Here is a 57,671-nt window from a genome sequence, read left to right on the forward strand (position 1 = left end):
ATTCTTTACAACCCCTGCTTCATCACCCATCTATTATAGCAGGACATGTACTGCAAAAAAAGGTTTCAAGTCGAAAACCAATACATTTTGTATACAAGAAGTAAGAAAAATAAAATTCCTCCTACCCACATTTTTTACGCCTGAAGCTTAAATGTACTTCAGGCGTATTTTTCTTCCAATTTTATTTATTTGGCCGTTCCTTTAATTGTTCTAATAATTCTTCTAAAGGGCCTTCATAAAGCGGAACAGTTGGGATTGATTGTAAAAAACGTTTTCCATAAGAAGCGCTTGTCAAACGACGGTCTAATACAAATACTGTTCCGGTATCTGTACTTGTTCTAATTAGACGACCAAATCCTTGTTTGAAACGCAAGATTGCTTGCGGGAGTGCTAACTTAGCGAATACGTCCTCTCCTTGATTTTGTAACCACTCTCCTTTTGCTTCCATCATCGGTTGATGAGGAGGTGTAAAGGGAAGTCGTACAATAACAAGACAACTAAGGGCATCTCCAGGTATATCTATCCCTTCCCAAAAACTACTTGTTCCTAACAAAATCGATTTGTCGAACTCTTGAAATTTACGAATGAGACGACTTCGGCTCTTATTATTCACACTTTGCGTTAATAATAAATACCCCTCTAATTCCTCATCATTTTTCAAATTCGTATACGCTTCTTTCAACATCTCATAAGAAGTGAATAAAACAAGCATTCTACCTTTTGTAGCTTTCGCTATTTTTGCAATATGTGCCGACACGGATTCAATATATTCTTCATTACTTGCTTGCTTAATAAAAGGCACATCTGTTGAAACCATTAATTTCATCTGTTCTTCAAAACGGAATGGTGACGGAACCTGTAATGTATTGGGAGCAAAATCATGTAAACCTAGCTCTTCTTTTATATAGTCAAATGAATCATTTACTGTTAACGTTGCTGATGTGAAAATAACACTCTTTTTCTGTGTTAAAAATTCATCCGCAAGCCTTTCACCAATATGAACAGGCTGTGCATATAAAACGGTTGAATGAATTGTCCCCTTCGTTTCAGTCTCCATCCATGTCACGTATGAATTTTTTTCTAAAATGAGTAATTGTAAAGATTGTTCCATCTTTCTCAACAACTCAATTAAATGCATAAATTCACCTGTAACAACATGCATCTCCCATTCTAATTTACTTTGCAATATATCAACTTGCTTCTCAAGTGTAGTTAATAATTTTCTTACATCGTATACAAAACGATTTGTTAACTCGGTAATGCTATCCCATAACTTACCTTTCTCTACTTCCGTGTTATATCGATAAATGAGTGGCATATTGCTTATCCCTTGTTCCTGCTTTGTTTGTTTAAAGATGAAAGCACGTAACATTTGGAATAGCTCATCCGCATCAAATTTCAATTCCTTCAAACTATGACTCACCATACGGAAAGTCGAACGAGAGGCTTGCTCTGATTTTTTCATCATTTTATATACTTTAGAAAGTACATCATCTGTTTCTAGCGTACCAAGACGAGATAAAACTAATTGAAAATACATACAGGAGAACTGTTCACCTAATGTTCTACTCGCCGCTTCCTCGATATGATGAGCTTCATCAAAAATAATATGTTCACATGAAGCAAATAGTGGTTCTTCGCTTGAAAAATCTTGAAATAATAACGCATGATTTGTAATAACGATATCTGCAAATAATGCTTTATTCTTTGCTCGTTGATAAAAACAACGGCTATACCAGTTGCTTTGCATCCCGCCTGGACTATGTACATCACTACAAATACGGTTCCAAAGTAACTTTCCGCCCTCAGGAATATTTAATTCATCACGATCGCCAGTTTCTGTTTGCAATAACCACACTAAAATTTTTGCCTTTGTGAGCGCCATATCATAATTTTTCTCTTCCTCTTGCAAAGCATATTCAAATTTATGTAGACAAAGATAATGCTTTCTTCCTTTCAAAAGAGCTACTTCAAATGAAAATGGCATTATTTTCTGTAATATTGGAATTTCTTTTTCTAATATTTGTTGTTGCAGTTGTACTGTTTGGGTACTTATGATGACAGGTTCTTCTTTTTTCGTTGCAAAATAAATACTTGGAAGTAAATATGCAAGAGTCTTCCCTGTTCCTGTTCCTGCTTCAATTAGTGAAAACCTAGAATCTCTTAGTGCTGTATATATTTCCTTCATCATAATCTGTTGGCTTTCTCTTTTTTCAAACTTTGGCATATTCAATTCAAGTTTATCGATTGCCTTATGCAAGAAAGCATCAAATTTAGATGAACATGTTTCACTGAGATTTAAAGCATAATTTCGTTTTCGAAGCGCAATATTTCGATATACTTCATACCCCTCTGCCGCTTTTCTACCATGCATCATTTTCTTTAAAATATTTTCAGAAAGTAAATCCGCTATATCACTTTGAAAAACATCGCTCAATTCATAAAGCGATTGCAAGGTGACAAGTGGCAAATTTTCAATTTCATTTAAAAATTGTAAAAATAATTCCGCTGTTGCAAGAGCATCACTATCCGCACGATGCGGTTGATCGTGCTCTAATTCATGTTGTTTAGCTAAATCACGTAATTTATAACTATCAGCCGTCGGCAAAAGAATTTGCGCCAACTCAACTGTATCAACTTTCGGACAATGTACTTCTGTATATCCAGCACGCCTTAATTCTTCTGTTAAAAAATTCCAATCAAAGTGAACGTTATGTGCAACGAAAACTGCACCTTGCAATAGTTCAACAACCATCGGGGCTACATCTTGAAATAACGGGGCTTGCTTAACCATACTCTCATCAATCCCTGTTAATTCTGTAATAAATGGCGGAATCTCTCTCTTCGGATTAATAAAAGATGAAAAAATCTCTAGTATCTCTCCATCTTCCACTACAACAGCTGCGATTTGGGTAATTTTATCCTTCCCGTCCTTCCAGGAGTTCCCTGTCGTCTCTAAATCCACAACGACATAACGTTTACTCATATATGTAACACCTCAATTTCTTACCTATCAAACACAAAATTATATAATGTTACTATACCACGTTTTATCTCATCTTAATGAAAAGATGCACAAAAAAGCTATCTCCGTAATAGAGATAGCCTTCTTACTTATAATATCGTACCCGCTTTTTCAGCGCCTAACATTTGGATAATTTGATTATCATCGTCTAATACTGCAATTTTCGGCTCTTGGTTATGAATATTTTCTTCTGCCACTAAACCGTAGCAAATAATAATAACTTTATCCCCTGGCTGTACAAGCCTTGCAGCTGCACCATTTAAACAAACAACACCGCTACCGCGTTCTCCTTTAATAACATATGTCTCTAAGCGCGCACCATTATTGTTATTTACAATTTGTACTTTTTCATTTTCTACAATATTTACTGCATCCATTAAATCTTCATCAATTGTAATACTACCTACATAATTTAAATTTGCTTCTGTTACCGTAGCGCGATGTAACTTCGCTCTCATCATTGTGCGAAACATAGATGCTCCCCCTTATTTAACCGTTAATGTTATATTGTCAATTAATCGTACATTCTCAAATTTAACTGCAATTGCTAAAATCATTCGTCCTTCAATTTTATCTATTACTTGTAGTGAAGGATAGGCATATAAATCAGCATAATCTACAGTGCCTTTCGTATACGTCTCAATATACTCTTTCACAAGAGTTGTAATGATTTCTGCATTACGTTCGCCTGCTTCAATTCTTTCTTTCGCTTTACATAGACTGCGGTATAAATGAGGAGCCTCTTCACGCTCTTCTTGTGATAAATACACGTTACGAGAACTTTTCGCTAATCCATCTACTTCCCTTACAATATCCACTGGTACGATCGTAACCGGAATATTAAAATCAGCGACAAATCCTTCAATGACAGCAACTTGCTGTGCATCTTTCATACCAAAATAAGCACGCGTTGGCAATGTAATATTAAATAGTTTCATTAGTACAGTCGCAACTCCAGCGAAATGACCAGGTCTTTGTTTGCCACATAATACATCGGTACGCTTCACAACTGCTACTGTTGTCGTTTGTTCTGCTGGATACATTTCTTCTACGCTCGGATAAAATAAATAATCTACACCGTTTTCTTTTGCTACATTTTCATCTCTATCAATATCACGAGGGTATCGATCTAAATCTTCATTCGGCCCAAACTGTAGCGGATTGACAAACACGCTTAAAACCACAATTTCATTTTCTTCTCTTGCCTTACGTAATAAAGTCGCATGACCTTCATGTAAATACCCCATCGTTGGAACAAAACCAATACTTTTTCCACTTATACGAAGTTCGTTTGTAATTTGCTGCATCTCTTGCACTGTAGTTACGATTTTCATTATTGTTTTCCTCCGTATAACGCTAAGCATTCTTCCTCTTTCATTGTGAACGAATGTTTTTCTTCTGGAAATTGTCCTGTCTTTACTTCAGTAACGTATTGTGAAATCCCTCGCACAATCTCCTCTTGAACAGACGTATATTGCTTCACAAATTTCGGAACACGATTTACGCCGTATGAGATAAGATCATGATAGACAAGTACTTGCCCATCTACTTTTTTCCCTGCTCCAATTCCAATCGTCGGAATTGTTAGTTGCTTCGAAATTAATTCCGCTAACTGCATTGGCACACATTCTAACACAAGCGCTATCGCACCAGCTTCCTCACATCTCTTCGCATCTTCTATTAATTTTTTTGCACTTTCAGCATCTTTTCCTTGTACTTTATACCCACCTAGTACTCCTACAGATTGAGGAGTTAAGCCTAAGTGTGCCACGACAGGAATTCCCGCATTCGTCAAGTAATGAATAGTTGAGACCACTTCCCCTGCACCTTCTACCTTCAGTGCATGAGCACCACTCTCTTGAACAATGCGGCGTGCATTCACCATCGTATCTTGAGGCGACACATGATACGACATAAATGGCATATCAGTTACAATAAACGTCTCTTTCGCTCCTCGGCGTACAGCTTTCGTATGATGAATCATATCCTCTACTGTTACAGGTACTGTTGAATCGTAGCCGAGCACAACCATCCCAAGGGAATCTCCAACTAGAATCATATCAACTTCAGCTTCTTCTGCTAACTTAGCAGATGGATAATCATACGCCGTTAGCATCGTAATCGGCTCACCTTGCTCTTTCATCTTCAAAAAATCTGTTTTTGTTTTCAAAAACTACTCCTCCTTTATACAGGAGAGAGGAGATGGCCGAAATCATATAAAAAACCCCTCTGGCCATAAAAGGGCAGAAGGGTTGTGTGTTAGTCGGCATTATTCATCCCTCTGTCCCAGTCCGTTATTGGATCAAGGCAGAATCCAAGTTATTATTTTTCGTATTGCTTCGAATCATGGTGCAGTTCGCTCTGATACTGCCCACATTCGAACTAATTATAGCAAACTCCAAAAAGGAATTACTACATTTTTTTGAAAAAATAATTTTTTATTTCCATTACGGTATGTGAAATTTTTTATAAATAACTCAATCATAGAAAGATAATTGTTTAAAATGCCTCGTATAACTCTTAAACTAATGATGCAGGTTAATTGAGAAAAGTACTTACAAAAGGAGAATTGCGAATGTTTATGAACAAATGGTTATTTCCATTCACCGGTTTGCTTCTGATGATTGTAGGGATGATAACTTTTAGCTCCTTCCATGCATTTGCCTCAGTTAACGTCGTAACACAACCTATCGATTCAACGAAAGTAATTGAGGTCGAACTGAATGATGATTACTTTCATCCAAACGTCATCACCATTCCAATTGAAGAGTCAACAACATTGTTATTAAAAAACAAAGGTAAGAATGAACACACCTTTACAGTAAAAAAACTCGGCATTGATGTCGTAGTCGAGTCAGGAAAAGAAAAAAACATTACCGTGAAACCTAAAAATACTGGTACATATGAATTAATATGCCGGTACCATCTTCTTAAAGGAATGGAAGGCAAAGTAATAGTCAAATAAAAAGAAGTTCCAAAAAGGAACTTCTTTTACTTAATTTCGATATCCGCAGAATGAATGTGATGTACTTTCCCTTCATGGTCCTCCAGAAGCAATACACCATCCTCTGTAATTCCTTTTGCTACCCCTGTAATTGTCTCTCTCATCGTTCGAGCGGTAATTTCTTTCCCGATGCTCACAGCATAACTTTCCCAAAGAATTTTAATGACAGAGAAACCATTTTGTAAATACTCTTCATATAATTTTTCTAGTTGTAAAAAGATTTGTTGCATAAGCTCTGCACGAACAATTGGCTCACCGGATTCAATCGCTAAAGAAGTAGCAATGTGTTGAATTTCCTCATCAAAATGTTCTTGCTTTTGATTCGCATTAATACCAATGCCCATAATGACAGCATTAATTTTATCAGGATCTGCCTGCATTTCTGTTAATATACCTACAGCCTTTTTACCTTGAATTAAAATATCATTCGGCCATTTTATTCCTACGTTTACACCCGTGCACTTTTCAATTGCTTGTGCAACGCTAACAGCCGCTAATAAAGTAAGTTGTGGTGCATGATGAACCGGGATTGATGGACGTAAAATAATACTCATCCAAATGCCTGTTCCTTTTGGTGAATACCATTTCCTGCTTAAACGACCTCTACCCGACGTTTGTTCTTCTGCCACAACAATCGTTCCTTCTTCTGCGCCTTCATAAGCAAGTTTTGCTGCAATATGCTGCGTGGATTCAACAGTTTCTTCAAAATATACCGTTCTACCAATATGTTTCGTTTGTAACCCTAACTGAATTTCATTAGCAGTTACTTTGTCTGGCTTACCCGCAATGCGATAACCTAGTCGACGCACAGCTTCAAGTTCATATCCCTCATTCCGAAGGTCCTCCATATGTTTCCACACAGCGGTTCTTGAACAACCAAGTTTATCACTAATCGTTTGGCCAGATACAAACGCGCCATCCGCTTCTGAAAAAACTTGCAATAACTGCTTTCTTATAGTAGATTGCATTCTTGCAGCCACTCCCTTATACACTCTTTCTCATTACCTACGTTTCCTTGTACGATTGCTTCTTCAATTTTTTGAATCATTTCAGCAACCCACGGACCGGGCTTTTTATTTGCCCATTTTAATAAATCATTCCCAGTCACATTCATTTCTTGGCGACTCTTTATTGGCAATGCTTCAAACAACGTTTGTACCCGTTTAACAGATGTATTATCATAGCTTTCAATTATCGCTTCATATACTCTTTCTGCCATTTCAGCGATATGAATTCCCGTTTTATAAAGAAGGACTGTATCCCAATCCTTCTCCTTTCTCGTACGGAGTGTTAATAAAACTGCGACGATATCTTTTATTTTTTTATTCGAAAACTTCCATTGACGTAAAAAGACAGATGGATGCTCTTCCCCAATACAATATAAGAAGAATGCCCATGCCTCAATGTCCGTTTCAAAAGAATCCCAGTTATACTGCGTAGCTTTTAATAATCTCTCTTCTGACATTTGTAAATATGGAAGATGAGAAAATAGCTTCGTTTCTACTAATTCTTGCAAGCCCTTCACACAATATGTACCAGTTAACAGTTTCTCAAACTCCACTGTAATTCGCTCAATTGCAATATGTTCTAGCAAATGTCCATATGTTTCAATTGCTTGTTTCGTTTTCATTTCTAAAGAAAAACCTAACGTACTTACGAAACGAATACCACGCATCATTCGCAGGGCGTCTTCTTGAAAACGATCCGCAGCATTTCCAACCGTCACAATTTCTCTCTTTTGAATCGCTTGCTGTCCAGCAAATAAATCAACCATCTTGCCTTCTTCTGTCATCGCAATTGCATTCATTGTGAAATCACGACGTTTTAAATCCTCTTCTAATGAACGAACGAATTGAACACTACTAGGTCTTCGAAAATCTTCATATTCGCTCTCTGTTCGAAAAGTGGTTACCTCATAAGGTTCACCATTTTCTACCACAATTACAGTTCCATGCTCAAGACCAACAGGAACATGTCTTGGAAATATAGCCATCACTTCTTCTGGTAAAGCAGATGTCGCAATATCAATATCACCAATTGGCCTATCGATAATAAGATCTCGTACGCTTCCACCGACAAAGTAAGCCTCATGTCCTTGTTGCTTTAAAGTCTCAATAATAGAACTAGCTTTTTTAAATTTTTCCATTTTTGTCATCCCTTAGTACATCGTAGTAAATCGTTTCATATTGTGAGACGATTTTTTCAGAGCGGAACTGCTCGTAAACACTTTCTCTTGCTCGCTCTCCCATATTACGGTGAAGTTCTTCATCCTTTAATAGCTGAATGGCTTGATTTGCCACTCCTGTTGGATTGCCAACTTCACATAAATATCCTGTTTCACCATGTTGAATGACTTCTGGAATACCTCCAACCCTTGTTCCGATACAAGGTACACCACACGCCATCGCTTCTAATAAAACAAGACCAAAACTCTCCTTCTCTGAAAGAAGCAACATTAAATCACTCATCGCAAGTAGCTCTGCAACATTATCTTGCTTCCCTAAGAATAAGACGCGATCTTCAATATGTAGATTTTTCACTATCTGTAAAATCGTGCAAAATTCTGGTCCATCTCCAACAAGAAGCAACTTCGCATCTACTTCTGTAACAATTTTAGCAAATGCCTGAACAACATCTTGAACACGTTTCACTTTACGGAAATTTGAAATGTGAATTAGTATCTTTTCACTCTCACTTATACCGTATTCTTTCTTTAATTGAGACATATCACGCTTGAAATATACACGTTCGTCTATAAAGTTATATACCGTTTGAATGTTTTTATTTGGTTTTACAAGCTCATGCGTTTCGTTAATTAATGAATGCGAGACAGCCGTCACAACATCAGATTGCTCAATACCAAAACGAATTAAATTATTTAGCGAAGGGTCGGAACCTAACACAGTAATATCTGTTCCATGCAAGGTTGTAACAATTTTAATACGCTCTCCAATCATTTGTTTTGCTAAATAAGCACAAATTGCATGTGGTATTGCGTAATGCACATGTAAAATATCTAGGTTTTCTCTTTGTGCAACTTCTGCCATTTTACTCGCTAACGCTAAATCGTATGGTGGATATTGAAATACAGAGTATTGATTTACCGTCACTTCATGAAAATAAATGTTTGGATATACTTTATTTAACCGGAATGGTAAACCCGATGTAATAAAATGAATTTCATGCCCGCGTTCCGCTAATTGCTTTCCTAATTCTGTTCCAACAACTCCAGAACCACCTACAGAAGGATAACATGTAATACCTATTTTTAATTTCATTTACATCCCCCTATTAAATCAGCATGTAATAAAACCGGTTTCTTACTCATAAATCCCTCGGCATATAAGACTCCAACTTCTTTTCCAAACATTTTCTCTCGAGCGACCACAGTTTCAACATAACCTTCTGTTAACGGCGTTTTCACACCATCACTACTTGTTGAAAACTGACTTTCATATGCTTCTAATGCTTCCACTTTTATAGAAAGGTACTCACTTATATCTATACAAAAATTCGGTTTATGAAAACCATTAATCATATAATAATAAAAAGACTCCACACGATGTGGTGGAAGCTCTGGCATATATTTACGAATTCCCGCTGAAAAAATAGCTTCTTCCACAAGTTTTGCACAATTCGCATGATCTGGATGACGATCTTCATAATACGGCGCAAAAACTAGTTTTGGTTTATATGTACGAATCACCTTTACAATTTCACGTATATACTCTTCTTTCATATACAAACCACGGTCTGGCATCGCTAAATTCAGTCTCGTTTTTACTCCCATTATACGAGCTGCCGCCTTTGCTTCTTCTTTTCTCAATTCTATTGTTCCATTAGAAGAAAGATCAGCTTCAGTTAAATCACAAATACCTACTTCATACCCTTGCTTCGTATATTTAGCAATGGTACCTGCCATGCCGATTTCAACATCATCGGCATGAGCACCAAACGCTACTATATGTAATCCACTCATAATTGTTCCCCTCATTTTCTAAACTTACGGTAATCTAAATCTCCTCGCTCTAATGCGTGCATTAACATTTCAGCACTTGCCATATTCGTTGCAAGTGGAATCGCATATACATCACATAGACGAAGCAATGCATTTACATCTGGTTCATGCGGCTGAGCAGTTAGTGGATCCCGGAAAAAAATCACCATATCCATATCATTTTTCGCAATCATGGCACCAATTTCTTGATCACCACCAAGAGGACCCGATTGATATCTTGTTACAACTAAACCAGTTGCCTCCATAATACGAAGTCCTGTCGTCCCTGTTGCAAACAATTCATGTTGTTCAAAAATTGGTTTATATGCGTATGCAAACGAAACCATGTCATTTTTCTTTTTGTCATGTGCGATTAAGGCAATTTTCATCCGTTGTCTCCCCTTTAGTCGATAATGTTTTCTAATCCGTACACAAGATGATCTAAATTCATTACTGTATCAATTGATAATTTTACACCTGACATAAAGGATGCACGATTGAATGAATCATGGCGAACCGTTAACATTTGTCCATCTCCACCAAACATTACTTCTTGGTGTGCAATAAGTCCTGGTAAACGTACACTATGAATGTGAATGCCGTCTACATTTGCACCACGAGCACCTTCTAGTTGCTCTACTTCATTTGGGTGACCTTGCTGCTTTGATTCACGGTTTTGACGAATTAATTCTACTGTTTTTACAGCTGTACCAGATGGTGCATCTAATTTTTGATCATGATGCAATTCAATTACTTCAACATCTTGGAAGTACTTCGCTGCCATTTGTGAGAATTTCATCATAAGAACTGCACCAATTGCAAAGTTTGGAGCGATAATTGTTCCTACTGCTTTTTCTTTCGCATTCTCTGTTAATTGCTTTAGTTCTTCTTCTGTAAATCCAGTTGTACCAATCACAGAACGAAGTCCACGCTCAACTGCTAGTGTAACGTGTTGTTTCCCAACTTCTGGCGTTGTTAAATCTAACAACACATCTGCTTCTACTTCCTCTAAACAAGTATGTAAATCTGCGTAAATTGGCGCTTGTAACGCTGGCATGCCCGGTAAATCAGAGATTTTCTCTCCACCATGCTTATAATCCACTGCTGCTACTAAATTAAAATGTTCCGTTCTTTCCATAAGAAGGACTGCTTCATGTCCCATACGCCCTCTTGGTCCAGCGATAATTACTTTAATTACTTTAATTTCTTTCATTATTCTTTCTCTCCCTCATCAATACGTGTCCAGCGATCTTTATCGCGAGTATTAAATTTATTCATTACAATGTTATGTGCTGTTTCTAAATCAATATTTAAACTATTTGCCATACAAATCATAACAAATAATACATCTCCAAGCTCTTCTTCAATACTACGTTCTGTTTCAGTTGTTTTCTTCGGTTTCTCACCATAATAATGATTAACCTCTCTTGCAAGCTCCCCCATTTCTTCCGTTAAACGAGCCATCATTGCAAGTGGACTGAAATAACCTTCTTTAAACTGACCAATATATGCATCTACTTCTTTCTGCATATCCTTCATCGTTTTTGCTTCCATACAATTCACCTCTAATCCTTCCTCTTTCATGTTAGCCAATTCATCGCGATTTGACAAATATTATTCCCCGCCAAACACCTATTTGCGACCCTTTTTTGGATAGACTATAATAAAGTGAAACTTCTTTTGCATGCTTTTCGCAAAAGATTAGTTGAACCAATCAGATTTTTGTAGCCTTCACTATTTTTACTAACAACTAGAAATTACTTATCATTATGTTTTACCGTTTCAGCGGAGCAATGCAATCTACATAATTAGGGGGATTTCTATATGACATCAAATTTGAAGATTCGAAATATCATTTTCATTTTAATCGGTTCCGCTATTTTTTCTTTCGGTATTGTGAATATCAATATTGAAAATCACCTTGCGGAAGGTGGATTTACCGGTATTACACTATTATTGTATTTTCTATTTAAGTTTGACCCTTCTTACTCAAACTTAATTTTAAATATCCCTATATTTATTATTGGTTGGAAGTTACTTGGAAGAACGACATTTTTATATACACTAATCGGCACCTTTAGCGTATCTTTATTTCTATGGATTTTTCAGCGTTACGATGTTCTGAACTTACATTTAAATTTACAAAATGATATGACACTCGCGGCTTTATTCGCCGGGGCATTTATTGGTATCGGTCTTGGAATAATATTTAAATATGGCGGGACTACTGGCGGTGTAGATATTATCGCGAGACTCGCTCATAAATATGTTGGCTGGAGTATGGGGAAAACGATGTTTATGTTTGATGCTATCGTCATTATCGTCTCGATTATTACATATTTATCATACCGCGAGGGCATGTATACGTTAGTTGCTGTTTTTATCGGTGCTAAGGTCATTGATTTTATGCAAGAAGGAGCCTATGCGGCGAAAGGAGCAACTATTATCTCAGATAAAAACGATGAAATTGCTGCCAAAATTTTATCTGATATGGAACGCGGAGCTACTTTTTTAAAAGCTGTTGGATCGTATACAAAAGTGGAACGGAACGTATTATATTGCGTTGTTGCTAAAAATGAAATCGTGAAATTAAAAAATATTATTACTTCTGTAGATCCTCATGCCTTTGTTGCAGTAAGTGATGTACATGATGTAGTTGGTGAAGGTTTTACATTAGATGAAAATAAAAATCCGTTACATACATAAACTCAACTAGAAAAGCTCTCTAGCTTTTCTAGTTTTTTATTACATGTTTTTTAAGTTTCTCTAAATCCTCATAAATAAGCTCCAATAAACTCCGATTATAAAAAATGGAAGCAGGATGAAAAGTCGGGAAAATATGATATTCTTTCTCTGACCATGTAAACGCTGCACTTTGCATATCCTTTACTTTTTGAATAGGCTGTTTTAATAATTGTCCGTGCACATCAGTTATTTTTTTATTTTTTCCTGTTAAACGTTGAAGGCCGATATTTCCAAGTGTGACGATAAGATTCGGATTTATTTTCTCTAATTCATAATCTAACAAAGGGGCATGGGCAAGTATTTCTCCTTGATTTGGCGTTCTATTATACTTTTTCTGTATGATTTCACCATTTCGTTCTTTTTTCTCTCGCCACTTATAAGGTCTACTCCGAACAGCGCTCGTAATATATACTTCTTCCCTTGTAACATGAATCCGTTCTAAAAAACCCATTAATTGTTTTCCCGCTCTCCCGCTAAACGGAATCCCATTATGAATTTCTGTTTCACCAGGCGCTTCTCCTAACAACATAAATTTTGGATTTTCAGGACCTTGTCCACTTAAAAAGCCTTCTAACTGATAAGAAGCGCTTTGTTCTTTCACTTGTTTTACTATATGACTTGGATATTTCACTTCCCCCACCGCCTTTCCGCATTACTTCTATTCCTTTTATTATTTCTATTTGCAATACATTATATAATTCAATCCACAATATAAAAAAAGACTATCAAAATTGATAGTCTTTAGTCGTCGCTACGCTGCATACCAGTATACATTAATACGAGACGTAATAATTCAAATACCGCTACAGCTGCAGCCGCTACATATGTTAATGCTGCCGCATTTAATACTTTACGAGCTTGGCCATATTCATCTGTTGATACGATACCTAACGCTTCAATTTGTTGCATTGCACGCTTTGATGCATCAAATTCAACAGGTAATGTAACAAGTTGGAACACAACACCTGCTGCCATTAAAATGATACCTAATAACAACAAATTAGACATAGATGCAAAGGCACCAATCATAATAAATACCCAAGAAATATTTGATCCAAAGTTTGCAACTGGCACTAACGAATGACGAATACGCATAAAGTTATAATCTTTTGCGTCTTGAATTGCGTGTCCTACTTCGTGTGCTGCAACTGCTGTACCAGCAACTGAATGACCGTAATAGTTATCTGTTGATAATCGAACTGTTTTGGCAGTTGGATCATAATGGTCTGATAAATGACCTGGTGTTTCTTCTACAGCTACGTTGTATAATCCATTCTCATCTAAAATTTTTCGAGCCACTTCCGCTCCTGTCATACCTGAAGTTGAATAAACTTGTGAATACTTGCTATAGGCACTACGTACTTTTGACTGTGCATACAACGGTATGATCATTATGATCGCGAAGTAAATTAAATAAAACATCATGAACCTCTGAACCTCCGTTGAAGTTTTAATTATAGTACTTCTCATTCTATTTTCTTCTGACATCATTGTCAATGAATAAACCTTACAATCCATATCTTTATTTATTGCATTATCTATTCTTAGAGTGTACATTACTTTTTCTTTTTTCTCTCTCTCCTTTATACTTTCTCCATCCAACATAAGTTAATGTGAATAAAATAAGACCTCCAGTAATTGTCATAAACCAAATGAGAGAGGGTGCAATTTCATCTTTTTTTACTGTGTGAAATATTTTTTGCAAATCCCCTTTAATGATTCCTACTTGCATTTGCCCACCTTTCGTATTTAACATAACGTTACGAAATTCATCCAAATAAGATAAATGGGCATTTACACGCTGCACTTCGTTTTCTGGCAGAGCAATCATTAAACTTGGATAAATAATATTAAATTCATGTAAAAATGTGTTTAACGTTTGCTGAAACTGTCCCGTATCTTCTTTTTTCATCGCTTTTTCCATTTGAGAAAAGGCACCCATTACTTTTCTTTCTCTTTCCATCCAAAGTGGTTGATATTTCGACACTTGCGCATCAACAGCGAGCTGCAGGGCTAACACATTATCAATTTTAACTTGTTTACCTAAATCTGTTTCCGAGAGAGATTGTTTCGCCTTGTCGTAAGCTAAAGAAATAACTCTAACTTGATCTGGCGTTACTTCTTGCTTCTTTTCATTCCCCTTTATAACAAACTGCTCGGAGAAATGTTGTAATACTTGTACTGCTTTTTCATCTTCATTACGCTTCACTAATTGTAATGAGTCGTCTAACAACCCTGTTAGTTCACTCCACTCTTCAGCATATATACGTAACGGAAACATTATAATTAGAAATGCTATTAATCCAATTAATGTTCTCTTCATCACGGTCCCCCCTATAACTACTAGTACAAAATATGTTAATTTGGACAAGAATAGAACAGTACTAGACCGAAAAATATATTATCGTTTTACAAACAAAAAAATTCTCTTTAAACAGAGAATTTTTCCTTTGAAATCCTTTTCTTTTTTACGAAATATCTATACAAGCTGTAACAAAGTATGCTGCCGCATAAAATAAATAATAAAATTGCACACGCAGCATGCATAAAGAATTCTTCTGGTAACATTAATATAATTGGATCCGTTTCAATATCAAACATCCAATAATCATTACTGAATAAAAGCTTATGGAATAATACAAAACTCTTTTCAAAATTAATAGCGATCGGTAACATGAGCGCGATCGGTAACATAATTGTTAAAATTGATCCGTGCAGTAAAAACTTTTCATTTTTCTTTTTTAATAAATAAATCCCGCCTATTATTGCAATCATAACTGTCGCATACATTACATATTGAATCTTTACTAAAATATTTTTAACATCTACAAAATGAATACGGCCATTTGTAGACATATCTAATGTTGGCAACTGCAATGCTCCATCATAAAACGGCGATAAATATGTAATAAGCACATCATAATTTCTTTTAATATCATCCTTCGTCATATCCGCTAAATCTGGAATGTTTAAAAAATCAATTTCAAAATAATATAGCCATTTTCCGTATACAACCGCCGTTGTTGCGAGTGCAAATATAGAAAATGCGATGCTATATGAAACAACTATAGTAATCAATCGATCCAATATTTTTGTACCACTCTTATTTTTCTTCATTTTCTCCCCCTAAATGTTCTAACTATCATAAAGAAAACTGTTTTCGGTTCTCACGCAAGCAATAATAATATGTAAGACATAGTGTGATGATGCTTAGCCAAAACGTAAAGTAACCAATTTCTTCTACAAACAAATGCATAATTCCATATCTCGGCATTTGCCAAAATAAATAATCAATTGCATCATTATGTAATGTCCATATAGCCGCTACCGCAAAATGCCATTTTTTTATACGGTAAAACGGTGCATATAACAATCCTTGTACTGCCATCGCAAAGTGCGAAAGCATTAACATATACCCCATAAGACCAATAGGACCTTTTACATAGATCATAATTGCATTTACAACAACAGCCCATATACCATATTTCATTAAAGTAACAATCGCTAGCGCCTCTATTAATCCCCAATTTCTCTTTCTTAAAAAAGCAATTAAAACAAAGACAAAAAAGAGACTCGCCATCGGGCTATCGGGTACAAACGGCCAAAATATAGGTGAGGTTTCTTTTAATTGATTTCCATACCATATAAATCCGTATATTGTACCTAATATGTTAATAACTAATAAAAATAATAATATAGAGCGTTGTCTTAACATTGCATACAAATAAACCAAGCTGTATGTCCAACACCTTTCAAACAAAGTCATTCTTTCCTCAAACTCTACTCTATTATATAGTAAACTTTCTTTCATCAAAATAAAAAGCTGACTACAAAATTTGTAGTCAGCTTTTTATTATTTTTTATTATACTTAGCAATGAATTCCGAAAGCTTCTTCAATTCCTCATCCGTACCTTTAAATACGCCTTTAGGCATTGAACCTTTTCCATCTTTCGCAATTTTAGCAATTTCTTCTGGCTTTAAAGTTAAATTTTGCAGTGCCGGTGCTGCTGCCCCGCCCTGTAAATTGTCACCGTGACATGTTAAACAAGTATTTTTTTGCATTAATTTATAGCCGTCATCATTTTTATCAACTGGTGCTGTTTTTACAATTGCTCCTTGTTTTTTTGCAGCTTCCCAGTCGTGGTGTGCTACAGATTCCCAAGTTAAAAAGATAATCGATGCAATTGCTAAAAGCATAAATCCAGTTGCTACAGGACGCTTCAATGGGCGTCTTTCTGGTCCTCGATCAAGAAATGGAGCTAACAGTAATGCGCCAAACGCAATCCCTGGCATAATAAACGCTCCAATTACAGTAAATGAACCAGAAGCATAAGAATACTTTAATAACTGATACAAGAATAAGAAATACCAATCTGGAAGTGGTATATATCCGGCATCAGTTGGATCCGCCATTCTCTCAAGTGGTGACGGATGCGCCACTGTTAAACATAAATAACCGATTAAAAAAACTGCACCAACCATCCATTCTTTTAACAAGAAGTTCGGCCAAAACGCTTCTGTTTTTCCTGGGTATTCAGAATAGTCTTTTGGAATATTTGGTTTCCGAGCTACTGGTACCCGAGAATCTCCTACAAACTTCATCCCTTTGCCGCGATGCATAATCTCCCTCCTTTAGTTCTTTCCCCTTTAATTTAGCAATCTCTTATAGCGGACCGGAAATACCTTGTTTGCGAATCATGATGAAGTGGAAGGCCATTAAACCTAGAAGTGCTGCTGGTAAGAAGAAGACGTGAATAGCAAAGAAGCGAGTTAATGTTTGAGCGCCAACAATTTCGGAATGACCAGCGAGTAATGTTTTAATATAAGGACCAATGAGCGGCGTTTGCTCTGCAATTTGAATCCCTACTTTCGTAGCAAATAATGCTTTCATATCCCACGGTAATAAATATCCGGTAAAACCAAGACCTAACATAACAAAGAAAATAAGAACACCAACAATCCAGTTTAACTCACGAGGCTTTTTATACGCACCCTGGAAGAAAACTCTAAGTGTATGTAAAAACATCATTACAATGACGAGACTAGCGCCCCAGTGGTGCATACCACGAACAATTTGTCCATATGCAACTTCATTTTGTAAATAATAAACCGATTCCCAAGCATTTTTAATATCAGGCACATAATACATCGTCAAAAACATTCCTGATAAAATTTGAATTACAGTAACGAAAAAGGTAAGTCCTCCAAAGCAATAAACGAATGCAGAAAAGTGATGTGCCGGGTTTACATGTTCAGGTACTTCATGATCAGCGATATCACGCCATATTGGTGTAATATCTAACCTTTCATCTACCCAATCATAAATTTTATTTAGCATCTACTTTGCACCCCCTTTTGGCTTCGCTTTGCCTAAATACAGCGTTCCATCTTTTACTTTGGACTCGTATACATCAAGCGGAGCAAGGGGCGGCGTGCCTTTAATGTTCATCCCGTCTTTTGTGTAACGGCCCCCGTGACATGGACAAAAGAATTGATTCGGATGTGCTTTGTCCGAATTCCAGTTAACTGTACATCCTAAATGTTTACATACTGGAGAGAACGCAACAATGTCTCCGCTTTCATCTTTATGAACCCAAGCTGATTTTGGCTCTTCGGACTTGTACCAACCATCAACCTGCTTCACCTTAAAGTCGAAACGTTTCGGCTCTGTTGTAATATCCTTTACTTGTGCAACAGCAACCATATCCGTTCCCGCTTCTTTTCTTAACACCGGATCAAGCGCAAATCGCGTCATCGGCATTAAAATACCCGCTGCCATAAAGCCTCCTACCCCTGTAAGGGTGTAATTTAAAAACTGTCTTCTTGATACACGATGTTCTTTCTCGCTCACGAAAATTTCCCCCCTCTATCAGAAATTGTCCCCTCGTGATAAATTATATAAAAAATAAAAACTAGGACACTATCATGATATAATACGCTTAGGTACAGGTCAATATCATACTACTCATAATAATAAGAACTTTCTGTTTATTATTACTTTCCCCATTTTTCTTCTAACATCACCATTATATTTTTTATATGTGCATGAATAACTTCTCTTTTCGCTTGATCACTAAATTGTTCTAACGCTAATGAAGGAAACCAAAATAAATCTCCTTGTAACTCTTGCATATCTTCTTTCCATGAAAAATCACTTGTAACATAAGCAATATGCTTAAAACCTTGCTTTTGCAAATGATTTGTCCATTCTTGCAAACGACCTTTTTCATTTTTTTGACTTTCTACTAAATACGTAAATGCCGGTAGTAAAAGTACTCTTCCTTTATATTCTCTTTCCAACTCCATACTCAACAATTCGATAAATTCACCTTGTTCTACTACCATTTTCATTTCTTTTGCTGCCGAAATTGATAAAAGTGGTATAACACCGGTATCTACATACTCTCTTGCTTGCTCAAACTGCTCCACATCTTTTACACTCCATTTCAAATATCTTCCCTCCCTTCACCTGCAAATGACAGAACTTTCACTTTATATATATTAAACCATACTAAAAGAGGTAAAAAAAGAAAAACTACCTATATTAAGGTAGTTTTTCTTAAAAAGTCTGAAATTTGTAAAATTTTATGAATCCAAATGAATTCTATAACATCTTTAACTCAGCTGTTAACTTATGAAACGCTTCCTTATCTTGCTTATCCAGCGCTTCATCAATTTGTTTCAAAAGACGTTCTCTTCTAAAAGAAAATACACTTTCTTCTAAAAATCTTTCTGCAAGTAAACGATCTTTTTCATTTACTTCAATATGCTTTGGTAAATACGGGTTTTCTTCTAATACAGCTACATAATTGGCATTTTGAAACGATGATTTAAAATTGAGTTGAATATAAATATCTTCATCTCGATTTAAACGAATATCATGAAACGATTTTTCAGCATCTGTTGTCATAACATTTTGTTTAAAAAAGTGAAACGGTGTGTCTTTCACACAATTCGCGGACATCACTAAACCACGCGGACAATATTTTGCATGCTCTACGAAGTGGACTTTATGCATCAATTGGTCATGACTCATTAAATAATTCAAAATCCATACGCATTCACGCTGTTTCAGTTGGTAATTATTCAAAAACCATTTTACAAAATCCTTCTTCTCGTTTACAGAAACAGGGGTATTCATAGCAATTAAGTCCCTCCTCTGTCTTTCTCTTTTCTTTTTAGATTCAAGAAGCGGTATTCAGTTTCCTTCCAACTTATGAAAAATCCTCTAAATTATATAACAATTCTTCAATATGAATTTGTGTCGGGTCTAGTTGTATTAACTGAGTAAATACTTCTTTCGCCTCTTTTCGCATACCTTCTTCCAATAAGAAATAACCGTACTCTTCCAAGAAGTCTGGATGATTCTTAAAAGAAGTATATGCACTTTCATAGTGTTTTAATGCATCCGAATACATTTCTAATTGTTTTTTTGCAAACGCAAGATCCCAAAGTAGTTGTGTATCTGGTTCTCCGCTATCAATCGCACGCTCTACAACTGCAATTAACTCTTCATATTTTTCTTGTTCTTTTAAGATATACGCATATTTTAATATCGCACCTAAATGTCCTGGATCTAACTCAAGCGCTTTTTGAAGCACTTCCTCTGCTTCCGCTATTTTTCCTAATTTCGCCGCAATGTTCGCTAATTCTACATAAAATGGTACAGAAAGCTCATCTACTTTAATTCCTTCTTGAAGTGTTTCATAGCTTTCTTGAAGCATTCCTTCTTTTTCATAGCTTTTCGCCAAATACATGTACAGCGATGCATACTCCGGATCTAATTCTTTTAGTTCTTGCCAAGCACCAATTGCTCTTTGGTATTCTTCACCTTGGTATAATGTGAAGGCATATCCAAATAATGAGTGGATATCTTTTTGTTCCTCTAAACCTGCTTCATAGTAAGAGATCGCTTCTTCCCAATTTCCAATCGCACTTAACGTTTCTGCGAGGCGAAGTGCAATGACAACACCACCCATGACTTTATGTTCTGCTAATAGCGACTCATAATGAGTGATTGCCTTTTGTTCTTCACCTTTACTACTATATAACTCTGCTAATCCAAACGTAATAACAGGTTCGTCAGGCATCATTTCTTTCGCCTTTAATAGTTTTTGTTCTGCTACATCATCGAAACCTTGCATTTGGAATAAATCTGCAACAAGTAATAACGATTGAACATATAAGTCATCATTTTCTGGAATATCATGAAGCACTTCAATCGCTTCATCTTCTTTGTCTAGATCAATATATAATTCTGCTAAAAATACAGTGAATTCACTTTCTTCCGGATACAATAAACGCAAGTCTTCTGTAATAGCTAACGCTTCATCCGTAAATCCAAGTGTATGATAATAGCGAGCGATATCATACTTCTCTTCATCATTCGCAATTTTTAATTGTTCTTTTAATAATTGTAATCCTTTTTCCGCTTCACCATTTTCAATATATGAAACAGCTTGTTCAAACTTTTGCATAAACGTCTCCTTTAATTCTAACAAATATTATTTTCTGTTCATTTACCCCGATTGGTGCGGGCTAATAATCAGTGAGGGGCTGAGCATCCCCTCACTGATTAAAGTTTCACTTTATCATAAGCAACTAGGTGTACGAACGCAACCTTTAGAATGAGCATACTTCTTCTTGTACTTTCACTGATAACGATTCGAATATGACACCGATACCGCATTACTACTTTCTATTGTACCGTTTTCTTTCATTACCGTGCAAATAACTTCCCTTATTAATTATTAACACGCACGGATCAAGCTTTACAGGCCTTCATTTAAATAAAAAAGACTCCTATATTAGGAGCCTTCACAAACTCTTAAGAGTATGTTTCTTCTTTCTTTACTTGCTCGTTTACAAGCTCTTTTAATAATTCTATAATTTCATCATTTTCTTCTTTCAAACCGACAGTAATACGAATACCATCCTGTATACCAAATGCAGCACCAGAACGAATAATATATCCTTTCTTCATTAATCGTTCGAAAGCCTCATTACCAGGAATACCGAGTTTTAAGAAAATGAAATTTGTTTGAGATGGATAATAGAATACGTTATATTCCTTACAAAATGCGTAATATTGATTTAATCCTTCTTCATTCTTTTTCACACATTCTTGTAAAAATACTTGATCTTCTAATGCAGCGAGTGCTACAGCCTGCGCTACAGTCGATGTATTAAATGGTAACCTTGCTACTTCTAGCTGCCCGATTAAATTCGCATTACCAACCGCATATCCGATACGGAAAGCAGCTAAACCATATGCTTTTGAAAACGTGCGTAAAACCATAAGATTTTCATACTTTTCAAGAAGTGGTAATGTTTGCGGATAGTCTTCTGCCCCCGCATATTCATAATATGCTTCGTCCATAATAATGAGCGCTGACTTAGGAACTGATTCTAAAAATGAAAGTAATTTTTGTTTCTCTACATATGTACCTGTCGGATTATTCGGGTTACAAATCCATACAATCTTCGTTTTATCATCTACTTGCTGTAACATCGCATCTAAATCGTGAATGCCATCTTTAAGTGATACTTCACGAACTTCTGCTCCTTCAATAACAGCATGGTGATGGTATTGCGAGAATGTTGGATTCGCCATTACAACATTTGTTCCTTCATGTAGTAATGCACGGCTAATCATTTGAATGACTTCATCTAATCCACTACCAAATAACAGTTGTTCTGCTTTAACACCTAACTGCTCTGCTACTTTTGTCCGAAGTTCAAATGCATATCCATCTGGATAAAGAGCGTATTGACTCGCTAAAGAAGTTAATGCTTCTGTTACGCGTGCTGAGCAACCGAATGGATTTTCGTTCGATGCTAATTTCACAATTTTTGATAATCCATATTCCCTTTTTACTTCTTCAGTATTTTTCCCAGGTACATATGCTCTCAAAGTTAACAATTGCTCTTTCACTCTCATTTTTCTTCCCCCAGTCATTTTATTCAATTACAATACGGTTATAATCCCTTACTATAATCGTTTATCATTACCGTCACTATTACGAGAATACCTCTAAACAAGCACTTCGCACCTTTTAAACCATATCCTTTTGAAATGCCTCTAACGCAATATGAACAGTCTCATCTGGAATAGATACGACATTCACTACCCCATATTCCTGCATAAGCACCATATGAATCGCTCCAGCATTTGCTTTCTTATCCTGTTTCATCAATTGAACGAGGCGCTCCACATTCAAATCACTTGGCATTTTTGGATAGCCGTACTTTAAGAACCACTGCTTCATCTCTTCATAGGAAAGATCAACCTTGTACACTTGCTCACTTAAAAACAAGGCAAATAACATTCCAACCGCTACTCCGTCACCGTGAGTAATATTTCCATATCCTAGTTCTTTTTCAAGAGCATGGCCTAACGTATGTCCAAAGTTCAAATGGGCACGTACACCTTTTTCTGTTTCATCTTGTGATACAATATTTGCCTTTACAGGAATTGCCTTCGTTAATATATGGATTAACTTCTCATCACGAAGATCCGCTAATGTTTGCACTTCTTCTTTTAACCAATGATACAGCTTTACATCACCAATAAGAGCATGTTTTATCACTTCTGCATAACCTGAACGCCACTCTTTTTCAGGAAGTGACTGTAAAAACGGCGTATGATATACAACTGCTTCCGGTTGATGGAATGCACCGATCATATTTTTACCTAACGGATGATTGATCGCTACTTTCCCACCTACAGCGCTATCGTGAGCTAATAAAGTCGTTGGAACTTGAACGAAGCGAATTCCACGCATAAACGACGCAGCAACAAAACCAGCTAAATCTCCAATCATCCCGCCTCCAAGTGCGATAATTAAAGAATTTCTATCTAATTTATTTTCAAGAGCTGACGTATGAGCCGCATAGAAATTTTCAAAAGACTTCTCTTTTTCACCACTCGGTACGACAAATGAAAATACGTTTTGCTCTATTTGCAATGCATCTACAACTGTCTGTAAATGGAAAGATGCAACAGCTTCATCTGAAATGATCATGATATTTGATACAGATGGCTGCATGTTTTGAATGATTGTTGTCAAATGTGACAACGATTCTTTTCCTACATGTACATCATATTCTTTTGATTTCGTTTGAATATGTATGTTTCCCATTAAAATCCCCTCGCATATTCATTATGTTTCTCAATATTTTCACGAATAAGGTCCATACGATCTAATCCGAATTGTTCTATTAAAGCTGTCGCTAATTCCCAAGCCACAACCGCTTCTGCAACGACACTAGCTGCTGGCACAGCACAACTATCTGAACGTTCAATGCTCGCTGTAAAAGGCTCTTTCGTTTCAATATCTACACTTTGAAGAGGTTTATATAGTGTAGGGATCGGTTTCATCACACCGCGCACAACAATTGGCATTCCAGTCGTCATACCGCCTTCTAATCCACCTGCATTATTTGTTCTTCGTGTATATCCATGTTCCTCATTCCACAGAATTTCATCATGAACTTCACTTCCCGGTCTATGCGCTGCTTCAAAACCAATTCCAATCTCGACGCCTTTAAAAGCATTAATGCTCATAATTGCGGCTGCTAATTTCGCATCCAGTTTTCGATCATAATGCACATAGCTACCGACCCCAATTGGCATTCCTTCCACAATCACTTCAACGATTCCACCGATTGAATCTCCATTTGCTTTCGCATCATCAATTGCTTTCATCATTTGGTTACCTGCTTCTTCATCTAAGCAACGTACAGGTGATGCTTCTGTAATACTTTTTAATTCTTCAATTGAACTATACGTAATTTCCTGAGCCTCAACACCGCCAATTTCAATTACATGGCCCGCCACTGTAATACCAAGTTCTGCTAACACTTTTTTAGCAACCGCACCAGCAGCAACACGCACTGTCGTTTCGCGTGCTGAAGAACGCTCCAGTACATTTCTCATATCTCTATGACCATATTTAATCGCACCATTTAAATCAGCATGTCCAGGTCTTGGTTTTGTTACTTTCCTTTTCATTTCTTTTTCTTCTTGTTCCGTTAAAGGCTCTGCGCCCATAATTTTTGTCCAATGTGCAAAATCACGATTTTCAACAACAAGTGCAATTGGAGAACCTAATGTCTCTCCATGTCTAACACCACTTACAATTTGCACTTGATCTGTTTCAATTTGCATGCGTCTACCACGCCCATGCCCCTTTTGCCTTCTAGCTAACTCTTCATTTATATCATCCGCTACTAAAGGCAGTCCTGCTGGAACACCTTCTATAATCGTTGTAAGTTGTGGACCATGAGATTCACCAGCTGTAATATATCGCATACGTTATTCCTCTTTTCGTATATGTATTTATCTCGCTATATTAAGCAATGATATTATCTTTCCTTACTCTAAAAATATGAAAGAAATTATATATTTGATCAGCCATTCGCTTATTCTCCGATAGGCCTTTTACTTTACATATCAATATATCATAACAGCTCTAACTTCGTAACTAATTGAAATAAAAAAAGTGCAAGAAGAATACCCCTATTCTCCTTGCACTTTCTACTATTATCACAGTGATTAAAGCGTTTACAAATTATTTCAAAATAATTAGTAAATCCATTCATTCATTAATTTTGAGTAGTCAACTAATTCTTCTTCCTTAAAGAAAATAGCAATCTCGCGCTCTGCACTTTCTAACGAATCAGAACCATGGATAATGTTTTTCGCAACAGTTACACCGAAATCTCCACGAATTGTTCCAGGAGCTGCTTCATGTGGTCTTGTTTTACCCATCATGTTACGAGCTGTATCTACTACACCTTCACCTTGCCATACCATTGCGAATACAGGGCCAGATGTAATAAAGTCTACTAATTCACCAAAGAAAGGTTTCTCTGTGTGCTCAGCATAGTGTTGTCCAGCAATTTCCGGAGTGACTTGCATTAATTTTGCACCAACTAATTGAAAGCCTTTTTTCTCAAAACGAGCTACGATTTCCCCAATGAAGGCACGTTGTACACCGTCTGGTTTTACCATTAGAAATGTTTTTTCCATAAAAAATCTCTCCACTTCTGAATTATGTATGTAATTGTATATCCCCACACACATATTAACACCCTTATCACAATTGCGCAATAGTTTTGAAATAGAGAGATTATTTTATTTTTTAGAAAAAACACTAAAATTTTCGTTTCCCAATATACTTTGCTACATTTTGTAATGCATACTTCGCTTGTCCACGCGGAAGTGGTTTTATGATTTCTAATGCTTTATGTAAATAACGTTCACTAAACGCAAATGCTTGATCAATAGCGTCACTATTTTTTACAGCCTCAATAATTTCTTTCATTTCGTCCGCTGTTGTATTTTCATGTACAGATATGATTTTCTTACGAAGGGTCGGATCTTCCATAGCGTATAGGGCAGGAAGCGTAATATTCCCTTGTAGTAAATCTCCACCAGCAGGTTTTCCAAGCTTCTCTTCTGTGGAAACGAAGTCTAAAATATCATCAATAATTTGATACGACATTCCTACAAAATACCCATACCAAAATAGTCGATTTACCGTATCACGATTAGCGCCAGCAGCAATTGCTCCTAGTTGACAACTCGCAGCAATTAATAATGCTGTTTTTCGCTTTATTCTTCTTAAATACGTTCGTAAATTTTGGTCATAATTGTACTTATCTTTAATTTGTTCAATTTCACCTTTACAGACTTCTAAAATGGTATGCGATAGCGCCTGATGCGCCTCTGGAATTTCGATATTTGTTATACATTCAAGAGACTTAGCGAACAAATAATCCCCTGTATACATTGCAATACGATCTCCCCATTTCGCATTCACAGTTGCACTACCACGTCGTAAAAATGCAGCATCAATAACATCATCGTGAACAAGAGAAGCCATATGAATAAGTTCTAACGCAACAGCTACATGTTTAATTGCATCTAACTTATAATCTCCAAATTTTCCCGCAAGCAACACAAATACAGGACGAATTCGCTTCCCACCAGCTTCAATAAGTTGTAATGCTGCCTCTTCTACCAATGGCTGTTCAGAAGCAACTGTCTTTTTTAATTCTTTTTCTATCACATTAATATCCGATCGTAAAAAAGAGTACATAAGTTGTAACTTCATATTGTTCACCTTAACCTAAAACTTCTTTTTTCTTTTTTTCTATTTTGATTCTGGTTTCATACCTAAATGCATCGCTGCTACCCCAAAAGTAAACGGCTTCACTTGTACATGTTCAAGTCCAGCTTTTTCAAACATATGAGCCAATTCTTTCATACCCGGGAATGTACTAGCAGATTCTTGCAGCCATGAATATTCTTTAAAACTTTTCGCAAATAACTTTCCAAATAACGGCATGATATATTTAAAGTATAAAATATAACCTTGTCGAAAACCAATCATTGTTGGTTGAGATGTTTCTAAACAAATTACTTTTCCACCTGGTTTTACTACACGCGTCATTTCTTTTAATACGTGCATATAATCCGGTACGTTACGTAAACCAAATCCAATCGTTACATAATCAAATGTGTTATCTTCAAATGGAAGTTCCATTGCATTCCCGTGTAAAAGTTCTACTTGTTTTAATTGTAACGCCTCTACCTTTTGCTTACCGACAGATAACATATTTTCACTGAAGTCTAAACCAACAACCTTGCCCTGTTCACCTACCGCTCCAGCTAGCGCAATTGTCCAGTCCGCTGTCCCGCAGCATACATCAAGAGCTTTGCTACCTGGTTTTACATCCATAATGCGCATCGTCTCTTTACGCCACGCTTTATGTCTTTGAAAACTAATGACAGAATTCATCACATCGTATTTATCAGAGATTTTCTCAAATACATCATGTACTCTTTCTTCTTTTGATTGTTGCATGCTCGTACCTTCTTCCAATGTAAAATTGCTTATGTCTTCGATTTATCTCTTAATACAGAGTTTATTTCGCTTATATCTGTGTGGTTTTCCAAATATTGATTTTCTTTCTTTCTGAGTTCCATCATCCATCCATGAATAACTGTTTCTACCTCCGCTTTATCCTTCATAATCCCTTGAACTGCTTGAAAAACAGGTGAATGTTGTTTATCAGCGTGCAGTTCACATTCTTTTTGAAGACGGTTTTTTCCTAGTACATACGTTATAAATGGCTTCCAATGCGATACATGAAAATGATCACATGTTTTTTGCAAGAGTGCAGACTCAATCGTTACTACACTTTCCATTATGTCATCCATCGTTTCATGCGCTTTTTGATATAACATTATTTTGTGTTCATTAATTTCTTTAATTCCTTCAGCAAGCGCGCGAATTAAAACAATATCACGATTCATAGACAATAAGTAATAATATAACCCACTATAGTAATCACCAGCAAGTACTGTTAACTGGCGACGTTTATGCGATTCAACCGCTTCTTCCCCTGCTTTATTTGATACTCTTTCATGTGTATCAAGCGCAATTTGCACAAGCATAATCGTTACTACATAATGCTCAATTTGTTCTATATGTAAATTTTCACTTTTTAAAGCACCATATAACAATGCTATTTTTTCTTCATCAATAAATGGTTCTTCAATATAGTTTATAAAATAAGGATGGCGTAATTTCTCCATCAATTTCTCTCTTATACCCGCATACCCTCCGTAGATGTCACACACAAAAATCACCCTTGTTTTCTAATTCATAAAACTTATTATAACACATACATTCTATTTTCTATAACCAAAACTTGGCTACTCTTTCCAAACTTCCACCGAACTAAATAACATCTTCCATTCTTTTTAGTAGTCTTTCTATTCTCACTCTGCCTTGCTAAAACTATATCATTTATTTACATAAAAAAAAAAGAAAAGCAGTTTCCTACTTTTCTTTACTTTGTTTTAATAAAAGATAAAATTTCACTACGTGCTGCTGCATCATTTTCTAACACACCACGTACTGCTGTTGTTACAGTTTTCGCGCCCGGCTTTTTCACACCACGCATCGTCATGCACATATGTTCCGCTTCTACTACTACCATTACACCATGCGGCTCTAGTACTTCCATAATAGAGTTCGCTACTGTTGATGTAATACGTTCTTGCAGTTGTGGACGACGTGCAATTGTATCTACAGTTCGAGCTAATTTACTTAACCCTGTCACTTTTCCGCCTTGCGGAATATATGCAACGTGAGCAACTCCATAGAATGGAACTAAATGATGCTCACACATCGAATAAAACGGTATATCTTTTACTAGTACAAGCTCCTCGTGATCTTCTCCGAACACTTTATGCAAATGTTCTTTCGGATCTTCATGCATACCCGCGAACACTTCTGCGTACATTTTTGCCACACGCTTTGGTGTATCAAGTACTCCCTCACGATTTGGGTCATCTCCGATTGCCTCTAAAATAAGGCGTACTGCATGTTCAATTTGTTCTAAATTAACTTTTGCCATCCGCTAGCCCTCCCGAAAACCTAAAAGTGATACGAACACATTCTAGCATATTTATGTTTTTAAAAGCAAAAAGAAGAGTTCCCAAAAAGGAAACTCTTCTTCCCTGTTAATATGTAAGGATTATTTAACCGCATCTTTTAACGCTTTACCAGGTTTGAATGCAGGTACTTTACTTGCAGCGATTTCAATCTCCTCACCTGTTTGTGGGTTACGACCTTTACGAGCCGCACGCTCACGAACTTCGAAGTTACCGAATCCGATCAGTTGTACTTTATCACCTTGTTTTAAAGCTTCTAAGATAGAATCAAAAACAGCGTCTACTGCTTTTGTTGCGTCCTTTTTAGAAAGGGAACTTGCTTCTGCAACAGCATTGATTAAATCTGTCTTGTTCATGCCATTCACCTCCTCCCAAAGATAAGACTGTATAATGATCATAAAATGAGTCTTACTTTCATTTGTAGGCAATTTTTACAAATTCTATACTACAAAGATGTAGATAAATCATTATCAACGCCTATATTATACGATTCTCCTTTATAATTCAATATTTTTAAGGAAATTGTTACTCTTAAAATGTGAAAATCTGATGAAACTTGACAATTTACAACAATATATTAGATAATGACTGTTTATTTTGCTATTCTATACGCGAAAATCAAAAAAATCCCTCTACGATGAGAGGGATTTTTTTCTTATAATATAATCGCAATTAATCCGCCAGATCCTTCATTAATAATTCTTTCTAGCGTTTCTTTTAATTTATATCTCGCATTTTCTGGCATTAAAGATAGTTTCGCTTGAATGCCTTCTCGAACAATAGAGCTAAGTGAACGTCCGAATATATCAGAATTCCAAATTGATAATGGGTCATCTTCAAAATCCTGCATTAAATAACGAACTAATTCTTCACTTTGCTTTTCAGTACCAATGATTGGCTCAAACGTTGACTCCACATCTACTTTAATCATATGAATAGACGGAGCTACAGCTTTTAATTTCACACCAAACCTTGAACCGTGACGAATAATTTCTGGCTCATCTAAGCTCATGTCAGCTAACGCAGGCGCTGCTACACCATATCCGGTTTGCTTTACCATACGCAGGGCATCCGCCACTTGATCGTATTCTATTTTCGCATGAGATAAATCGAGCATAAGCTTTAATAAATGATCTTTCCCTCGAATTTCTACTCCTACTACTTCTTTTAAAATTTGATCATATAATTCATCTGGTGCATATAAATCAATCTCTGCTACACCTTGCCCCATATCAATGCCAGCTAGGCTCGCTCGATCAATAAATTCATACTGACTAAACTGCCAAACGACACGGTCCACATCACGAAGACGTTTTATATCCTTCACAGTCTCTTGAACAGCTTCTTGATAACTTTGGCGTAACCAATGCCCTTCATTTAACACCATCACCCAGCTCGGAAGGTTAACATTCACTTCTAAAACCGGGAACTCAAATAAAGCCTCTCGAAGCACATTGTACACATCTGTTTCCCTTAAACTTTCTACACTCATCGCAATGACTGGGATATCATATTCTTCAGATAAACTTTGGCGCAATTGCTCTGTATCTGGATGATACGGCTGTACAGTGTTGATGATCATAATGAAAGGTTTTCCGACTTCTTTTAACTCATTTACTACGCGTTCTTCTGCTTCTATATAATCTCTTCTTGGAATTTCACCAATCGTTCCATCTGTTGTAATTACAACACCAATTGTGGAATGTTCTTGAATTACTTTACGTGTTCCGATTTCTGCAGCTTCATGGAATGGAATAGGTTCTTCATACCAAGGAGTATTAATCATGCGCGGGCCATTCTCATCTTCATAGCCTTTTGCTCCTGGAACCGTATATCCAACGCAATCTACCAATCGAATATTCACTTCAAGACCTTCATCTACTTCGATAGAAACCGCTTGGTTTGGAACAAACTTCGGTTCCGTCGTCATGATTGTACGACCAGCAGCACTTTGAGGCAGTTCATCCTGCGCCCTTTGACGGTCAGACTCATTCTCAATATTAGGAATAACTACAAGTTCCATAAATTTTTTAATGAATGTTGATTTCCCTGTTCGAACAGCTCCTACAACTCCAAAATAAATATCACCGCCTGTGCGTTCCGCAATATCTTTAAAAATATCTACCTTTTCCAAGTGATTCCCTCCCTCAATATTTTTGGGAATAATTCCACATTTATAGTCAACTAATACCTTCTCTAACGTTGCCTATAATATCTGATATAATATAATGGTATTCTAGAAGTTCGGACAATATATCATATAATTTTGTCCAATTTCATATGACTATTAAAAAATACCTTTTGTTTGCATCGCAAGTTGTGTAACATAAAAAACCTTTCTTCTAGAACTTATTCACTAAAAGAAAGGTTCATGACTTATGATTTTAAAAAAATTGGTTCTCCATTCTTTACCGTATACGGTAAAGAATACGCAGGTACAAATGGAGAATCTTTCGAAAGTATATTCCGAATATCTTCCCCCTCCTTAAATTGCCCTTCATTTTTTTTCAACGCTTCATATAAGTCGATTCGATAATCAACATAAATTTCTCCCTTTTCATTGATTACAAAAGGAAGCCCTTTACCAGAATACGGACTTGTCACTTGCGGCACATCTTTATATCCTAATTTTTTGAAATCTAATTCATACACACCATCTGAAATTACCTTTTTAAAAGGCGGATATTGATGTTCATCCCGATACATCCTAAGCTTTAATGATAATTCCTGAATTTGTTCAGCCATCCTAACATCAATTAACTTTACTGTCGGGTTTGTTTCAACGTCTATTAATACGTATTGGTATACTCCTCCGCTTTCATACGCATTTCCTGGCGCTTCTTGTATGTAACGCGGAGCAATCTTTTGAAAATCGATTGGATACTTTTGATAAATAGGCGTACTCATATCCCGCGTCTTAATTGGCAATATCCCCTCATTTTGCTCCTTAAATGTCACTACAGCTTTTTGAACAACCTGTACCTGATCTTCATAAGGAACGGCATTTTGTTTCATATTTTCTTTCGGATACAGACATCCTGTTAAAAGGCTCATACAACAAAATATTAAAATAATATGGACTTTTTTCACTAGCAATCACCTTTTCATACTAATATAACTTGCTCCGTATGTAGCATTTTCGAGACCATTCCATTTACTGCTGTACAGGTCCACTAAATACAACAAGAAAAATAACAATTCCTGACACAATCATAAGGGTGTACGCTACTAACGCTGTAATCCCTTTCAAAAATTTATTCTTTATTTTGTATCTACTTAGTAAAATAAAACTTACTGCAAAAAACATAAATCCAATTGCTCCTAAAGCAAACCACATTTTTATGAGCCCTTCTGACATATACACACCCCTTTTTATTAATCTATTTTTATACTATTTTAACAAATTAAAATCTTTAAACAAATACAAAAAGAACATTTTACTACAAATTACGAATATATAACTTTAATCAACAGGTTTTTTTCGCATCTTCCACTAATCTAAATAAAAATAAAACCGAAGCGAGTGTATCTCTCGCTTCGGTTGACCAAATATGCCCAAAACAGCTCTATTCCCATACTTTCATGGCTATCATATGCAATCTACAAACTCTTTGTTTCTTATATTTTATTTTTTAAACATTTTGCTTAACGAGCCAAAATCAGCGGGCATATTATTGTTAATGATCGCTTTTACAATTTGATCCTCTTGTTCTTTCGGCACTTCACGTCCTGCCATAAGAGCCACTTGATGAATCAATTGACGAAGCACAGTCTCATCACGTAAATTCGCATTCTGTACAGATGATGCTAATTTAAAAATATCTTCTTTATTCACTTTCGCTTCTTTTTCAATGTTATTAAAAATGTTATTATCCATTCTTTTCACCCTCTCCTCAAGTTACTCTTCATCCTATGCAAAATTAAAAAAATGGTGAAAAGACCCATAAAAATAAAAAGCGACAGAAGTACAAATGTACTTCTGTCGCTTTTCTTTAAAGTAAGTCAGGTATAGCTTCCACTTCATGTTTTCGAACACGTCCCATTAATGAGCCTACTGCATCTTTCACATTATTCCCATTGAACAGCACGTCATATAAAGCAGCTGTAATCGGCATTTCAACTTCCATTTTCTCTGCTAATTCGTGAGCAGCTTTCGTTGTTCTTACACCTTCTACAACCATACCCATGCTTTCTAACACCTCTTCTAAAGAGTGTCCTTTTCCAAGCATATTTCCAGCGCGCCAATTTCGGCTATGAACACTTGTACAAGTTACAATTAAGTCTCCCATACCAGTTAGACCAGCAAACGTTAACGGATTTCCGCCCATTTTTCTTCCTAAACGAGCAATCTCCGTTAAACCACGTGTCATTAATGCCGCTTTCGCATTATCACCTAATCCAAGTCCATCAGTTATCCCAGCAGCTAATGCGATAATATTTTTTAACGCACCACCAAGCTCAACCCCAACAATATCCGGATTTGTGTATACACGGAAGTAACTATTCATAAACAAATCTTGTACTTCCTCAGCAGCTTCCATACGCTTTGCTGCAGACGTAACCGTCGTCTCTTGACGTAAACCGACTTCTTCAGCATGACTCGGTCCAGACAGTACAACAACGTCTTTAATCAAGCCCTCTGGAATTTCTTCCTCAATCACTTCCGAAATACGTTTTGACGTACCAGGTTCAATCCCTTTACTTGCATGAATCCAAGTAGTCGGACCCGCTACATATTTCTTCATATCTTGTAATACCTCTCTATACGCTTTCGTTGGTACTACAAGAAGTACTACATTTACATCTACTAATGCTTCTTCTAAAGAAGAGTAGGCTGCGATTGTGCTTGGCAATGTAATTCCTGGAAGGTATCGACTATTCTCATGTTTTGTATTAATCTCATCCATAAGTTCAGAACGATTTCCCCAAATACGTACATCATGTCCATTGTCAGCTAATACCATCGCTAACGCTGTTCCCCAGCTACCTGCTCCAACTACTGTGATTTTTGTCATAAAATCACATCCTCTCCATTAGTCTCTTGCTCTAGCGATAATGTGAATCGGCGTTCCTACAAAACCGAACGCTTCACGTAAACGATTCTTTAAGAAGCGCTCATATGAAAAGTGCATTAATTCTGTATCGTTTACAAATATAACAAATGTTGGTGGTTTTACCGCAACCTGTGTCGCATAGAAGATTTTCAGACGGCTACCATTATGAGTTGGTGTTGGATTCATCGCTACCGCATCCATAATTACATCATTTAATACGTTCGTTTGAATACGGATACTATGGCTTTCATTTACTTCATTAATAACTGGTAATAATGTTTGTGTACGTTTTTTCGTTTTCGCAGATAAGAATACAATCGGTGCGTACTCTAAAAATTGGAAATGAGCACGGATGTTTTCTTCAAATGCTTTCATTGTTTTTTCATCTTTTTTCACTGCATCCCATTTGTTTACGACGATAATAACAGCACGTCCTGAATCATGAGCATATCCAGCAATTTTTTTATCCTGTTCAATAATTCCTTCTTCTCCGTCTAAAACGACTAAAACAACGTCAGAACGTTCAATCGCTCTAAGCGCACGAAGTACACTATACTTTTCTGTGCTTTCGTATACTTTCCCTTTTTTACGCATACCAGCTGTATCGATGATTACATAATCTTGACCATCTTTACTATATGGTGTATCAACAGCATCACGTGTCGTTCCCGCTATATTACTTACAATTACACGTTCTTGACCAAGAAGTGCATTTACAAGTGATGATTTCCCTACATTTGGACGTCCAATTAAAGAGAAACGGATTGTTTCATCATCATACGCTTCTTCTTCAATCTTTGGAAAATGATTTGCAGCTTCATCTAACAAATCACCAAGCCCTAAACCGTGTGTACCTGAAATCGGGAATGGCTCGCCAAATCCTAATGCATAAAAATCATAAATATCACTACGCATTTCTGGATTATCAACCTTATTTACCGCAAGTACAATTGGTTTTTTAGAACGATATAAAATTTTAGCAACTTCTTCATCTGCTGCAGTTACACCATCGCGACCATTCGTCATAAAAATGATAACATCTGCTTCATCAATCGCTACTTCCGCTTGTTGACGAATTTGTGTCAAGAACGGCTCGTCTCCAATATCAATTCCACCTGTATCAATAATGTTAAATTCATGATTTAACCATTCTCCCGCACTATAAATACGGTCTCGTGTTATACCTGGTATATCTTCTACGATTGAAACTCTTTCTCCAACAATTCTATTGAAAATAGTAGATTTTCCTACGTTCGGGCGGCCTACTATTGCTATTACTGGTTTCGGCATATACTTTCATCCTTTCAACTTGCTTCTGTTTATTATGTAAAAAACCCTTCTTTGTGCAAGAAGGGATTTGCATTCCAGAATATTTCTCAGCGTATCAAAACACCTCACATTATACCACACGTTACTAATGTTTCACAATAATATATACATTCTCTTGTAAGCGATGCGCAATACCATCTAAAATTGCCTCTAAATTATTTGCAACAAATTCTAACTCATCTGTCGATTCACAAGTAAACAAAGGGGCACCACCAGCAAATTTCTCCGGCGTTGTTGTAATAACCGCGAGAATCACACTTTCTAACATCATCTTTTATCTCCCCTTCCTTTCGGGGCTTCCGATGACATATGAACAGCACTTTCTAACGTCGGCACATTCCCTATGACACCTATCGCTTTCTCTGCATCTTGATCTTGTGGCAAGACAAAAATCCCAACCCTACCATCTTCTAAATCACGCTTTGCCAACGGCACAAGCGCTGGCGTACCAGAATCTCTATAAATCCCTAAGGCAACAGAAACATCATGTAAAATAGCTTGTCGTTGTCCTAAGTTTGAGATTGTCACCATCGCATCAATTGTTTTCGGCCTTAAAATAAAGCCCATTCCATATTTCATAATTTCCTCTTGCCTTGCTGGCAATCCAATATTCATAATGTAAATGTTATCAATATACAGCCCCGCTCCTTCAAAACGAAGTGGAACATGCTCGATATCAACAAGATCATGTAACCTTCTGCCAGACATTAATTTTTTCGCGATAATAAATGCGATTATAGCCATAATTACTCCAGCAATCCACGAATGGAATCCTATATACGCAAACGTCGTTGCAAACGACGTTAACATCGCCAAATAGTTTCGACTTTCAAAAACTAACGCAATCCCTTCAATATATGTATTTCCACGCGGTACGAGCTCATATCCATCTAATTGTTGAAGGGTATTTCTTTCCATATTACGCACATCACGAAACTGTGTTGCTGCTAATGTAAGAAATGTAATAGCAGAAAAATCTTTTTTCAAAATTGACGGAATCGCAATCGCTCCTAAAGCCGCTGCAATTAACCCCATCGCAACGTGAATAATTTTTCCGTGGAGCCTCGTCGGATATTGACGCGTATCTGTCCGGAGCATTAGCACTCTCGTTACTGTCCCCGCTATTACTCCGCATAAAATGGCCGGTGTATATTCAATCATGTATTACCCTCGCCTTTCTTTTACGTGCTTTCCTCTTGAACTGTTCCATGTATACTGATGCTTTTGCAATCCAAAACAAAATTGCCATGAAAAATGTAGCAACGGCGACGATATCAAAAAACGCTAAACTTCCGTAATCATAAGGGAAATGTAGTTTTCGAAAAATAAGTGTCACTAACAATTCCCCCTGTAACATTCCTATATAAAGAGAACATAATCGCAATATGCGATCCTCATGCAATAAAACCGATGCATACACAAGAGCACCACTTAACAAAAACAACCTGTCCACCACAATCCAAATCGGATCATATACTTCTAACAAATGAAAACTTGTATATAACATTGCAATAATAAGTGCCGAAAGTAAGCTATATAATTTTTTCCAAATAGAATATAGTGCGATTCCTATAAAAGCAACAATACAAAGCAAAAGTGCATTTACTGATACCGTGAATGAAGCAATCGTTACATGTAACGGAGAGCAAATAATAAAAATCAATATACAAACGCTTATCTTCCAGCGCATAGAGTCCTTTTTCATAAAAAAAGTTACAACGATCCACCCTATCCAAGCTAAAAAATAAAAAGTACTCCCTTCCATCATTTCACCTCCTATGTTTTCCATTATGGGAACTTTTTATGAAAATTAATCCACTTTCTTCGCGCATAGTTTTTTCATATAACAGCAACACTTTTAATAAGGAGGTGCTATTCATTATGGGTAAAGATCGTCAAGAACGAAAACTAAGAGAATCACGACGCGTTGAATCTGATCGTGACCAATCACTACAATATCCGGGTGCAACTGGACTGGATACACCAGAGCAAGCCCGAAAACAAAATCAGCACTAATGAACACAAAAAGACGGTTTCGATATTGTACGAAACCGTCTTTTACATAATTATTTTAATGATTTTTACTTATATCAAAATAACATTTAACATCCGAATTTTTCTATGGTTTATTTTTATCTCCACCTATTTTTTCCTTTGCGAAATTAAACCCTCCCCAATAATTCAGTAGCAAACTATCTACATTTTCCAGCCTCTTTTTCAGTCGCAACTTGCACAAGATAGTGTTTATATAGGAATAATTTTATTTTGATAGAATATTAATTCCATTCCTCACCTTATATTACTAAAACGAACAAAAAACAAAAAAATCAACCAAACGGTTGATTTTTTATCTTCTACTATAATGCGTCGTATCAATACCACGCTGCGTTAACCAATGATACGTTTCGCCCTTTACAACAAGAGGTACAGCCTGTAACTCTTCTATCGTCTTTGCACCAAGAGCTGTCATAATAAATTTCAAATCTGTATGTAAAAGATCAATTTCATCCACTAACTTCTCGATACCATCTTGCATTAAAATACGTAAAAAATATCCAGCAAACGCAGTTGTATTCGCCCCTAATGCGATTGCTTTCGCTACATCAAGCGCTGTTTGTATACCCCCAGATGCAATAAAAGAGAGGTTATTATTTGTAGAGGTTGCTTCAATAATCGAGGTTGCTGTTTGTATGCCCCAGTTATTAAAATAAGAAAGCATTCGCTGTCTTCTTTCATTTTCAACAGCAGCAAAATTTGTACCACCTTGTCCACCAATATCAATTGCCGTTACACCTATGCTCGCTAACTGTTGTACGGTTTCCTTACTCATCCCAAATCCAACTTCTTTCACAATGACAGGAACTTTACTATTTAATACAATTTTCTCAATGCGCTGAAGTACACCAGTAAAGTCACGGTCTCCTTCTGGCATCGTTAACTCTTGTATGACGTTTAAATGAATTTGCAATGCATTCGCTTCAATCATATCAACGGCACGCTCTGCTTTTTCGATAGTTGCCTCACTACCTAAATTAGCAAAGAAAACACCATTCGGGTTTACCTTTCTGATAATCTTATAAGAAGCTGCCTCACTTTCATCTTTTAACGCCGCCATTTGCGACCCTACAGCCATAGCAAGATTATGATGTTTCGCTACATATGCTAATTGCTCATTAATATGTAACGTTCTCTCTCCCCCACCACCAGTCATCGCATTGATAAAAATCGGCGAACTTAGTGAAAGTTCGCCGATTTTTGTTTCACATGTTATTGTGTCATAACTTGAATTTGGCAATCCTTGATGCACAAAATCAATATCATGAAAGCCATGCGTACGAGACTGACCAGTAGAAAGAGCGTATTCAATATGATCTAATTTACGTTTTGCCCTTACCACTTGTACCCCTCTTTATTTCTTTAATTTTTTCAGTTGTTCACCAATAATATCACTTAATTGGAAAGTAGCAGAATCAGCATTTGGTTCATACTGACTGTAATCCTCAATTACATTATTTTCCTCAAGCGTTTCTTTTATACTTAAAGAAATACGTTTCTCTGCAACATGGACTTCAAGCACTTTCACTTTTACTTCTTGTCCCATTTCCAATACTTCATTTGGATTTTTCACGTGACGATTTGCAATTTGAGATACATGCACAAGACCTTCAACGCCAGGTAAAATTTCAACGAATGCACCGAATGTAACAAGACGTTTTACTACTCCCTCACGAATATCTCCAGCTTTTATTTCGCCAGCAACATTCTCCCAAGGTCCTGGCTGAGCTGCTTTAATTGATAAAGAAATACGTTGTGTATCAGCATCAACAGATAATACCTTTACCTTTACCTTTTGACCTTGCTCTAATACTTCAGAAGGTTGCTCTACACGTTCGTGTGAAATTTGTGAAATATGAACTAAACCGTCCACACCACCAACGTTAACGAAAGCACCAAAATCCGTTAATCGTTGCACTGTTCCTTCAACAACGTCTCCTTCTTTTAATGAAGAAATCGCTTCTTTTTTCTTAGAATCTAGTTCTAATTCTACTACTGCTTTATGCGAAAGGATTACACGATTTTTTTCGCGGTCTAATTCAACAATTTTCACGGCTAATGTTTTGCCTTTATAGTCAGTAAAATCTTCTACATAATGTACTTCTACAAGTGAAGCTGGGATAAAACCACGAACACCAAGGTCCACAACTAATCCACCATTCACGATATCTTTTACAGTAACATCAAACACATGACCAGAAGTAAATTTCTCTTGTAATTCTACCCATGCTTTTTCTGCATCAACAGCACGTTTAGATAAGACAAGATCATCTTCTTCTAATTTAATAATTTTCAATTCTAGTATTTGATCTAATTCTACAACATCGCTTGCTTTTTCAATATGAACGTTAGCTAATTCACTAATTGGAATTACGCCATCTGTTTTGTATCCAACATTTACAAGCACTTGTTTCTCTTCAACTTTCGTTACAGAACCTGTAACAACGTCACCAACTTGTAATTCTTTTGAATCCATAACTTCTTCATTCATTTTCTCTACCATGGAAATACCTCCCTACAGAATTGACAAAGCATTTTTATGTATATACGAAATGAAAACATATGTTTTCATTTGCATGTTTAAGAATTTATCATCACATACTCAGTTTTCATACATTTCACTAAAAAATATATTAAACCTATATAAATAGTATACAGCAAAATCATCTTGAAGAAAGTATGTTTTGAAATATAATAGCGAATATATTCTGAAAGTTTTATCCTTCTTTTACTAACTTCTTACAAATCCGATCATTTGTCAAGGAAAGAGACTCACAATTCACGCATCCTTTACATTTCTATATAAACAAAAAAAGAAAGAGGTTATCCCCTTTCTTTATTTCGCAAACACTCCTGAAACAATACTCATAATTTTTTGGACAACTTCTTCAATTGATAAAGAAGTTGTATCTAATTCCAATGCATCATCAGCTTTCTTTAGAGGAGAAACTTCGCGTTCTGAATCTAATTTATCACGCTGAGCAATTTCTTTTTTTAACTGCTCTAAATTAGAATCGAAACCTTTATTTATATTTTCTAAATGTCTTCTTTCTGCTCTTTCTTCAACAGAAGCAAGCATAAAGATCTTCACTTCAGCATCTGGTAACACATGTGTACCAATATCACGGCCATCCATTACAACGCCGCCTTTTTCCGCTAACTCTTGTTGACGACGTACCATTTCTTCACGAACAAGGCGATGTTTCGCCACAATAGATACTCGATTCGTCACCTCAGGTGTACGAATTACTTCAGAAACATCTTGTCCATTTAAAAATACAAGTTGTGTATTTTCTCCTTGCTGAAACTCAATATTTACATTCTTTACAACTTCCATTAACTTCTCTTCATTTTCAATGTCCACTTTTCGTTCAAGGGCTGCATATGTAATCGTGCGGTACATTGCGCCTGTATCAATATAAACGTAAGAAAGTTTCTTTGCCACAACTTTTGCAACCGTACTTTTTCCAGCAGCTGCTGGACCATCTATAGCAATTGAAATTCGTTTATCCATTGTAACACCTCATTTTTTCACTTATAAAACAAAACGAAAAGCAGGTATTCTCCTGCTTCTTCTCATTTGCTTCACGTCATTAAATCCTCAATTATTGTAGCATAATCCTTCATAGAAGAAAATGAAAACTACCTATTCACCTGTAAGATTTCTGCTTTGTTTTTTACCATGACACCTTCATAATAAACAATTTTAGATAAATATTTCACTGATGACTTATGTATAAATAACAATTGCACAACAGAAAGACAAATGAATTGTATTATTAATATACGAATAAAAATTTTCTCCATCTTTTTCAATGTAATTGCTCCCTCCTATCCTATATTTACACATTTCGTTTCGTGATTTTATACATCGTATATATAGCAGCTAACTTTATTGTCATTTTCGAGGCATACTTTTATACATTTCCATTGTCGAATTTACTCAAAACATGTTATGTTCTAAATGTATTTTTCAACTTGAAAGGGGTATAAACATTGAAAAGAATCCTAGTTTTACACACAGGTGGAACAATTGCAATGGAGGAAGATAAAGAAACTGGGGTCGTACAACCAGGTGAAAAAAATCCTCTTTTAAAATTTATTCCTGATTTAGAAGGCGATGTTGATTTAATCGTTGAAGATGTGTTCCATCTACCATCTCCTCATATGACACCGAGCGAGATGTTACAATTACAAGTCATCATTGATGAAAGAGTAAAACAAGACAACATTCATGGCGTAGTCATTACGCATGGTACGGATACATTAGAAGAAACAGCCTATTTCTTAGATTTAACAGTGCACGCAACTATTCCAATCGTTGTAACAGGTGCAATGCGTTCTAGTAATGAATTAGGTGCTGATGGTCTATATAACTTCTTATCGGCTGTAAAAGTAGCTAGCTGTAGTGAAGCTGCTGAAAAAGGTGTTCTAGTCGTATTAAACGACGAAATTCATTGCGCTACAAATGTAACGAAAACACATACAAGTAACGTGGCAACATTCCAGAGTCCACAGTATGGACCAATTGGTATGGTAACAAAGCGGGGCGTTGTATTCCATCACGCTTTAGTACATCATGAAACATATTCAGTAAATAAGGTTTCTAAAAACGTAGTCGTTCTAAAAGCATACGCTGGTATGGACGATACATTGTTAGCAGCAATTGAAAACCTTCCAGTAGACGGGATTGTTATTGAAGCACTTGGACAAGGTAATTTACCTCCAAGAACACTTCCTAGTCTAGAACGATTAATCAACAAAGGAATTCCTGTCGTATTAGTTTCTCGCTGTTTCAACGGCATCGTGCAAGATGTATATTCATATGAAGGTGGCGGCAAACAATTAAAAGATATGGGTATTGTCTTCACATACGGTTTAAACGCTCAAAAAGCACGTATTAAATTATTAGTTGCATTAGAGAATACAAATTCTCATGAAACAATCCAAAATATGTTTATGCACAATTAAAAAGAAGCTGTCGAAGTTTATTTCGACAGCTTCTTTTTATATTTCCCTTGACGCAATGGTTTGCGCAATCGCATCCCCATGAAATCGACCGTTCTCAATAAATATTTCATTCGCATTATTTCCAGCAGCAATTACACCTGCAATGAAAATATGTTCAGCGTTCGTTTCCATTGTATCCTCTGCATAAATCGGACGTCCTGTTTCTTCATCAATCCGAACACCCATCTTCGTTAAGAAACTATGATCAGGATGGTAACCAGTCATCGCAAATACAAAATCATTTTGGATTGTATATGCCTCATCATCGACTGTAAACGTTAATGTATGTTCAGTAATTTCTTTCACGTGAGCCCTGAAATGCATTTGAATTGTGCCACTTCGTACTAACGCCTCAAACTCCGGCAAAATCCACGGCTTAATGCTTGGTGAATACTCACTTCCACGATATAAAACCGTTACACGTGCACCGGTTTTAACAAGTTCTAACGCAGCATCTATACTCGAGTTTTTCCCACCTATAACTACTACATCTCGATCAAAATAAGGATGTCCCTCTTTAAAATAGTGAGCTACTTTCTTCAGTTCCTCGCCGGGAACATTCATATAATTTGGATTGTCATAATATCCAGTTGCTACAACAACATATTTCGCTATATATATTTCTGTACTTCCGTCACCCTTTGTTGTCTCAACATGAAAAACTTCTCCATCTTTTTGTACTTTCTCCACTCGCTCAAAAGCATTTACACGTACAGATTTACGTTTTACTACTTCCCGATAATACGCAAGCGCTTGATTTCGAACTGGCTTACGATTTTCTGTAATAAAAGCTACATCACCAATTTCTAATTTTTCACTAGAAGAGAAAAATGTTTGATGAGTTGGATAATTATAAATCGCATTTACAATGTTTCCTTTTTCAATTACTAACGGATTTATCCCTACCTTTTGCAACGAAATTGCTGCTGCTAATCCGCACGGACCGCCTCCAATTATGATAGCTGTTTCTTTCTGCATACTCAGCTCACTCCTAGTCTTTTACCAATACGCTATTTATAAAAACAAGAAAAAACCTACTTACAGCAGTAGGCACCTATCTTTATTGTATTCATTTTTCATATATTTGTCATCTAAACGAAACGTACATCCGATAGACATCTGCTAAAAACTGCTGAAATTTAATACCTTGTTTCCCTAATACATTTTCAGGATCAATCTTTCTAGCTGGGTCAAGTGTTTTATGTGATACGATATCTTTCTTCGGATTCAAGCCGAAGTTTTGACATAAATACGCATGATACCACGTAAAACGGGTATATGCTTCCCAAAAGTTAACATCACCGCCATAACAAAGTTCCACTCCAATGGCAGCCTTATTAGCATCATAACCATATAAGTCATTATCTGTCGGCACACCATATCGAACGTGATAGGCAACTTCATTTATAGGAACTATTTCCAATATTGTTTTATCATCTATAAATGTATGTGCCGAAGCTTTCGGTTGTATTTCATTAAAATAATCCCGATTCCCTATCGCATTGCTACCAGGGTTCCCCGTATCATGACTTACAATAAACCTTACTTTAGAAAGAGGAATTCCCGGTCGTGAACTTCCATACCCAATATAGTTACGCTCTATAGGAAACATCGCCATTACTACCAACTCCCACTTCAGAAGATTACCTTACTTCTTTATATATGTATTCGGTAGCAATGTCCTTATCGCATATTTCTTACGCGAAGAGAAAATCGAAAATATTTGATGTGAATACCATAAATAATAAAATACTTACAGCAACTCCATAAAAACCGTAAAACCAAACACAATCTTCTTTCGTATCTAAACCGAAAAATTTATTTACAGATTGTAATAATGTGCCGCACTTACTTTGTTTGTTTCTTAATACTTCCACTCGTTCTACAACATCTGCTGGCATCATAAATCTTTGGTCTACTGTCATTTTCATCATTTATCTCTCCTTAAAATCATTTCCGTTTTGTTTATCTAAGGAAAGTATAGCACGTTTGTTCGTGCAGAACAAGCGTTCTTTTTTTGTTTTTATTTTATTTTTCAACAATCCAAGTAAGAATTGAGATTACAAAAGCGATAATCGGCCCTACTACAACTGCGCCAAATATTAAAAACAGTAGTCCTTCTCCGAACATCCGAACGTTACTTGTTTTTCGGGCTTCCATCGTTCTTGAGAGTTCTCCCTCTAACCTCTTAACCTTTTCTTCTAATTGTTCTACTCGTTCCATCATTTCATTTTCCATATACAACACCTCACACTAATACTTCAACAAAAAAACGTGATTCCCTCGAAAGGAATCACGTTTTTTCACGATATAATATTATACCCAACCTCTGAAGCGACTTGCTTCAGCCATTTTACGAACACCGACCATATACGCAGCTAAGCGCATGTTCACTTTACGAACTTGTGCTGTTTCATAAATAGAATCAAATGATCTTACCATTACTTTTTCTAAACGTTGTTCTACTTCTTCTTCAGTCCAGTAGTAACCTTGGTTATTTTGTACCCACTCAAAGTAAGATACTGTCACACCTCCAGCACTTGCTAATACGTCTGGAACAAGTAAAATTCCGCGATCTGTTAAAATTTTAGTTGCTTCTAATGTTGTTGGACCATTTGCAGCTTCAACAACGATTTTCGCTTTAATATTATTAGCATTTTCTTCTGTAATTTGGTTCTCAATTGCAGCTGGAACTAAAATGTCGCAATCAAGTTCTAACAATTCTTTGTTTGAAATTGTATTATTAAATAGTTTTGTTACTGTACCGAAGCTATCACGACGGTCTAATAAATAATCAATATCTAATCCGTTTGGATCATGCAATGCACCGTAAGCATCCGAGATCGCAATAACTTTCGCGCCTGCATCATGCATAAATTTAGCTAAGAAGCTACCAGCATTACCGAATCCTTGAACAACAACGCGTGCACCTTTAATATCAATGTCGCGTTTTTTTGCAGCTTCGCGAATACAAATTGTTACACCTTTCGCCGTTGCTGTTTCACGTCCATGTGATCCACCTAATACAAGTGGCTTACCTGTAATAAATCCTGGTGAATTAAATTCATCAATACGGCTATATTCATCCATCATCCATGCCATGATTTGAGAGTTTGTGAATACATCTGGAGCTGGAATATCTTTCGTCGGTCCTACGATTTGGCTAATTGCTCGTACATAACCGCGGCTTAATCTTTCTAACTCACGGAATGACATTTCACGTGGGTCACAGATAATTCCACCTTTACCTCCACCGTATGGTAAATCAACAATACCACATTTTAAACTCATCCAGATCGAAAGTGCTTTCACTTCATTTTCTGTTACATTCGGATGGAAGCGAATTCCACCTTTCGTTGGACCAACAGCATCATTATGTTGTGCACGATATCCTGTAAATATTTTAACAGTCCCGTCATCCATACGAACTGGTATTTTCACTGTCATCATACGAATTGGTTCTTTTAATAATTCATATACTTCGTTTGGATAACCCAATTTTTCTAATGCTTCACTAATAACAATTTGTGTCGAATTCAATAGTTCAAAATGTTGTTCCCTTTGTTGTTGTGTTTTTGTTTGAGTTCCCTTTTCGGCTACCATAGTAAGTAAACCCCCTGTAATTTCACTTGTTTAGTAAACCTTCATTGCCTAGTATACACCGTTAAATTTGGAATGCAATAGAAAACGCTAACAAATATATACAAACTATTTCCTGTTGCAAGCGTTTTCACTATCATTATAGTCCTTTTATTGCTTTTAGAAAAGTAAAATACTTAAATATTTAAATATTTTTTATTTTACTTATATATAACAACTTAAGAAGATATTTTTAAGTATAGTAAAGAGCGCCCAAATATTTATGATTCCCGCTATACCATTAATCGTTTTGATATTTTCAGACCAACATTTTAGGTTTCTCCAAATAAAAAACAAAACCTTAGCTTTGTTATATTAGCTAAGGTTTTGTTTTTTCACAAAGTAATTGTGTATTTGTTCAATTGCTTGAGAAGCCATTAATTCTTTACCATACTCCATTAGACGATAAATAGTTGCTGTAGACGGATTACCATATTCCGCTAAAATAGCTATAAAATCTGCCTTCAGTAATTGAACTTGCTCCTCTTCTTCCATCCAAAGATAGAAACGCCCATCCCACGTATATAGTTTTCCGCCAGTTACATCAAGGTTATATAAACGATTCGACAGGTTAATTACGTCATCTAGTGTAGCAAACTCATAAAGTATATGCTCGCTTTCATCTAGAGTCACTTGCATTTCAATAAACTCGTCACGGAACTCATCATCTGTATCCACATCTTGATGTTCTTTCGTTACAATTACGACCATTCCTTGCGCTTGTAGAGAAAATACTTCAACTGCAATCGGGCCATCCGCTTCAAACCCTAGTTCCTTATTTGCTTCTTGCATCATATCACGAAATAATTGCTGTACTTTCGGTGCATTTCTCCACAAATCTTCTTTCGTTAACCCTCGTTCAGATAAATCATCAAATGTTAAGAAAATTTTTATCTTATTGTAATTTAATCGTTCCAGCCTCATCTCATACCCTCCCTACGTAACCAATGAATATAATTTTTATTATATGAAATAGAAAATAGATGGTTCTTTTCGAACAACTATTCTAACATTTTTAACCAATCATCCCATTCTTCTTTCGTATCACCAATTAGGCATGTTTGAATGTTCAACTGATCTCGAGCACCTATTTCTCCTATAAATCCAACAGAAAGTTTCTCACTTTTTTCTTGCAACAAACTCATGTCTTTCATCGCGTTCTTAAGTTCTCGTTCCTCATCAAAAGAGACTACTACATATGTAGGTTGTATTTGCTCAACAGCTAACAAAATACCATCTTCCGCTAAGCTTGACCTAATATATATCACCTCATATCCTTTTAAGCGTAAATACGTTGAGAAAACAAACCCTTTCAACATATTATTTTCTAACACGACAACTTTGTGTATAGAAGAAAATGATGATGCATTATGATACACCATTCCTAGACGAGTTTGTAAAAATGATACGACATATTGGAATTGCACCATTGTAACTTCATTATTATTTTTTAACGTTAACAATTTATTTGACACTTGAAGAACAATACTTGCTATGACTTTTTCTGTTGCATAAATACTGAAAGCCTCGTTTAACAATGCAGAAGTTGTAATTTCATCAAATTTTAACAAAGCTTGCAGTAAATCGTCCACTAAAACAACTTCTCTATCGTAATGTATTTCTTTTTGAACATTACTCTGCAAACGATTCCCTTCTAATAATTGAACTGCTTGTCCAATCATCATGCCGGAAGAAACCTTGTCCATTAACCATTTCAAAATTTGAATATGCTCTTCTGTATATAATCGATGCCCCGCATGATTCCGCTTTGGGGCAATAATTTGATATCGTCTTTCCCATGCACGAAGCGTACTCGGCTGAATTCCAATTATATTCGAAACAGCTTTTATGTTATATTTCCCGTTTAGAGTTGGCATCATTTCCCTCCGCACAACGTAATAATATGTGTTTGAGCAGGTGCTCGGAAGCGAAGTGGAATCAACGTTGTTCCATATCCATTACTAACAAAAAGAGTCATATTTGAATGCTTATATACGCCACCTTTTAAATATTTTTTAGATGGGAATAATCGAATCTGTCCTCCATGTGTATGTCCACTTAACACAAGTGAAATTTGTTCTTTTCCAGACATTTTATTTATTATATCAGGGTTATGGCTAATTAATATGCGAAAACCATCTTCTTTGCAATCAGCCAACGCTAAATCTAAACGATCACGCTTCAAACCAACATCATCTACACCGAGTAAACAAATTTTTTCTCCTAGTTCAGACTCAAATACAACTCTTGTATTATCTAAAACTTTCACATTATTTTCTAATAAAAAAGCATCTAATTCATGATATTCAATCTCATAATCATTATTTCCCCACACAAAATATACAGGAGCTATCGCTCTTAACTTTTGTATATTTGCAGAAATTTTCGATAAAGGGACGCCTCTTTCCGCTAAATCACCGCCAATAATTACAAGGTCTACTTTTCCTTTTACTTGTTCAATTAATGAACTTGAAATGACCCTTCTATGAATATCAGAAATAAAAAACACCTTTACTTTTTGAAAACTTTTCGGAAATTCTTCAAAAAGTAAAGTATGTTCTAACACAGTATTACGCATCGCTTCTGTATACATTACAAGAAGAAATATAATACCAATACATATGAGAGCACTTAATAAGATAATCCATATCATATATTTTTTACTCCCTTCCTCATAAAGATAATCCTCCGTTTTTATAGTAGGTATGTTACTAGCTATCCTGCTTTGCGGACTTATCTTTTATCGGAATTTTTATTTCTTGACCTACATTCACTTCATCTTCTTGTAAATCATTATACTTTTTAATCACTTCAATCCCAGTTTCATCTGAAAAATATTGCTTCGCTATACTTTCTAAAGTTTCTCCTTCTTTTACCGTATGCGTTACTACTTTCTCAGATGTTGCCTCAGACTCAGATTTAGCTGAATCAAAGAAAATGACCTCAAACGCACTTTTCCCAGCGTTATTACCATCACTTTTCACCTGAATATATTTATCTGTATACCATAAGATACTAATTGGTAGTAATATGAATAGAAATGTTAAAACTCGGACGAAAATATGATTCATTTTAAACTTTTCTTTTTTCTCTTTATTTCTATGAATTTCACTACGCGGCGGCAAACTTTCTTTTTCTTCCACTCGCTCAACTTCTAATTCCTCTTCGAAATCAGGAATTCGTTTTCTCATGTTGTTCACCACCACCTTCCATTTATTTTCTTAATTGGAGTCCCATTATAAAATCAACAAGAAAGTGTGCAAAGATTGTTATAAACAAATTTCCTGTCCATTCAAATACATAACCAAAGACAAAACTAATGAAACAGACGAAACAAAACAAAAATGGCTTTGTTATATACCGAATATGTAACACTGCAAATACTAAACTCGCTATTACAATTCCAAAGTGCGTCTGCACTACACCTCTAAATAAAAATTCTTCTGCAAAGCCGATAATGAACGTAATAACGAGTAGGTGCATAACTGACATTCCTTGAAACATCTTATCGTTAATACCACCATCATCAAACCAAGACTCTGGAAATACTCGCATTGCAACATAATCTAATAACACAATACCAATCGCCAACAAGCCACCTATTATAAGTATAGACACCGGTTCCCACTTCCACAGACTATACACCGATTTTATATCTCGGAATAATATATATGCTAGTAAACAACCGATACCGATAATAATGAACTGTGTGATATACAGATTCAGCCTTATTTCTTTCGGACTCATATCTTCAATATTATGCCTTTGAATGTTCATCATTCCCCCATCTTTTCTAGACCGAAAAGCTTTTGTAACTCTGTTTCCCAATTATAGTCGAAATCCGATTGTTGCGCTTGTCTTTTTTTATAATCTGTTTTTGTAATACCACAATAGTCACAGCAATTTTTCAACTCGTTCTCTTTTCTATAACCGAACTGTTGTAACAAATATTCACGCCTACATTCTTTCCCTTGTATCCACGATTTCATGTTTTCTAGCTCACTATATTTATTACGTAGCCTTATTTCTACTTCAGCTATTAATCTGTTCATAATTTCATCTGACAAGCTCTCTAATTTTAATTTTCGCTGTTGTATGATTCCAAGCTGTTCAAGATGATAGCGGATGAAACGCCAATATTGTTCATTAAATCTTGCTGCATTATAACAAATTTCTTCTACCTCTTCTATTGGTAATTCTTTCGTTTGAAACATTCTTTCTTGTAGTAAAGAGAATAAAAATTGTATTTGCGACTGACTTGGCAATTCATCTTCAATTATTGAAATTGGCAAATCGTGATCTAACGGACTACATAGTAAGATAGCTATACTCGGTTCACCATCTCTTCCAGCTCTTCCGATTTCTTGTAAATAGGAAGCTATATTAGTCGGATAATGAAAATGAATAATATAGCTCGTATTCGACTTATTTACTCCCATACCAAAAGCACTTGTACATATTACAAGCTGCAACTGGTCATTCATAAACTGCTGTTGAATTAACATACGCTCTTCATGTTCCATACCACCATGATAAAAAGCGACACCAGTCACGCCTTTTCCTCTTAAATACTCCGTTAAACGTTCTGTCCACGCTCTGCTTGAACAATATACAATCCCTGGCCCTTGTAAATACATCACCTGGTCCAAAAGCGCTTCTTTCTTCTCTTCTATCGTCTCCACAAATTGTACTTCCATCGCAATATTTGGACGATCAATAGAGTATACATGCTGCGTCACTTTCTTCAAATCTAAACTCTCTGCTATATCTCGGAGTACATCTTTTGTCGCTGTTGCCGTTAATGCTAGCACCGTAGGAGACCCGATATTTTCAATGACTACATTTAGTTTTTTATAGTCTGGCCTAAAATCATAACCCCATTGTGAAATACAATGAGCCTCATCTACAACAAATAATGAAATATGAACTTTCTTCAATTCTCTTATTAACACTTCCGACTGCAACATCTCTGGTGAAACAAAAATAAATTTATATGAAGCTAATTTTTTCATCGCTTCTCTTTTTTCATGTAATGTCCGAAAACTATTAAATGCTATTACTCGGTTTTTCACAACATACTTTAATTGTGTAACTTGATCTTCCATCAAAGATAATAATGGTGATACAACAAGCACGGTCCCTTCTTGCATTAGCCCTGTAAGTTGATAGCACATAGACTTCCCTCTTCCAGTCGGGAGCATTGCTATAACATCTTTTCCTTCTAATAAATCTGTAATTACCCCTTTTTGCCCTGTACGAAATTCAGAATATCCAAACCATCTATATAAATATTCCTCAAGCTTCATTTATACCCTCCATCCGCGCCAATACAAGACGAACTTCAAAATAAGAGATACCCTCTCCAACCGCTTGTTTCAACTCACGCAACTTACGTGTTTGTAATGCCTCAATTACTTTTGTTACTTTATCTATTTTGTCTTTTTCCATAAACATCTCGATTGAAAACTCTTTTTCCCGCAAAGCAATTTCAACAAAATGATCTTCTATCGTTGCAACCTTTAAATTTCTAATTGTCGCTATTTCATCTAAAGAGCGTCCTTGTCTCCAAAAATTATATGTTTTTTTCGTTGATAAACTAAATAATTCAGCTCTCTCATTTGGATAAGAGATAATCTCAGCTAATAGCGGAAATTCATTTTCTTTATCGTGAACTTCTTGTATAAAGAAGTGAATTGTACCCCAAAATAAAAAATACACCCGGAATATATCTTGTTTCGTAATTTCCGCTAATTGCTGCAATGTACAACCGATACGTTCATATCCTGTTAATCTATATGTTACAATCGTTGCTTCTACCACATCACCTTTTCCTAAAAGATTATGTATTTCTTTCCATAATATTTTAGCCAATTCACTTCGCCTATATGGTATACCTGTTAAAAAACGTTTTACCCACATCATTATTTCTGTATCTTGTTGAATGGGAATAAACTTCGTATTATTCTGTTGTAAATTAGATATAGTTTGAATAATTAATGATAATCGTTTCCAAAATGTTTCACCTAATTCACCATAGTGTAAACCATGTAAATGCGTGGGAAAAGCATACACTTCCTCCCATGTATGTAACTGCATTTTACCTTTAGATGTTAACAAATATGTATTTTCATGTATTTCTCGAATCAAATCTGCTTGCAACAACTTTGCAACTTCACGATCATAATCTGTTCTATTTAACGATTTATATATTCCAAACAAAAATGAAATTCGGAACATATTTCCATCTTGTAACGTTTGCGAAGATCGTTTTCCTTTTAATAAATAATAAATAGAAGAAACGGTCCTTTCACCATTCAATTGTTTTAAACAATACAATAAAGTATATTGTAGTTGCATTACCGCTTCCACCTTTCAATCTAGCTTAATTACTTTTTAGTATGATTGCACCATTCTATGTTACTCATTAAACTTATCATATCGGCACTATGTACTTGTATATAGTATATTGTACCAAACGAAATAACATTTACGTATTTTGAAAATCTTATGACATAATGCAAAAATTAGTTGACACTCTAATTGATAAGGATTATCATTATAATTTTATGTTGAAAAGTTTTAAAAACCGTTTTACAATAAGGTTATAATTTTTATGGCGAGCTTTTCACATACATATTATCAGGAGGGAAAAAAGATGGCAAAATATACAATCGTTGATAAAGATACTTGTATCGCATGTGGTGCTTGCGGCGCTGCTGCACCAGACATTTATGATTATGATGATGAAGGTATTGCATTTGTAACGTTAGACGATAACCAAGGTATCGTTGAAATTCCAGATGTATTAATTGAAGATATGATGGATGCATTCGAAGGTTGTCCAACTGACTCAATTAAAGTTGCTGATGAATCATTTGATGGCGACTCTTTAAAATTCGAATAGTCTTTTATTAACTTCAAAAAATATCCCTCATTAATATGAGGGATATTTTTTGTTTTCTATTTTCATTCTACTTAATAAAAAACCACTAGTAGTTCCATACTACTAATGGTTTTATTTTATATTTTATGCATTTTTCATTTTTGCAAACACCCATACTTTCAGGCGTGAGAATAACGCTACAAATACAATTGTCACAACAATTCCTTTAATCAAATTAAATGGTAAGATTGCCGTTACAACCGTTGTTCTTATAGCCTCGCTAGACATAGCTGGTGAATTTAAAAACCAAGTGTAAGCTGGGAATATAATGATGTAATTTAATACACTCATAATGAGCGCCATTGTAATTGTCCCTAGCATTAATCCTGTCGTTAAACTCTTAACAGTACGATACTTTCTAAATAAGAAAGCTGCCGGTCCAATAAATAAACATCCTGCAATAAAGTTAGCAATTTCTCCAACTGGCACTCCCGTTAAACTCCCTTGAATTCCGTAATGTAAAATATTCTTTATCGCCTCTACAATTATCCCTGCAACTGGCCCGAAAATAATTGCTGCAATTAGAGCTGGTACATCACTAAAATCAATTTTTAAAAATGGCGGAAGCCCTGGAAACGGGAAATCCAACATCATCAGTAAATATGCAATACTACTTAGCATCGCTACACTCACCATCTGCACTACACTGTTTTTTTGTTTCATCTTTCTCTCTCCTTTTCCATCGATCTTCTCATGGAAAGTGGAAAGGTTCTGCTATGCCTACTTTTTCATAGAACGAAAAAACCCTTTGTGTTTTACACAAAGGGAGAATTTAAGGCACATCAAACAGACGTTCAAATCCATATCTTTTTTGAACGCTTGAACCTCCATCTTCTCCCATCCAGACTATACTGTCGGCTTTGGAATCACACCAAATCCTGCCTTAACGGCTCGCGGGCTTAGAACAAAATCACATATAGTTCATCACCGCCGGTCGGGATTTTCACCCTGCCCCGAAGATAGACCGATATTCTATTTTCCACTTTATTATACAACAACATAATCGTATTGTGAACAAAAAAAGTGTAACTTATTAAAAATAAGTTATTAATTTTATATAATTAAAACCAATCACTATATTTTACAATACACCCCAGATTTTTTAGTATTCGGCATTTCCCCTACGAATCCCCTAGTCATATATAATGAAAAGTGATAAGATGTTGAATTGTTAAGATAAGAACATTTTCTGGATTATGGAGGAAATGTCATGAAAAAAGAAAAGAGACACTCTATTCGAGAAGCAATGAAAAAAAACTTAAGAAAAGAATACTTTTACTTAAAAAAAGAATTACTTTTCTACTGTCCAATTGATTTAGGCACATTCTCAAGCGAGACATACTATGCTGCTTTCGATGAAGATGGCATCAGTATTTATCAGTATGATAAAAAAACAGAGAGTAAATTAAAACTGTGTGAGCGTCACCCATGGAAGAGTTGGAATAAAGTGAAGGTGGATCATTATTTGACAACTTCTCAATTTATTTTTCAAGGTGAGCGAAACTGGATATTATCCCTTTTCCAAAAAGGAAAAGAAGCTCAAAAAATAATTGAAGAGCACACATCTTTACAAACTGAAGTTGTTTCCCGCTCTTTCTTAAAAAAACTTCCAGGGTTCCGTTCTAATGCACCGTTGAATAAATACATCGGCAGCATTTGCTACACTGCACTTATTGCATTTTTATTAAAATGGATGATTCCATTTCAAGCACCACAAATCGCCCTGTACTCCATTTCAATCGGTTGTATGCTTCTTGGTTTACTTTGTTTGACAATCGGTTTAATTGAACCGACTATTGTACTATTTCGAACGAACGAAAAAACAAGAACGAAAGTATTTTACTTATATAGCTACTTAGCTATTTCTGGATTTATATGTGTCTTTATTTTTTGGTAAAAAAAAGAGCTAGTTTAACTAGCTCTTTTTTTACTTTACGTATAATTGTTGATTTGGATAAATCCAATCTTGCTGCAGTCCATTTTTATCTTTAACTTCCTTAACTGACATACTAAATTTCCGTGCAATACTAACTAAAGTGTCCCCTTTTTGGACGACATATAAGGATGAGGAAACAACTTCATTTCTCTGTTCATTTAGAACAAGCAATGGATTCATCGCATTCTTTTTCGCCATCGTCCATCTTCCTTGATGAACTTCTAAATGTAAGTGTGCACCTCTCGATTCTCCTGTATTTCCTACTTCTCCAATTATTTCTCCTTTTGAAATATAATCCCCTTGAACTACATATCTCTTATTTAAATGCGCATACACGGCCTCATATTCTCCATGTTTAATAAATACAACGTTTCCATAACTACTTGAATAATAAGCCTTTGTTACCTTACCTTCTTGAATAGCTGCCACAGGCGTGCCAATCGGTGCCGCTATATCTATACCGTAGTGTTTTCCATGCCTTGTCCCAAAATAATCACTTATCTGCCCTTCAACAGGCCATGTCCATTGATTTCCCTCTGCGTACACATGTAATTGAGATAAAAACAATACCGTCAATAACATGACGCCACATTTTAACACTTTCATATACATCCTCCGTTTTCTAATTAACACCATACCTTCTCTTATTTTGGTATATTACAGAAAAAAGTATACAAAAAAAGAAAGTGAATCACTCCACTTCCTTCTCGTTTTTATCACGAAAAACGATTGCACTGCGATTATACTCCACATCTTTTACTTGTAATCGAGCGTTTATTACTCTAGCCACTGCAAACAAATAATCAGATAATCTATTTACATACTTTAGAACAACTTCATTTATTTCCCCTTCTTTTTGCAAGGACACTACACATCGTTCTGCTCGCCTTACAACTGTACGTGCAATATGAATAGCAGCTGCCGCTTCGCTTCCACCTGGTAAAATAAAACGCTCTAACGGCGGTGCTTCTTCTATATACGAATCAATCCTTCTTTCTAAGCTTTCAACCATTTCAACCGTTACTTTATAAGGAATTTTCCCCTCTACTATCGCCAAGTCTCCCCCGCAATCAAATAGTTCATGTTGAATATTTTCAAGTTCATTGTAAATATCTCCAAAAGATCCGCCTTGTAGCTTAGTCATTGCATATCCAATATGAGAATTCGCCTCATCTATCGTGCCATATGCTTCAACTCGGATATTATCTTTATCCACTCTGCCGCCTATTACACTTGTTGTCCCTTTATCTCCTGTTTTCGTGTATAATTTCATCGCTTCACGACACCCCTCTTGCTATTCTTCATTCGACTAAGATAGAAAAAAAAGTTCTACTGTTATTTATTTAATTGATTTTACAAAAAAATAAAAAACAGTAGAACTTTATTCATTATCAACTTTAAAAACGTATATCTAAATTATACGATTCGGTAAATATACAGAGAATGTAGTTCCCTCTCCAACAACACTTGAAACAGCAATTTTACCATCATGGCCTTGCACAATATTTTTTGCAATCGCAAGCCCGAGCCCTGTTCCACCTTTTTTTCCACGTGTTCTTGCTTTATCAGCTTTGTAGAAACGATCAAATAAAAATGGAATATCTTCTTCTGGAATACCAGCGCCCGAATCTTGTACTTCAAAAGTAAGACCATTATTTTTCGTATCAATTACAAGCGTTACATGTCCGCCTGCATTCGTATGACGAATTGCGTTATCAATTAAATTCGTCAATACTTGTTCCATGCGATCTGCATCAAACGGGTATTGTTCAATTGGATTCTGGAAATCAACCGTTAATGCGACTTCTTTATCCTTTGCAATCCCTTGGAATTTACGACCTATTTTTTCAACGAAAGGATGAATATCAACTTCACCTATATGTAACTCTACATTACCACTTTCCATACGCGCTAAATCTAATAGTTCATTTACAAGTTTACCTAAACGAACAGATTCATCATAAATGATTTGAACAAACTCATTAATTTCTTCTTTCGTTTGCACAATATCATCTAAAATCGCTTCACTATAACCTTGAAGCATTACCATCGGTGTACGAAGTTCATGTGATACGTTCGCGATAAAGTCTTGACGCATCTTTTCAAGACGGCGTTCTTCCGTCATATCACGTAATACAGCTACAGCACCACGAATTTTCGTTTGGTTGTAAAGCGGCGTCATAAGAACTACATAGTTCCCTTTTTGTAAATTAATTTCAACCACTTGTTGTTGTTCACTTTCTACAACGAGATGGAATAGTTCAACAAGTTCAGAAGGTAGTTTTTTACTTAGCTCTACTTCTTTTTCCTCTTGCCAAACTTGTAAGAAATGTTCAGCCGGCGGATTAATTACAACGACTTCACCTTCTTGATTTAACGTAATAACCCCATCTGCCATACTACTTAAAATACTTGCTAACTGTTCTTTTTCTTGTTGCAGGGCATTCATATTAAACTTCAAC

Annotated in this window: 66 protein-coding genes and 1 riboswitch (1 of these 67 only partly in view); of the genes, 6 read left to right on the forward strand and 60 right to left on the reverse strand. The window is 35.9% G+C overall.

All coding sequences use genetic code 11. The features are described 5' to 3' along the window. Nucleotides 1-181 precede the first annotated feature (181 nt). The 4 genes from dinG to panB all read right to left on the reverse strand — a co-directional run bounded on the left by dinG (nt 182) and on the right by panB (nt 5,195). Entirely contained in the window at nt 182-2,986 is a 2,805-nt protein-coding gene (gene dinG / locus MNO09_RS23230) for an ATP-dependent DNA helicase DinG (protein ID WP_000044947.1), read from the reverse strand. A 128-nt stretch (nt 2,987-3,114) separates the two neighbouring features. After that, a complete protein-coding gene (gene panD, locus MNO09_RS23235) occupies nt 3,115-3,498 on the reverse strand; it encodes an aspartate 1-decarboxylase (protein ID WP_000490178.1) in 384 nt (127 codons plus the stop codon). Nucleotides 3,499-3,510: 12 nt separating this feature from the next. Continuing rightward, nucleotides 3,511-4,359 (reverse strand): pantoate--beta-alanine ligase, encoded by an 849-nt coding sequence (gene panC, locus MNO09_RS23240; RefSeq protein ID WP_000707017.1) that lies wholly within the window; start codon nt 4,357-4,359, stop codon nt 3,511-3,513. Continuing rightward, the gene (gene panB / locus MNO09_RS23245; protein WP_000853116.1) at nt 4,359-5,195 is read right to left on the reverse strand and encodes a 3-methyl-2-oxobutanoate hydroxymethyltransferase; all 837 of its coding nucleotides are present in this window, start codon (nt 5,193-5,195) and stop codon (nt 4,359-4,361) included. The genes panC and panB overlap by 1 nt, the downstream gene beginning before the upstream one ends. 405 nt (nt 5,196-5,600) lie before the next feature. Between panB and MNO09_RS23250 the strand changes: the two genes are divergently transcribed. Further along, nucleotides 5,601-5,990 carry a cupredoxin domain-containing protein gene (locus MNO09_RS23250; RefSeq protein WP_078183454.1) on the forward strand — a complete coding sequence of 130 codons (390 nt, stop codon included), beginning with the start codon at nt 5,601-5,603 and terminating at the stop codon, nt 5,988-5,990. Nucleotides 5,991-6,016: 26 nt separating this feature from the next. Here MNO09_RS23250 and MNO09_RS23255 read toward each other — a convergent pair whose 3' ends face one another. From MNO09_RS23255 to MNO09_RS23285, 7 genes are read right to left on the reverse strand one after another with little or no spacing between them, the layout of a single operon-like run. Further along, complete coding sequence (locus MNO09_RS23255; RefSeq protein WP_048561334.1) at nt 6,017-6,997, reverse strand: biotin--[acetyl-CoA-carboxylase] ligase; 981 nt, start codon at nt 6,995-6,997, stop codon at nt 6,017-6,019. Beyond that, entirely contained in the window at nt 6,982-8,175 is a 1,194-nt protein-coding gene (locus tag MNO09_RS23260) for a CCA tRNA nucleotidyltransferase (protein ID WP_000410453.1), read from the reverse strand. Before MNO09_RS23260 ends, MNO09_RS23255 begins: the two co-directional genes overlap by 16 nt. Continuing rightward, nucleotides 8,162-9,307 carry an N-acetyl-alpha-D-glucosaminyl L-malate synthase BshA gene (gene bshA / locus MNO09_RS23265; RefSeq protein ID WP_000768303.1) on the reverse strand — a complete coding sequence of 382 codons (1,146 nt, stop codon included), beginning with the start codon at nt 9,305-9,307 and terminating at the stop codon, nt 8,162-8,164. Before bshA ends, MNO09_RS23260 begins: the two co-directional genes overlap by 14 nt. Then, nucleotides 9,304-10,008, reverse strand: coding sequence for a bacillithiol biosynthesis deacetylase BshB1 (gene bshB1, locus MNO09_RS23270; protein WP_000015679.1), 705 nt, complete (start codon nt 10,006-10,008; stop codon nt 9,304-9,306). The genes bshA and bshB1 overlap by 4 nt, the downstream gene beginning before the upstream one ends. Before the next feature lie 11 nt (nt 10,009-10,019). After that, nucleotides 10,020-10,415, reverse strand: coding sequence for a methylglyoxal synthase (gene mgsA, locus MNO09_RS23275; RefSeq protein ID WP_000684766.1), 396 nt, complete (start codon nt 10,413-10,415; stop codon nt 10,020-10,022). 14 nt (nt 10,416-10,429) lie between these two features. Further along, complete coding sequence (gene dapB, locus MNO09_RS23280; RefSeq protein WP_033659192.1) at nt 10,430-11,230, reverse strand: dihydrodipicolinate reductase; 801 nt, start codon at nt 11,228-11,230, stop codon at nt 10,430-10,432. An 8-nt stretch (nt 11,231-11,238) separates the two neighbouring features. Next, nucleotides 11,239-11,580 (reverse strand): nucleotide pyrophosphohydrolase, encoded by a 342-nt coding sequence (locus tag MNO09_RS23285; RefSeq protein WP_001992677.1) that lies wholly within the window; start codon nt 11,578-11,580, stop codon nt 11,239-11,241. A 270-nt stretch (nt 11,581-11,850) separates the two neighbouring features. Between MNO09_RS23285 and MNO09_RS23290 the strand changes: the two genes are divergently transcribed. Further along, nucleotides 11,851-12,732, forward strand: coding sequence for a YitT family protein (locus MNO09_RS23290; RefSeq protein ID WP_000203309.1), 882 nt, complete (start codon nt 11,851-11,853; stop codon nt 12,730-12,732). Between the two features lie 28 nt (nt 12,733-12,760). Here MNO09_RS23290 and MNO09_RS23295 read toward each other — a convergent pair whose 3' ends face one another. The 29 genes from MNO09_RS23295 to MNO09_RS23435 all read right to left on the reverse strand — a co-directional run bounded on the left by MNO09_RS23295 (nt 12,761) and on the right by MNO09_RS23435 (nt 37,391). Further along, a complete protein-coding gene (locus MNO09_RS23295) occupies nt 12,761-13,402 on the reverse strand; it encodes a uracil-DNA glycosylase (protein ID WP_000876950.1) in 642 nt (213 codons plus the stop codon). A gap of 110 nt (nt 13,403-13,512) precedes the next feature. Further along, nucleotides 13,513-14,193, reverse strand: coding sequence for a zinc metallopeptidase (locus MNO09_RS23300; protein ID WP_002096760.1), 681 nt, complete (start codon nt 14,191-14,193; stop codon nt 13,513-13,515). A 112-nt stretch (nt 14,194-14,305) separates the two neighbouring features. Further along, the gene (gene ypjB, locus MNO09_RS23305; protein ID WP_000831598.1) at nt 14,306-15,094 is read right to left on the reverse strand and encodes a sporulation protein YpjB; all 789 of its coding nucleotides are present in this window, start codon (nt 15,092-15,094) and stop codon (nt 14,306-14,308) included. A 107-nt stretch (nt 15,095-15,201) separates the two neighbouring features. Beyond that, nucleotides 15,202-15,888 (reverse strand): lipoprotein intramolecular transacylase Lit, encoded by a 687-nt coding sequence (gene lit, locus MNO09_RS23310; RefSeq protein WP_000739737.1) that lies wholly within the window; start codon nt 15,886-15,888, stop codon nt 15,202-15,204. 25 nt (nt 15,889-15,913) lie between these two features. Next, nucleotides 15,914-16,504, reverse strand: coding sequence for a lipoprotein heptaprenylglyceryl N-acetyltransferase LhaT (lhaT, locus tag MNO09_RS23315; RefSeq protein ID WP_000262811.1), 591 nt, complete (start codon nt 16,502-16,504; stop codon nt 15,914-15,916). Between the two features lie 120 nt (nt 16,505-16,624). Continuing rightward, nucleotides 16,625-17,392: a menaquinol-cytochrome c reductase cytochrome b/c subunit gene (gene qcrC, locus MNO09_RS23320; protein ID WP_000554600.1), complete on the reverse strand. Its 768-nt coding sequence runs from the start codon at nt 17,390-17,392 to the stop codon at nt 16,625-16,627. A 43-nt stretch (nt 17,393-17,435) separates the two neighbouring features. Next, nucleotides 17,436-18,110 (reverse strand): menaquinol-cytochrome c reductase cytochrome b subunit, encoded by a 675-nt coding sequence (qcrB, locus tag MNO09_RS23325; protein ID WP_000932700.1) that lies wholly within the window; start codon nt 18,108-18,110, stop codon nt 17,436-17,438. Beyond that, on the reverse strand, nt 18,111-18,623 hold the full coding sequence (gene qcrA, locus MNO09_RS23330; RefSeq protein ID WP_001290419.1) for a menaquinol-cytochrome c reductase iron-sulfur subunit: 513 nt from the start codon (nt 18,621-18,623) through the stop codon (nt 18,111-18,113). Nucleotides 18,624-18,766: 143 nt separating this feature from the next. Further along, on the reverse strand, nt 18,767-19,222 hold the full coding sequence (locus MNO09_RS23335) for a YpiF family protein (RefSeq protein ID WP_000872168.1): 456 nt from the start codon (nt 19,220-19,222) through the stop codon (nt 18,767-18,769). A 154-nt stretch (nt 19,223-19,376) separates the two neighbouring features. After that, nucleotides 19,377-19,913 carry a ReoY family proteolytic degradation factor gene (locus MNO09_RS23340; protein WP_001095922.1) on the reverse strand — a complete coding sequence of 179 codons (537 nt, stop codon included), beginning with the start codon at nt 19,911-19,913 and terminating at the stop codon, nt 19,377-19,379. A 73-nt stretch (nt 19,914-19,986) separates the two neighbouring features. Beyond that, nucleotides 19,987-21,249 (reverse strand): tetratricopeptide repeat protein, encoded by a 1,263-nt coding sequence (locus MNO09_RS23345; RefSeq protein ID WP_001168667.1) that lies wholly within the window; start codon nt 21,247-21,249, stop codon nt 19,987-19,989. 350 nt (nt 21,250-21,599) lie between these two features. Next, nucleotides 21,600-22,712 carry a histidinol-phosphate transaminase gene (gene hisC, locus MNO09_RS23350; RefSeq protein ID WP_001264044.1) on the reverse strand — a complete coding sequence of 371 codons (1,113 nt, stop codon included), beginning with the start codon at nt 22,710-22,712 and terminating at the stop codon, nt 21,600-21,602. Nucleotides 22,713-22,827: 115 nt separating this feature from the next. Further along, the gene (aroB, locus tag MNO09_RS23355) at nt 22,828-23,913 is read right to left on the reverse strand and encodes a 3-dehydroquinate synthase (RefSeq protein WP_000526816.1); all 1,086 of its coding nucleotides are present in this window, start codon (nt 23,911-23,913) and stop codon (nt 22,828-22,830) included. Further along, nucleotides 23,913-25,085: a chorismate synthase gene (gene aroC / locus MNO09_RS23360; protein ID WP_001269357.1), complete on the reverse strand. Its 1,173-nt coding sequence runs from the start codon at nt 25,083-25,085 to the stop codon at nt 23,913-23,915. Before aroC ends, aroB begins: the two co-directional genes overlap by 1 nt. Before the next feature lie 273 nt (nt 25,086-25,358). Beyond that, the gene (gene ndk / locus MNO09_RS23365; protein ID WP_000415885.1) at nt 25,359-25,805 is read right to left on the reverse strand and encodes a nucleoside-diphosphate kinase; all 447 of its coding nucleotides are present in this window, start codon (nt 25,803-25,805) and stop codon (nt 25,359-25,361) included. Nucleotides 25,806-25,929: 124 nt separating this feature from the next. Then, entirely contained in the window at nt 25,930-26,892 is a 963-nt protein-coding gene (gene hepT, locus MNO09_RS23370; RefSeq protein WP_000776073.1) for a heptaprenyl diphosphate synthase component II, read from the reverse strand. Between the two features lie 39 nt (nt 26,893-26,931). After that, entirely contained in the window at nt 26,932-27,645 is a 714-nt protein-coding gene (menG, locus tag MNO09_RS23375) for a 2-heptaprenyl-1,4-naphthoquinone methyltransferase (RefSeq protein ID WP_001187666.1), read from the reverse strand. 29 nt (nt 27,646-27,674) lie between these two features. After that, a complete protein-coding gene (locus MNO09_RS23380; RefSeq protein WP_002096763.1) occupies nt 27,675-28,424 on the reverse strand; it encodes a heptaprenyl diphosphate synthase component 1 in 750 nt (249 codons plus the stop codon). A 212-nt stretch (nt 28,425-28,636) separates the two neighbouring features. Continuing rightward, nucleotides 28,637-29,206, reverse strand: a complete 570-nt coding sequence (gene folE / locus MNO09_RS23385) for a GTP cyclohydrolase I FolE (RefSeq protein WP_001151478.1) — start codon at nt 29,204-29,206, stop codon at nt 28,637-28,639. A gap of 120 nt (nt 29,207-29,326) precedes the next feature. Continuing rightward, nucleotides 29,327-29,599: a non-specific DNA-binding protein Hbs gene (gene hbs / locus MNO09_RS23390; RefSeq protein ID WP_001043860.1), complete on the reverse strand. Its 273-nt coding sequence runs from the start codon at nt 29,597-29,599 to the stop codon at nt 29,327-29,329. Nucleotides 29,600-29,898: 299 nt separating this feature from the next. Continuing rightward, nucleotides 29,899-31,377 (reverse strand): stage IV sporulation protein A, encoded by a 1,479-nt coding sequence (spoIVA, locus tag MNO09_RS23395; RefSeq protein WP_000416519.1) that lies wholly within the window; start codon nt 31,375-31,377, stop codon nt 29,899-29,901. 242 nt (nt 31,378-31,619) lie between these two features. After that, on the reverse strand, nt 31,620-32,333 hold the full coding sequence (locus MNO09_RS23400; RefSeq protein WP_000755483.1) for a YphF family lipoprotein: 714 nt from the start codon (nt 32,331-32,333) through the stop codon (nt 31,620-31,622). A gap of 64 nt (nt 32,334-32,397) precedes the next feature. Continuing rightward, complete coding sequence (locus MNO09_RS23405) at nt 32,398-32,601, reverse strand: DUF2768 domain-containing protein (protein ID WP_001288995.1); 204 nt, start codon at nt 32,599-32,601, stop codon at nt 32,398-32,400. Between the two features lie 267 nt (nt 32,602-32,868). Continuing rightward, nucleotides 32,869-33,120: a stage VI sporulation protein F gene (locus tag MNO09_RS23410; RefSeq protein ID WP_000369753.1), complete on the reverse strand. Its 252-nt coding sequence runs from the start codon at nt 33,118-33,120 to the stop codon at nt 32,869-32,871. A gap of 115 nt (nt 33,121-33,235) precedes the next feature. Further along, nucleotides 33,236-34,258 (reverse strand): NAD(P)H-dependent glycerol-3-phosphate dehydrogenase, encoded by a 1,023-nt coding sequence (locus MNO09_RS23415; RefSeq protein ID WP_000161770.1) that lies wholly within the window; start codon nt 34,256-34,258, stop codon nt 33,236-33,238. An 18-nt stretch (nt 34,259-34,276) separates the two neighbouring features. After that, complete coding sequence (gene der, locus MNO09_RS23420; RefSeq protein WP_001125888.1) at nt 34,277-35,587, reverse strand: ribosome biogenesis GTPase Der; 1,311 nt, start codon at nt 35,585-35,587, stop codon at nt 34,277-34,279. Nucleotides 35,588-35,711: 124 nt separating this feature from the next. Next, complete coding sequence (locus MNO09_RS23425) at nt 35,712-35,897, reverse strand: capping complex subunit for YIEGIA (RefSeq protein ID WP_000979052.1); 186 nt, start codon at nt 35,895-35,897, stop codon at nt 35,712-35,714. After that, a complete protein-coding gene (locus MNO09_RS23430; protein WP_000575283.1) occupies nt 35,894-36,787 on the reverse strand; it encodes a YIEGIA family protein in 894 nt (297 codons plus the stop codon). Before MNO09_RS23430 ends, MNO09_RS23425 begins: the two co-directional genes overlap by 4 nt. After that, a complete protein-coding gene (locus tag MNO09_RS23435) occupies nt 36,780-37,391 on the reverse strand; it encodes a YphA family membrane protein (protein ID WP_000399216.1) in 612 nt (203 codons plus the stop codon). The genes MNO09_RS23430 and MNO09_RS23435 overlap by 8 nt, the downstream gene beginning before the upstream one ends. A 116-nt stretch (nt 37,392-37,507) precedes the next feature. On the opposite strand from MNO09_RS23435, the gene MNO09_RS23440 reads away from it, so the two are divergent. Continuing rightward, nucleotides 37,508-37,642 (forward strand): YpzI family protein, encoded by a 135-nt coding sequence (locus tag MNO09_RS23440; RefSeq protein ID WP_000513900.1) that lies wholly within the window; start codon nt 37,508-37,510, stop codon nt 37,640-37,642. Between the two features lie 331 nt (nt 37,643-37,973). On the opposite strand, the gene MNO09_RS23445 is transcribed toward MNO09_RS23440, so the two are convergent. The 4 genes from MNO09_RS23445 to MNO09_RS23460 all read right to left on the reverse strand — a co-directional run bounded on the left by MNO09_RS23445 (nt 37,974) and on the right by MNO09_RS23460 (nt 41,497). Continuing rightward, a complete protein-coding gene (locus MNO09_RS23445; RefSeq protein WP_000251028.1) occupies nt 37,974-39,023 on the reverse strand; it encodes a type 2 isopentenyl-diphosphate Delta-isomerase in 1,050 nt (349 codons plus the stop codon). 12 nt (nt 39,024-39,035) lie between these two features. Further along, a complete protein-coding gene (gene rpsA, locus MNO09_RS23450) occupies nt 39,036-40,184 on the reverse strand; it encodes a 30S ribosomal protein S1 (protein ID WP_000229549.1) in 1,149 nt (382 codons plus the stop codon). Nucleotides 40,185-40,517: 333 nt separating this feature from the next. Continuing rightward, entirely contained in the window at nt 40,518-41,195 is a 678-nt protein-coding gene (cmk, locus tag MNO09_RS23455) for a (d)CMP kinase (protein WP_000361267.1), read from the reverse strand. Nucleotides 41,196-41,323: 128 nt separating this feature from the next. Next, on the reverse strand, nt 41,324-41,497 hold the full coding sequence (locus tag MNO09_RS23460) for a YpfB family protein (protein ID WP_000738044.1): 174 nt from the start codon (nt 41,495-41,497) through the stop codon (nt 41,324-41,326). Nucleotides 41,498-41,677: 180 nt separating this feature from the next. Between MNO09_RS23460 and ansA the strand changes: the two genes are divergently transcribed. Continuing rightward, nucleotides 41,678-42,652, forward strand: a complete 975-nt coding sequence (gene ansA, locus MNO09_RS23465; RefSeq protein ID WP_081339349.1) for an asparaginase — start codon at nt 41,678-41,680, stop codon at nt 42,650-42,652. A gap of 36 nt (nt 42,653-42,688) precedes the next feature. Here the strand turns inward: ansA and MNO09_RS23470 are convergent, their stop codons facing one another. The 12 genes from MNO09_RS23470 to MNO09_RS23525 all read right to left on the reverse strand — a co-directional run bounded on the left by MNO09_RS23470 (nt 42,689) and on the right by MNO09_RS23525 (nt 52,687). Then, a complete protein-coding gene (locus MNO09_RS23470) occupies nt 42,689-43,669 on the reverse strand; it encodes a YpdA family putative bacillithiol disulfide reductase (protein WP_001168481.1) in 981 nt (326 codons plus the stop codon). Between the two features lie 109 nt (nt 43,670-43,778). Further along, nucleotides 43,779-44,309, reverse strand: coding sequence for a peptidoglycan recognition protein family protein (locus MNO09_RS23475; protein ID WP_001240648.1), 531 nt, complete (start codon nt 44,307-44,309; stop codon nt 43,779-43,781). Nucleotides 44,310-44,388: 79 nt separating this feature from the next. Continuing rightward, nucleotides 44,389-44,625 carry a DUF3961 domain-containing protein gene (locus MNO09_RS23480; protein WP_088106976.1) on the reverse strand — a complete coding sequence of 79 codons (237 nt, stop codon included), beginning with the start codon at nt 44,623-44,625 and terminating at the stop codon, nt 44,389-44,391. A 94-nt stretch (nt 44,626-44,719) separates the two neighbouring features. Next, nucleotides 44,720-44,929, reverse strand: a complete 210-nt coding sequence (locus tag MNO09_RS23485) for a hypothetical protein (protein WP_088057694.1) — start codon at nt 44,927-44,929, stop codon at nt 44,720-44,722. Nucleotides 44,930-45,007: 78 nt separating this feature from the next. Continuing rightward, entirely contained in the window at nt 45,008-46,294 is a 1,287-nt protein-coding gene (gudB, locus tag MNO09_RS23490; protein WP_000225171.1) for an NAD-specific glutamate dehydrogenase, read from the reverse strand. A 351-nt stretch (nt 46,295-46,645) separates the two neighbouring features. Then, the gene (locus MNO09_RS23495) at nt 46,646-47,254 is read right to left on the reverse strand and encodes a genetic competence negative regulator (RefSeq protein WP_001235391.1); all 609 of its coding nucleotides are present in this window, start codon (nt 47,252-47,254) and stop codon (nt 46,646-46,648) included. A gap of 77 nt (nt 47,255-47,331) precedes the next feature. Next, entirely contained in the window at nt 47,332-48,207 is an 876-nt protein-coding gene (locus MNO09_RS23500; RefSeq protein WP_001142645.1) for a MerR family transcriptional regulator, read from the reverse strand. Continuing rightward, complete coding sequence (locus MNO09_RS23505; RefSeq protein ID WP_000637807.1) at nt 48,207-48,983, reverse strand: metallophosphoesterase; 777 nt, start codon at nt 48,981-48,983, stop codon at nt 48,207-48,209. Before MNO09_RS23505 ends, MNO09_RS23500 begins: the two co-directional genes overlap by 1 nt. Nucleotides 48,984-49,041: 58 nt before the next feature. Next, a complete protein-coding gene (locus MNO09_RS23510; RefSeq protein ID WP_001231546.1) occupies nt 49,042-49,521 on the reverse strand; it encodes a LysM peptidoglycan-binding domain-containing protein in 480 nt (159 codons plus the stop codon). Between the two features lie 22 nt (nt 49,522-49,543). Continuing rightward, nucleotides 49,544-50,107, reverse strand: coding sequence for a CPBP family intramembrane glutamic endopeptidase (locus MNO09_RS23515; RefSeq protein WP_001025763.1), 564 nt, complete (start codon nt 50,105-50,107; stop codon nt 49,544-49,546). Then, nucleotides 50,107-51,636 (reverse strand): RecQ family ATP-dependent DNA helicase, encoded by a 1,530-nt coding sequence (locus tag MNO09_RS23520; RefSeq protein ID WP_000763006.1) that lies wholly within the window; start codon nt 51,634-51,636, stop codon nt 50,107-50,109. Before MNO09_RS23520 ends, MNO09_RS23515 begins: the two co-directional genes overlap by 1 nt. Beyond that, on the reverse strand, nt 51,626-52,687 hold the full coding sequence (locus MNO09_RS23525) for a YpbB family protein (protein WP_001176984.1): 1,062 nt from the start codon (nt 52,685-52,687) through the stop codon (nt 51,626-51,628). Before MNO09_RS23525 ends, MNO09_RS23520 begins: the two co-directional genes overlap by 11 nt. A 298-nt stretch (nt 52,688-52,985) precedes the next feature. Between MNO09_RS23525 and MNO09_RS23530 the strand changes: the two genes are divergently transcribed. Next, complete coding sequence (locus tag MNO09_RS23530) at nt 52,986-53,234, forward strand: ferredoxin (RefSeq protein ID WP_001151994.1); 249 nt, start codon at nt 52,986-52,988, stop codon at nt 53,232-53,234. 123 nt (nt 53,235-53,357) lie between these two features. Here MNO09_RS23530 and MNO09_RS23535 read toward each other — a convergent pair whose 3' ends face one another. Continuing rightward, nucleotides 53,358-53,936, reverse strand: coding sequence for an ECF transporter S component (locus MNO09_RS23535; protein WP_000810851.1), 579 nt, complete (start codon nt 53,934-53,936; stop codon nt 53,358-53,360). Nucleotides 53,937-54,098: 162 nt separating this feature from the next. Continuing rightward, nucleotides 54,099-54,238: riboswitch (FMN riboswitch) on the reverse strand. Between the two features lie 245 nt (nt 54,239-54,483). Here MNO09_RS23535 and MNO09_RS23540 point away from each other — a divergent pair. After that, entirely contained in the window at nt 54,484-55,170 is a 687-nt protein-coding gene (locus tag MNO09_RS23540; protein ID WP_000711800.1) for a hypothetical protein, read from the forward strand. A 30-nt stretch (nt 55,171-55,200) separates the two neighbouring features. Here MNO09_RS23540 and MNO09_RS23545 read toward each other — a convergent pair whose 3' ends face one another. The 3 genes from MNO09_RS23545 to resE all read right to left on the reverse strand — a co-directional run. Next, nucleotides 55,201-55,815, reverse strand: a complete 615-nt coding sequence (locus MNO09_RS23545) for a peptidoglycan DD-metalloendopeptidase family protein (RefSeq protein ID WP_000866127.1) — start codon at nt 55,813-55,815, stop codon at nt 55,201-55,203. Between the two features lie 85 nt (nt 55,816-55,900). Then, on the reverse strand, nt 55,901-56,482 hold the full coding sequence (locus MNO09_RS23550) for a cob(I)yrinic acid a,c-diamide adenosyltransferase (protein ID WP_000781282.1): 582 nt from the start codon (nt 56,480-56,482) through the stop codon (nt 55,901-55,903). Between the two features lie 138 nt (nt 56,483-56,620). After that, a protein-coding gene (gene resE, locus MNO09_RS23555; RefSeq protein ID WP_000964664.1) for a sensor histidine kinase ResE crosses the window boundary here: on the reverse strand, nt 56,621-57,671 show its 3' portion. It continues 725 nt past the right edge of the window; 1,051 of the gene's 1,776 nt are visible here — the last part of the coding sequence; the start codon falls outside the window, past its right edge; the stop codon is at nt 56,621-56,623.

The sequence above is a fragment of the Bacillus sp. N5-665 genome (assembly GCF_022637375.2).
Taxonomy (GTDB): Bacteria; Bacillota; Bacilli; order Bacillales; family Bacillaceae_G; genus Bacillus_A; species Bacillus_A wiedmannii.

Bases quoted from the DNA above. Each gene is read 5' to 3' on its own strand.
- dinG (WP_000044947.1), bottom strand. From the start codon at position 2,986: ATGAGTAAACGTTATGTCGTTGTGGATTTAGAGACGACAGGGAACTCC.
- panD (WP_000490178.1), bottom strand. From the start codon at position 3,498: ATGTTTCGCACAATGATGAGAGCGAAGTTACATCGCGCTACGGTAACA.
- panC (WP_000707017.1), bottom strand. From the start codon at position 4,359: ATGAAAATCGTAACTACAGTGCAAGAGATGCAGCAAATTACAAACGAA.
- MNO09_RS23250 (WP_078183454.1), top strand. From the start codon at position 5,601: ATGTTTATGAACAAATGGTTATTTCCATTCACCGGTTTGCTTCTGATG.
- MNO09_RS23255 (WP_048561334.1), bottom strand. From the start codon at position 6,997: ATGCAATCTACTATAAGAAAGCAGTTATTGCAAGTTTTTTCAGAAGCG.
- MNO09_RS23260 (WP_000410453.1), bottom strand. From the start codon at position 8,175: ATGGAAAAATTTAAAAAAGCTAGTTCTATTATTGAGACTTTAAAGCAA.
- bshA (WP_000768303.1), bottom strand. From the start codon at position 9,307: ATGAAATTAAAAATAGGTATTACATGTTATCCTTCTGTAGGTGGTTCT.
- bshB1 (WP_000015679.1), bottom strand. From the start codon at position 10,008: ATGAGTGGATTACATATAGTAGCGTTTGGTGCTCATGCCGATGATGTT.
- mgsA (WP_000684766.1), bottom strand. From the start codon at position 10,415: ATGAAAATTGCCTTAATCGCACATGACAAAAAGAAAAATGACATGGTT.
- MNO09_RS23285 (WP_001992677.1), bottom strand. From the start codon at position 11,580: ATGGAAGCAAAAACGATGAAGGATATGCAGAAAGAAGTAGATGCATAT.
- MNO09_RS23290 (WP_000203309.1), top strand. From the start codon at position 11,851: ATGACATCAAATTTGAAGATTCGAAATATCATTTTCATTTTAATCGGT.
- MNO09_RS23300 (WP_002096760.1), bottom strand. From the start codon at position 14,193: ATGTTTTATTTAATTTACTTCGCGATCATAATGATCATACCGTTGTAT.
- ypjB (WP_000831598.1), bottom strand. From the start codon at position 15,094: ATGAAGAGAACATTAATTGGATTAATAGCATTTCTAATTATAATGTTT.
- lit (WP_000739737.1), bottom strand. From the start codon at position 15,888: ATGAAGAAAAATAAGAGTGGTACAAAAATATTGGATCGATTGATTACT.
- qcrC (WP_000554600.1), bottom strand. From the start codon at position 17,392: ATGCATCGCGGCAAAGGGATGAAGTTTGTAGGAGATTCTCGGGTACCA.
- qcrB (WP_000932700.1), bottom strand. From the start codon at position 18,110: ATGCTAAATAAAATTTATGATTGGGTAGATGAAAGGTTAGATATTACA.
- MNO09_RS23340 (WP_001095922.1), bottom strand. From the start codon at position 19,913: ATGAATACCCCTGTTTCTGTAAACGAGAAGAAGGATTTTGTAAAATGG.
- MNO09_RS23345 (WP_001168667.1), bottom strand. From the start codon at position 21,249: ATGCAAAAGTTTGAACAAGCTGTTTCATATATTGAAAATGGTGAAGCG.
- hisC (WP_001264044.1), bottom strand. From the start codon at position 22,712: ATGAGAGTGAAAGAGCAATTGTTAACTTTGAGAGCATATGTACCTGGG.
- aroB (WP_000526816.1), bottom strand. From the start codon at position 23,913: ATGGGAAACATACATATTCAAACGAAATCAAAAGAATATGATGTACAT.
- aroC (WP_001269357.1), bottom strand. From the start codon at position 25,085: ATGCGATATATTACAGCTGGTGAATCTCATGGTCCACAACTTACAACG.
- ndk (WP_000415885.1), bottom strand. From the start codon at position 25,805: ATGGAAAAAACATTTCTAATGGTAAAACCAGACGGTGTACAACGTGCC.
- hepT (WP_000776073.1), bottom strand. From the start codon at position 26,892: ATGAAGTTACAACTTATGTACTCTTTTTTACGATCGGATATTAATGTG.
- menG (WP_001187666.1), bottom strand. From the start codon at position 27,645: ATGCAACAATCAAAAGAAGAAAGAGTACATGATGTATTTGAGAAAATC.
- folE (WP_001151478.1), bottom strand. From the start codon at position 29,206: ATGGCAAAAGTTAATTTAGAACAAATTGAACATGCAGTACGCCTTATT.
- hbs (WP_001043860.1), bottom strand. From the start codon at position 29,599: ATGAACAAGACAGATTTAATCAATGCTGTTGCAGAAGCAAGTTCCCTT.
- MNO09_RS23405 (WP_001288995.1), bottom strand. From the start codon at position 32,601: ATGTCAGAAGGGCTCATAAAAATGTGGTTTGCTTTAGGAGCAATTGGA.
- MNO09_RS23410 (WP_000369753.1), bottom strand. From the start codon at position 33,120: ATGGATAATAACATTTTTAATAACATTGAAAAAGAAGCGAAAGTGAAT.
- MNO09_RS23415 (WP_000161770.1), bottom strand. From the start codon at position 34,258: ATGACAAAAATCACAGTAGTTGGAGCAGGTAGCTGGGGAACAGCGTTA.
- der (WP_001125888.1), bottom strand. From the start codon at position 35,587: ATGCCGAAACCAGTAATAGCAATAGTAGGCCGCCCGAACGTAGGAAAA.
- MNO09_RS23425 (WP_000979052.1), bottom strand. From the start codon at position 35,897: ATGATGTTAGAAAGTGTGATTCTCGCGGTTATTACAACAACGCCGGAG.
- MNO09_RS23430 (WP_000575283.1), bottom strand. From the start codon at position 36,787: ATGATTGAATATACACCGGCCATTTTATGCGGAGTAATAGCGGGGACA.
- MNO09_RS23435 (WP_000399216.1), bottom strand. From the start codon at position 37,391: ATGGAAGGGAGTACTTTTTATTTTTTAGCTTGGATAGGGTGGATCGTT.
- MNO09_RS23440 (WP_000513900.1), top strand. From the start codon at position 37,508: ATGGGTAAAGATCGTCAAGAACGAAAACTAAGAGAATCACGACGCGTT.
- rpsA (WP_000229549.1), bottom strand. From the start codon at position 40,184: ATGGTAGAGAAAATGAATGAAGAAGTTATGGATTCAAAAGAATTACAA.
- cmk (WP_000361267.1), bottom strand. From the start codon at position 41,195: ATGGATAAACGAATTTCAATTGCTATAGATGGTCCAGCAGCTGCTGGA.
- MNO09_RS23470 (WP_001168481.1), bottom strand. From the start codon at position 43,669: ATGCAGAAAGAAACAGCTATCATAATTGGAGGCGGTCCGTGCGGATTA.
- MNO09_RS23475 (WP_001240648.1), bottom strand. From the start codon at position 44,309: ATGGCGATGTTTCCTATAGAGCGTAACTATATTGGGTATGGAAGTTCA.
- MNO09_RS23480 (WP_088106976.1), bottom strand. From the start codon at position 44,625: ATGATGAAAATGACAGTAGACCAAAGATTTATGATGCCAGCAGATGTT.
- MNO09_RS23485 (WP_088057694.1), bottom strand. From the start codon at position 44,929: ATGGAAAATGAAATGATGGAACGAGTAGAACAATTAGAAGAAAAGGTT.
- gudB (WP_000225171.1), bottom strand. From the start codon at position 46,294: ATGGTAGCCGAAAAGGGAACTCAAACAAAAACACAACAACAAAGGGAA.
- MNO09_RS23495 (WP_001235391.1), bottom strand. From the start codon at position 47,254: ATGAGGCTGGAACGATTAAATTACAATAAGATAAAAATTTTCTTAACA.
- MNO09_RS23500 (WP_001142645.1), bottom strand. From the start codon at position 48,207: ATGCCAACTCTAAACGGGAAATATAACATAAAAGCTGTTTCGAATATA.
- MNO09_RS23505 (WP_000637807.1), bottom strand. From the start codon at position 48,983: ATGATATGGATTATCTTATTAAGTGCTCTCATATGTATTGGTATTATA.
- MNO09_RS23510 (WP_001231546.1), bottom strand. From the start codon at position 49,521: ATGAGAAAACGAATTCCTGATTTCGAAGAGGAATTAGAAGTTGAGCGA.
- MNO09_RS23515 (WP_001025763.1), bottom strand. From the start codon at position 50,107: ATGAACATTCAAAGGCATAATATTGAAGATATGAGTCCGAAAGAAATA.
- MNO09_RS23520 (WP_000763006.1), bottom strand. From the start codon at position 51,636: ATGAAGCTTGAGGAATATTTATATAGATGGTTTGGATATTCTGAATTT.
- MNO09_RS23525 (WP_001176984.1), bottom strand. From the start codon at position 52,687: ATGCAACTACAATATACTTTATTGTATTGTTTAAAACAATTGAATGGT.
- MNO09_RS23530 (WP_001151994.1), top strand. From the start codon at position 52,986: ATGGCAAAATATACAATCGTTGATAAAGATACTTGTATCGCATGTGGT.
- MNO09_RS23535 (WP_000810851.1), bottom strand. From the start codon at position 53,936: ATGAAACAAAAAAACAGTGTAGTGCAGATGGTGAGTGTAGCGATGCTA.
- MNO09_RS23540 (WP_000711800.1), top strand. From the start codon at position 54,484: ATGAAAAAAGAAAAGAGACACTCTATTCGAGAAGCAATGAAAAAAAAC.
- MNO09_RS23545 (WP_000866127.1), bottom strand. From the start codon at position 55,815: ATGAAAGTGTTAAAATGTGGCGTCATGTTATTGACGGTATTGTTTTTA.
- MNO09_RS23550 (WP_000781282.1), bottom strand. From the start codon at position 56,482: ATGAAATTATACACGAAAACAGGAGATAAAGGGACAACAAGTGTAATA.